General features: G+C 72.5%; 56 protein-coding genes (2 of these 56 only partly in view). 27 read left to right on the top strand and 29 right to left on the bottom strand.

Annotated features, from left to right (window positions below; genetic code table 11):
• From uraD to ABLE53_RS04100, 5 genes are all read right to left on the bottom strand, one after another.
• A protein-coding gene (uraD, locus tag ABLE53_RS04120; protein ID WP_348857396.1) for a 2-oxo-4-hydroxy-4-carboxy-5-ureidoimidazoline decarboxylase crosses the window boundary here: on the bottom strand, positions 1 to 469 show its 5' portion. It extends 38 nt beyond the left edge of the window; 469 of the gene's 507 nt are visible here — the first part of the coding sequence; its start codon is at positions 467 to 469; its stop codon lies off the left edge, out of view.
• A 76-nt stretch (positions 470 to 545) separates the two neighbouring features.
• Positions 546 to 2,090: an AtzH-like domain-containing protein gene (locus tag ABLE53_RS04115; RefSeq protein WP_348857395.1), complete on the bottom strand. Its 1,545-nt coding sequence runs from the start codon at positions 2,088 to 2,090 to the stop codon at positions 546 to 548.
• Positions 2,090 to 3,187 (bottom strand): acetamidase/formamidase family protein, encoded by a 1,098-nt coding sequence (locus ABLE53_RS04110; protein ID WP_348857394.1) that lies wholly within the window; start codon positions 3,185 to 3,187, stop codon positions 2,090 to 2,092. The genes ABLE53_RS04115 and ABLE53_RS04110 overlap by 1 nt, the downstream gene beginning before the upstream one ends.
• 26 nt (positions 3,188 to 3,213) lie before the next feature.
• A complete protein-coding gene (locus ABLE53_RS04105) occupies positions 3,214 to 3,411 on the bottom strand; it encodes a hypothetical protein (RefSeq protein ID WP_348857392.1) in 198 nt (65 codons plus the stop codon).
• On the bottom strand, positions 3,408 to 3,677 hold the full coding sequence (locus ABLE53_RS04100) for a nucleotidyltransferase domain-containing protein (RefSeq protein ID WP_348857391.1): 270 nt from the start codon (positions 3,675 to 3,677) through the stop codon (positions 3,408 to 3,410). Before ABLE53_RS04100 ends, ABLE53_RS04105 begins: the two co-directional genes overlap by 4 nt.
• A 94-nt stretch (positions 3,678 to 3,771) precedes the next feature.
• On the opposite strand from ABLE53_RS04100, the gene ABLE53_RS04095 reads away from it, so the two are divergent.
• Complete coding sequence (locus ABLE53_RS04095) at positions 3,772 to 4,464, top strand: MBL fold metallo-hydrolase (RefSeq protein ID WP_348857390.1); 693 nt, start codon at positions 3,772 to 3,774, stop codon at positions 4,462 to 4,464.
• Between the two features lie 16 nt (positions 4,465 to 4,480).
• Here the strand turns inward: ABLE53_RS04095 and ABLE53_RS04090 are convergent, their stop codons facing one another.
• Both ABLE53_RS04090 and ABLE53_RS04085 read right to left on the bottom strand, forming a co-directional pair.
• Positions 4,481 to 5,710, bottom strand: coding sequence for an HNH endonuclease signature motif containing protein (locus ABLE53_RS04090; RefSeq protein ID WP_348857389.1), 1,230 nt, complete (start codon positions 5,708 to 5,710; stop codon positions 4,481 to 4,483).
• A gap of 128 nt (positions 5,711 to 5,838) precedes the next feature.
• A complete protein-coding gene (locus ABLE53_RS04085) occupies positions 5,839 to 6,222 on the bottom strand; it encodes a YidH family protein (protein WP_348857388.1) in 384 nt (127 codons plus the stop codon).
• A gap of 31 nt (positions 6,223 to 6,253) precedes the next feature.
• Between ABLE53_RS04085 and ABLE53_RS04080 the strand changes: the two genes are divergently transcribed.
• Together ABLE53_RS04080 and ABLE53_RS04075 are read left to right on the top strand one after the other, a co-directional pair.
• Positions 6,254 to 7,093, top strand: coding sequence for a thioesterase family protein (locus ABLE53_RS04080; RefSeq protein WP_348857387.1), 840 nt, complete (start codon positions 6,254 to 6,256; stop codon positions 7,091 to 7,093).
• 8 nt (positions 7,094 to 7,101) lie between these two features.
• Complete coding sequence (locus tag ABLE53_RS04075; RefSeq protein WP_348857386.1) at positions 7,102 to 8,022, top strand: glycerophosphodiester phosphodiesterase; 921 nt, start codon at positions 7,102 to 7,104, stop codon at positions 8,020 to 8,022.
• A gap of 96 nt (positions 8,023 to 8,118) precedes the next feature.
• Here the strand turns inward: ABLE53_RS04075 and ABLE53_RS04070 are convergent, their stop codons facing one another.
• The gene (locus tag ABLE53_RS04070) at positions 8,119 to 9,132 is read right to left on the bottom strand and encodes a hypothetical protein (protein WP_348857385.1); all 1,014 of its coding nucleotides are present in this window, start codon (positions 9,130 to 9,132) and stop codon (positions 8,119 to 8,121) included.
• Positions 9,133 to 9,323: 191 nt separating this feature from the next.
• Here ABLE53_RS04070 and ABLE53_RS04065 point away from each other — a divergent pair, with 191 nt between their 5' ends.
• Positions 9,324 to 10,028 (top strand): (deoxy)nucleoside triphosphate pyrophosphohydrolase, encoded by a 705-nt coding sequence (locus ABLE53_RS04065; protein ID WP_348857384.1) that lies wholly within the window; start codon positions 9,324 to 9,326, stop codon positions 10,026 to 10,028.
• Positions 10,029 to 10,040: 12 nt separating this feature from the next.
• Here the strand turns inward: ABLE53_RS04065 and ABLE53_RS04060 are convergent, their stop codons facing one another.
• From ABLE53_RS04060 to ABLE53_RS04040, 5 genes are read right to left on the bottom strand one after another with little or no spacing between them, the layout of a single operon-like run.
• Positions 10,041 to 12,836 carry a sugar-binding protein gene (locus ABLE53_RS04060; RefSeq protein ID WP_348857383.1) on the bottom strand — a complete coding sequence of 932 codons (2,796 nt, stop codon included), beginning with the start codon at positions 12,834 to 12,836 and terminating at the stop codon, positions 10,041 to 10,043.
• Positions 12,837 to 12,888: 52 nt separating this feature from the next.
• On the bottom strand, positions 12,889 to 13,698 hold the full coding sequence (locus ABLE53_RS04055; RefSeq protein WP_348857382.1) for a carbohydrate ABC transporter permease: 810 nt from the start codon (positions 13,696 to 13,698) through the stop codon (positions 12,889 to 12,891).
• A gap of 10 nt (positions 13,699 to 13,708) precedes the next feature.
• Positions 13,709 to 14,635 (bottom strand): carbohydrate ABC transporter permease, encoded by a 927-nt coding sequence (locus ABLE53_RS04050; protein ID WP_348857381.1) that lies wholly within the window; start codon positions 14,633 to 14,635, stop codon positions 13,709 to 13,711.
• The gene (locus ABLE53_RS04045) at positions 14,628 to 15,983 is read right to left on the bottom strand and encodes an extracellular solute-binding protein (RefSeq protein ID WP_348857380.1); all 1,356 of its coding nucleotides are present in this window, start codon (positions 15,981 to 15,983) and stop codon (positions 14,628 to 14,630) included. The genes ABLE53_RS04050 and ABLE53_RS04045 overlap by 8 nt, the downstream gene beginning before the upstream one ends.
• Positions 15,980 to 17,074, bottom strand: coding sequence for a PfkB family carbohydrate kinase (locus tag ABLE53_RS04040; RefSeq protein WP_348857379.1), 1,095 nt, complete (start codon positions 17,072 to 17,074; stop codon positions 15,980 to 15,982). The genes ABLE53_RS04045 and ABLE53_RS04040 overlap by 4 nt, the downstream gene beginning before the upstream one ends.
• Before the next feature lie 101 nt (positions 17,075 to 17,175).
• Here ABLE53_RS04040 and ABLE53_RS04035 point away from each other — a divergent pair, with 101 nt between their 5' ends.
• From ABLE53_RS04035 to ABLE53_RS04020, 4 genes are read left to right on the top strand one after another with little or no spacing between them, the layout of a single operon-like run.
• Positions 17,176 to 18,528 (top strand): 6-phospho-beta-glucosidase, encoded by a 1,353-nt coding sequence (locus ABLE53_RS04035; protein WP_348857378.1) that lies wholly within the window; start codon positions 17,176 to 17,178, stop codon positions 18,526 to 18,528.
• A gap of 28 nt (positions 18,529 to 18,556) precedes the next feature.
• A complete protein-coding gene (gene mshB, locus ABLE53_RS04030; protein ID WP_348857377.1) occupies positions 18,557 to 19,492 on the top strand; it encodes an N-acetyl-1-D-myo-inositol-2-amino-2-deoxy-alpha-D-glucopyranoside deacetylase in 936 nt (311 codons plus the stop codon).
• A complete protein-coding gene (locus ABLE53_RS04025) occupies positions 19,489 to 19,830 on the top strand; it encodes a hypothetical protein (protein WP_348857376.1) in 342 nt (113 codons plus the stop codon). The genes mshB and ABLE53_RS04025 overlap by 4 nt, the downstream gene beginning before the upstream one ends.
• A 39-nt stretch (positions 19,831 to 19,869) precedes the next feature.
• On the top strand, positions 19,870 to 21,630 hold the full coding sequence (locus ABLE53_RS04020; RefSeq protein ID WP_348857375.1) for a VanW family protein: 1,761 nt from the start codon (positions 19,870 to 19,872) through the stop codon (positions 21,628 to 21,630).
• Positions 21,631 to 21,632: 2 nt separating this feature from the next.
• Here ABLE53_RS04020 and aspS read toward each other — a convergent pair whose 3' ends face one another.
• On the bottom strand, positions 21,633 to 22,916 hold the full coding sequence (gene aspS / locus ABLE53_RS04015; protein WP_348857374.1) for an aspartate--tRNA(Asn) ligase: 1,284 nt from the start codon (positions 22,914 to 22,916) through the stop codon (positions 21,633 to 21,635).
• Between the two features lie 225 nt (positions 22,917 to 23,141).
• Entirely contained in the window at positions 23,142 to 24,047 is a 906-nt protein-coding gene (locus ABLE53_RS04010; protein ID WP_348857373.1) for a GNAT family N-acetyltransferase, read from the bottom strand.
• Between the two features lie 92 nt (positions 24,048 to 24,139).
• Between ABLE53_RS04010 and fdxA the strand changes: the two genes are divergently transcribed.
• Positions 24,140 to 24,466, top strand: coding sequence for a ferredoxin (gene fdxA / locus ABLE53_RS04005; RefSeq protein ID WP_348857372.1), 327 nt, complete (start codon positions 24,140 to 24,142; stop codon positions 24,464 to 24,466).
• Positions 24,467 to 24,473: 7 nt separating this feature from the next.
• The gene (gene dapC, locus ABLE53_RS04000; RefSeq protein WP_348857371.1) at positions 24,474 to 25,583 is read left to right on the top strand and encodes a succinyldiaminopimelate transaminase; all 1,110 of its coding nucleotides are present in this window, start codon (positions 24,474 to 24,476) and stop codon (positions 25,581 to 25,583) included.
• 27 nt (positions 25,584 to 25,610) lie between these two features.
• Here dapC and ABLE53_RS03995 read toward each other — a convergent pair whose 3' ends face one another.
• Genes ABLE53_RS03995 through ABLE53_RS03980 form a run of 4 tightly spaced genes read right to left on the bottom strand, consistent with a single transcriptional unit; the run spans position 25,611 to position 29,044 of the window.
• Positions 25,611 to 26,588, bottom strand: coding sequence for a VldE C-terminal domain-containing protein (locus ABLE53_RS03995; RefSeq protein WP_348857370.1), 978 nt, complete (start codon positions 26,586 to 26,588; stop codon positions 25,611 to 25,613).
• A gap of 60 nt (positions 26,589 to 26,648) precedes the next feature.
• Positions 26,649 to 27,497, bottom strand: a complete 849-nt coding sequence (locus tag ABLE53_RS03990) for a hypothetical protein (protein WP_348857369.1) — start codon at positions 27,495 to 27,497, stop codon at positions 26,649 to 26,651.
• A 25-nt stretch (positions 27,498 to 27,522) separates the two neighbouring features.
• Positions 27,523 to 28,467, bottom strand: a complete 945-nt coding sequence (gene dapD, locus ABLE53_RS03985; RefSeq protein ID WP_348857368.1) for a 2,3,4,5-tetrahydropyridine-2,6-dicarboxylate N-succinyltransferase — start codon at positions 28,465 to 28,467, stop codon at positions 27,523 to 27,525.
• 34 nt (positions 28,468 to 28,501) lie between these two features.
• Positions 28,502 to 29,044, bottom strand: coding sequence for a DinB family protein (locus tag ABLE53_RS03980; RefSeq protein WP_348857367.1), 543 nt, complete (start codon positions 29,042 to 29,044; stop codon positions 28,502 to 28,504).
• Positions 29,045 to 29,156: 112 nt separating this feature from the next.
• Here ABLE53_RS03980 and ABLE53_RS03975 point away from each other — a divergent pair, with 112 nt between their 5' ends.
• Positions 29,157 to 30,029: a phosphatidylinositol-specific phospholipase C/glycerophosphodiester phosphodiesterase family protein gene (locus ABLE53_RS03975; protein ID WP_348857365.1), complete on the top strand. Its 873-nt coding sequence runs from the start codon at positions 29,157 to 29,159 to the stop codon at positions 30,027 to 30,029.
• Here ABLE53_RS03975 and ABLE53_RS03970 read toward each other — a convergent pair.
• The 3 genes from ABLE53_RS03970 to ABLE53_RS03960 all read right to left on the bottom strand — a co-directional run bounded on the left by ABLE53_RS03970 (position 30,026) and on the right by ABLE53_RS03960 (position 31,426).
• Positions 30,026 to 30,436 (bottom strand): hypothetical protein, encoded by a 411-nt coding sequence (locus tag ABLE53_RS03970; RefSeq protein ID WP_348857363.1) that lies wholly within the window; start codon positions 30,434 to 30,436, stop codon positions 30,026 to 30,028. The two genes, ABLE53_RS03975 and ABLE53_RS03970, sit on opposite strands and share 4 nt — an antisense overlap.
• 90 nt (positions 30,437 to 30,526) lie before the next feature.
• Positions 30,527 to 31,087, bottom strand: coding sequence for an SRPBCC domain-containing protein (locus ABLE53_RS03965; RefSeq protein ID WP_348857361.1), 561 nt, complete (start codon positions 31,085 to 31,087; stop codon positions 30,527 to 30,529).
• 9 nt (positions 31,088 to 31,096) lie between these two features.
• The gene (locus tag ABLE53_RS03960) at positions 31,097 to 31,426 is read right to left on the bottom strand and encodes an ArsR/SmtB family transcription factor (RefSeq protein ID WP_348857359.1); all 330 of its coding nucleotides are present in this window, start codon (positions 31,424 to 31,426) and stop codon (positions 31,097 to 31,099) included.
• A 274-nt stretch (positions 31,427 to 31,700) separates the two neighbouring features.
• Here ABLE53_RS03960 and ileS point away from each other — a divergent pair, with 274 nt between their 5' ends.
• Entirely contained in the window at positions 31,701 to 35,156 is a 3,456-nt protein-coding gene (gene ileS, locus ABLE53_RS03955; RefSeq protein ID WP_348857357.1) for an isoleucine--tRNA ligase, read from the top strand.
• Positions 35,157 to 35,228: 72 nt separating this feature from the next.
• Here the strand turns inward: ileS and ABLE53_RS03950 are convergent, their stop codons facing one another.
• Positions 35,229 to 37,046: an MXAN_6640 family putative metalloprotease gene (locus tag ABLE53_RS03950; protein WP_348857356.1), complete on the bottom strand. Its 1,818-nt coding sequence runs from the start codon at positions 37,044 to 37,046 to the stop codon at positions 35,229 to 35,231.
• A 156-nt stretch (positions 37,047 to 37,202) separates the two neighbouring features.
• Here ABLE53_RS03950 and dapE point away from each other — a divergent pair, with 156 nt between their 5' ends.
• The 7 genes from dapE to ABLE53_RS03915 all read left to right on the top strand — a co-directional run bounded on the left by dapE (position 37,203) and on the right by ABLE53_RS03915 (position 42,472).
• Positions 37,203 to 38,282 (top strand): succinyl-diaminopimelate desuccinylase, encoded by a 1,080-nt coding sequence (gene dapE / locus ABLE53_RS03945; protein ID WP_348857355.1) that lies wholly within the window; start codon positions 37,203 to 37,205, stop codon positions 38,280 to 38,282.
• Positions 38,279 to 38,998 carry an LOG family protein gene (locus ABLE53_RS03940; RefSeq protein WP_348857354.1) on the top strand — a complete coding sequence of 240 codons (720 nt, stop codon included), beginning with the start codon at positions 38,279 to 38,281 and terminating at the stop codon, positions 38,996 to 38,998. Before dapE ends, ABLE53_RS03940 begins: the two co-directional genes overlap by 4 nt.
• Complete coding sequence (locus tag ABLE53_RS03935; protein WP_348857351.1) at positions 38,998 to 39,318, top strand: DivIVA domain-containing protein; 321 nt, start codon at positions 38,998 to 39,000, stop codon at positions 39,316 to 39,318. The genes ABLE53_RS03940 and ABLE53_RS03935 overlap by 1 nt, the downstream gene beginning before the upstream one ends.
• A 15-nt stretch (positions 39,319 to 39,333) precedes the next feature.
• A complete protein-coding gene (locus ABLE53_RS03930; protein ID WP_348857350.1) occupies positions 39,334 to 39,768 on the top strand; it encodes a hypothetical protein in 435 nt (144 codons plus the stop codon).
• A gap of 24 nt (positions 39,769 to 39,792) precedes the next feature.
• Entirely contained in the window at positions 39,793 to 40,599 is an 807-nt protein-coding gene (locus ABLE53_RS03925) for a M14 family zinc carboxypeptidase (RefSeq protein ID WP_348857348.1), read from the top strand.
• A 156-nt stretch (positions 40,600 to 40,755) separates the two neighbouring features.
• On the top strand, positions 40,756 to 40,923 hold the full coding sequence (locus ABLE53_RS03920; protein WP_082574674.1) for a DUF3117 domain-containing protein: 168 nt from the start codon (positions 40,756 to 40,758) through the stop codon (positions 40,921 to 40,923).
• A 10-nt stretch (positions 40,924 to 40,933) separates the two neighbouring features.
• A complete protein-coding gene (locus tag ABLE53_RS03915) occupies positions 40,934 to 42,472 on the top strand; it encodes a leucyl aminopeptidase family protein (RefSeq protein ID WP_348857346.1) in 1,539 nt (512 codons plus the stop codon).
• Positions 42,473 to 42,476: 4 nt separating this feature from the next.
• Here the strand turns inward: ABLE53_RS03915 and ABLE53_RS03910 are convergent, their stop codons facing one another.
• Positions 42,477 to 43,124 carry an O-methyltransferase gene (locus tag ABLE53_RS03910; protein WP_348857344.1) on the bottom strand — a complete coding sequence of 216 codons (648 nt, stop codon included), beginning with the start codon at positions 43,122 to 43,124 and terminating at the stop codon, positions 42,477 to 42,479.
• A gap of 141 nt (positions 43,125 to 43,265) precedes the next feature.
• Between ABLE53_RS03910 and sigE the strand changes: the two genes are divergently transcribed.
• From sigE to ABLE53_RS03895, 3 genes are all read left to right on the top strand, one after another.
• Positions 43,266 to 43,868: an RNA polymerase sigma factor SigE gene (gene sigE / locus ABLE53_RS03905; protein ID WP_348857343.1), complete on the top strand. Its 603-nt coding sequence runs from the start codon at positions 43,266 to 43,268 to the stop codon at positions 43,866 to 43,868.
• Positions 43,865 to 44,329 carry an anti-sigma factor family protein gene (locus ABLE53_RS03900; protein ID WP_348857341.1) on the top strand — a complete coding sequence of 155 codons (465 nt, stop codon included), beginning with the start codon at positions 43,865 to 43,867 and terminating at the stop codon, positions 44,327 to 44,329. Before sigE ends, ABLE53_RS03900 begins: the two co-directional genes overlap by 4 nt.
• 137 nt (positions 44,330 to 44,466) lie before the next feature.
• The gene (locus tag ABLE53_RS03895) at positions 44,467 to 45,855 is read left to right on the top strand and encodes a S1C family serine protease (protein WP_348857339.1); all 1,389 of its coding nucleotides are present in this window, start codon (positions 44,467 to 44,469) and stop codon (positions 45,853 to 45,855) included.
• Positions 45,856 to 45,866: 11 nt separating this feature from the next.
• On the opposite strand, the gene ABLE53_RS03890 is transcribed toward ABLE53_RS03895, so the two are convergent.
• Positions 45,867 to 46,109, bottom strand: a complete 243-nt coding sequence (locus ABLE53_RS03890) for a helix-turn-helix domain-containing protein (protein ID WP_348857337.1) — start codon at positions 46,107 to 46,109, stop codon at positions 45,867 to 45,869.
• Positions 46,110 to 46,209: 100 nt separating this feature from the next.
• Here ABLE53_RS03890 and ABLE53_RS03885 point away from each other — a divergent pair, with 100 nt between their 5' ends.
• Both ABLE53_RS03885 and ABLE53_RS03880 read left to right on the top strand, forming a co-directional pair.
• A complete protein-coding gene (locus ABLE53_RS03885) occupies positions 46,210 to 46,866 on the top strand; it encodes a hypothetical protein (protein ID WP_348857334.1) in 657 nt (218 codons plus the stop codon).
• Between the two features lie 8 nt (positions 46,867 to 46,874).
• Positions 46,875 to 48,092 carry a CpaE/TadZ family protein gene (locus ABLE53_RS03880; protein WP_348857333.1) on the top strand — a complete coding sequence of 406 codons (1,218 nt, stop codon included), beginning with the start codon at positions 46,875 to 46,877 and terminating at the stop codon, positions 48,090 to 48,092.
• Here ABLE53_RS03880 and ABLE53_RS03875 read toward each other — a convergent pair.
• Positions 48,089 to 49,459: a hypothetical protein gene (locus ABLE53_RS03875; RefSeq protein ID WP_348857332.1), complete on the bottom strand. Its 1,371-nt coding sequence runs from the start codon at positions 49,457 to 49,459 to the stop codon at positions 48,089 to 48,091. The genes ABLE53_RS03880 and ABLE53_RS03875 overlap by 4 nt on opposite strands.
• A complete protein-coding gene (locus tag ABLE53_RS03870) occupies positions 49,456 to 49,830 on the bottom strand; it encodes a hypothetical protein (protein WP_348857330.1) in 375 nt (124 codons plus the stop codon). The genes ABLE53_RS03875 and ABLE53_RS03870 overlap by 4 nt, the downstream gene beginning before the upstream one ends.
• Positions 49,831 to 49,929: 99 nt before the next feature.
• Here ABLE53_RS03870 and ABLE53_RS03865 point away from each other — a divergent pair, with 99 nt between their 5' ends.
• Both ABLE53_RS03865 and ABLE53_RS03860 read left to right on the top strand, forming a co-directional pair.
• Positions 49,930 to 51,387 (top strand): wax ester/triacylglycerol synthase family O-acyltransferase, encoded by a 1,458-nt coding sequence (locus tag ABLE53_RS03865; protein ID WP_348857329.1) that lies wholly within the window; start codon positions 49,930 to 49,932, stop codon positions 51,385 to 51,387.
• A complete protein-coding gene (locus ABLE53_RS03860; protein WP_348857328.1) occupies positions 51,384 to 51,719 on the top strand; it encodes a DUF6912 family protein in 336 nt (111 codons plus the stop codon). Before ABLE53_RS03865 ends, ABLE53_RS03860 begins: the two co-directional genes overlap by 4 nt.
• Here the strand turns inward: ABLE53_RS03860 and ABLE53_RS03855 are convergent, their stop codons facing one another.
• Together ABLE53_RS03855 and ABLE53_RS03850 are read right to left on the bottom strand one after the other, a co-directional pair.
• Positions 51,720 to 52,205 carry a DUF2505 domain-containing protein gene (locus ABLE53_RS03855; protein WP_348857326.1) on the bottom strand — a complete coding sequence of 162 codons (486 nt, stop codon included), beginning with the start codon at positions 52,203 to 52,205 and terminating at the stop codon, positions 51,720 to 51,722.
• Positions 52,206 to 52,218: 13 nt separating this feature from the next.
• A complete protein-coding gene (locus tag ABLE53_RS03850) occupies positions 52,219 to 52,692 on the bottom strand; it encodes a DUF2505 domain-containing protein (protein WP_348857324.1) in 474 nt (157 codons plus the stop codon).
• Between the two features lie 166 nt (positions 52,693 to 52,858).
• On the opposite strand from ABLE53_RS03850, the gene ABLE53_RS03845 reads away from it, so the two are divergent.
• Positions 52,859 to 55,705 carry the 5' portion of an NAD-glutamate dehydrogenase gene (locus tag ABLE53_RS03845; RefSeq protein ID WP_348857323.1) on the top strand. Its footprint extends 1,965 nt past the window's final position, so the window shows 2,847 of its 4,812 coding nt (coding positions 1–2,847); its start codon is at positions 52,859 to 52,861; its stop codon lies beyond the right edge, outside the window.

The following is a 55,705-nucleotide window of genomic DNA, read 5'->3' as shown; positions in this document are numbered from 1 at the left end:
GCAGCGCGATCTCGCCGAGCTGCTCCTTGGTGACCTGCAGCTCCGTCTCCGGATCGTTGCCGAGCCGCTTCTCGAGCAGTGCCAGGAGCTCCTCGGCGGAGCGACCGGCGGCGCGGACCAGGTAGATCCGGCCGAAGGTCTCCTCGTAGCGCCGGTTGCCCTCCTGTAGCCGCTCGAGGACGGCGGCGTCCTCCTGGTCCACCCCGGACTGCTCCCGGCGGGCGAGCCGTGCGCTGAGGCCGGAGCCGGCGACCCGCTCACCGATTCGCGGGTGGCCGGCGAGCGCTCGCTCGACCTCCGCAGGTGTCCAGCCGTCGGTCTGGGCGGCGGCCGTCGAGAGCAGCGACTCGAGGTCGGCGTACGGACGGCCGGCGACGACCGTCTCGACGAACGAGTCGATCTCGACGCAGGGTCGTACGACGTCCGCCGCTGCCGGCTCGCCCAGCGCGTTGAACTCCTCGAGCTCCATCTCCACCTCGTCTCTCCGTCAGCACGACGGTAGTGAAACGATCGTTCCTACGTATGAAACGTACGTTGCGTTCTTGTTACGCGGGTCGCGACGACCGCTCGGCCAGGTCGACCGCGTAGGCGAGCAGGTCGCGGTCGCGGCCAGGTGCGGCGACCAGGCAGAGCCCGGCGGGCAGTCCGCGCAGCGTCCGGGCCGGGACGCTCACGGCCGGCAGGCCGCCGAGGCCGGCCAGGCAGGTGAGCCGCATCGTCGCGTCGCGGGCGGCCTGGGCGTGCGCCGGCAGGGGCGCGACCGACGCGGCGCTGGGGAGGGCGAGGATGCGGTCGCCGACCAGCTCGCGGATCCTGTCGCGGGCCTCGTCGACCGTCGCCTTCGCCTGCTGCGCGACCTCCTCGCTCGTGTCGCGGGCGCGCTCGAACCGGCCGCGTACGTCGGCGCCGAGCGTGTCGAGCCGGGTCGCGAGCCATTCGCCGTGGGCCTGCCACGCCTCGTACGCCTGCCAGGTCTGGAACGCGCTCAGCCAGGTGCTCCGCTCGCCGAGGAGGTCCTCGAGCGGCCAGTCCTCCGAGGCGGCGTCGGCGGGGCTCGCGTCGCGTACGGCGGCGGCGACGTCGGACTCGGCCAGCCCGAGCAGCGCCGGGACCGTGACGACCCGGGTGCTGCCGGTGGTGGCCGCGGCGTCCGGCTCGGGGAGGAGCACGTCGCCGACCGCCTGCAGCAGGAACGCCGACCGGGTGAGCCAGCCGACCGTGTCGAAGCTCGGCGCGAGGGGGAGCAGTCCGCTCCGGTCGACCGCGCCGTGCGTCGTACGGATGCCGTAGAGGCCCTGGTAGGCGGCGGGGACCCGGATCGAGCCGCCGGTGTCGGTGCCGAGGCCGACGCTCGCGTGGCCCAGGCTGACCGCGCTCGCGGAGCCGTTGGAGGAGCCGCCGGGGATGCGGTAGGGCGCCTTGGGGTTCGGCGGAGCGCCGTAGTGCGCGTTGAGGCCGGCGAGCGAGTAGGCGAACTCGTCGGTGCGCGCGATGCCGCGGATCGTCGCGCCGGCGTCGAGGAGGCGGGCGACCGCGGCGGCGTGGGCCGGCTCGGGCTGCGCGTGACGGAGCCACTCGGGGTTGCCGGCGCCGACCCGCTGGCCGGCCACGGCGTACAGGTCCTTGACGGCCACCGTCTCGCCCGACAGGGGGCCGTCGTCGGTGGTCGCCGGGACGAGCGGGTCGCCGACGAGGCGCCAGACCCGGCCGTCGTACGCCGGCGGCGGGACGCTCACCTGGGCGGCGGTGACCTGCCACTCGCCGACCTCGCTGCGGGCCCAGAGCTGGGTCTGGAGGCCGCGGCCTCCGCGGCCCAGCTCGGTCACCGCGACGATGAGGGCGTGGTCGTCGTCGATCACCTGGACGTGGGTCTGGACGATCGTGCGGCGCGGGGCGCCGCCGCGGGCGCCGCGGAAGCGGCTGATCGCGTCGTGGCCGACGAGCAGGCCGTTCGCGTCGCCGCGCAGCGTGGCCGGGCCGGGCGCGAAGAGCCGGTCGAGCGCCTCGAGGTCGTTGCTCATCAGCGCCTGCTCGTAGGCGCGGAACGCCTCCAGGAGACCGGCCGGGGTCGGTCGCAGCTGCTGTGCCATCAGGCCCCCTCGGCCCGCTCGACGTCGGCCGGACCGAAGTCCGTCAGCTCGAAGTCAGCCAGCCGGATCGCGGCGTGGACGCCCTTGACGACGTCGACGACCTGGGAGATGTGGAAGTCGGTGGCCGCGGAGAGGTAGGCGTAGGCGAGCCGCTCGTCCATGGCGTACCTGGCCCGCAGCAGGGCGATCGCGGCGCGGACGCAGTTCTGCGTCGCGACGTCGAGGTCCTCGTCGAGACCGGTGGGGACGAGGTACTCACTGGTGCGGGCCAGCGGCCCGACCAGGTCCCCGAACTCGCGGACGGCGTCCTCCCGCGCGACGACGTCGAACCGCAGCGTCGCCCGCAGGCTCGCCTCCATCGCGGTGAGGCTCACCTCGCCGTCGCCCTGGGCGAAGTGCGGGTCGCCGACGTACGCCAGCGCGCCGTCGACCTGGACCGGGAGGTAGAGCGTGCTGCCGACGGTCAGCAGCTTGATGTCGAGGTTGCCGCCGTGCGGGCCGGGCGGCACGCTGTGCGGCCGCTCGCTGCCGGGCACCGCGACGCCCATGATCCCGAGGAAGGGCGCGAGCTCGAACGTCGCCGGGCCGACCCGGCCGCGCGGCACGCCGTCCGGTCCCTCGACGACCGGTGCGAAGACGCTGTGGACCTGCTCGCCGCCGAGCGGGTAGGTGTCGGGCAGCGCGCCCCGCCCGTGGCGGTTGGAGATGACGCCGTACGGCACCCGGGGCAGCGTCTCCAGCACCGTGATCGCCAGCAGGTCGCCGCGCCGCGCGCCGGTGACCTCGATCGGGCGGGACACGACGTGCGGCCCGTCGACGCCGAACGTGCGCGGGTGGTCCGACGCCGCGAGGGCGACCGCGTCCGCGAGCACCTCGTCGACGTCGTACGCCCCGAAGAAGCGCTTCGGGTCGCGGCCCTGGTCCTCGAGGATGCCCTCGTGGCTGATCGTGTCGATGGTGACCTCGGCCCCCGGGTCGACCTTCAGGACCGGTGCGTCCGCCTCGCAGGGCAGCCGCCCCCAGATAACGGCGTCGACGTCGGCCGGCAGGTATGTCCCCGCGGTGATCGGACCTGTGCCTGGCTGGAGCGCGGTCATGGGTGAAACAGTATGGAACAGATGTTTCAGGCGGGTGACGGTTCGTGGGCTGGACCTTGGGGCGCTGGTCCCTGGCCGGCGAGCCGGAAGCCGTCGCGCAGGCGGCCGCCGTACGCCGCGAGCACCTCGTCGGCCAGCTCCGTCAGGGGTACGCCGTCGCCGGTGACCGCCGCCGCGAGCGCTGCCACCGCACCCTCGCCCAGCTCCGGATCAGCCTCGTTCACCTCGCGGAGCAGCCACTTGCCGCGCCCGGTCCAGCGGGCTCGCGCTCCTCGGTGTGCGCGAAGATCTCGACCGGCCAGCCGGCGTACGTCAGCGACTCTCGGTACGGCGCCGGCGGGCGGCCCAGCAGCACGGTGACGTCGAGGTCGCTCGTCACCGTCGCCTGCCCGCGTGCGACCGAGCCGCCCAGCCAGGCCGCTCGCGCATCGGGGAAGCGCTCCGTCACCAGGCGGCGGGCCACCTCTGCTCCGGGCTCGCGATCGGGCATGCGGCGACCCTGTCACGTGACGGCTCGGCCCGTGACCGAGTTCTGCCGACGCCGGAGCCCGCCTCGCGCCGTTGCGCCGTCGTAGGGTCGCCGGGTGAGGAGCGACGACGTCGTACGTCTCGATCTCGGCACCTTCGTCCGCCCGGCGGAGGAGACGGGCACCGGCGCGCCCCGGGTCGAGGCGGTCTACGGCTATCTCGTACGCACGCCCGCGGGTCCGCTGCTCCTCGACACCGGGCTCGGCGAGGCGGACGAGGAGACCGAGGCGTGGTACCAGCCTCGTCGCGTCCCGCTCGACGCGGCGCTCGGTCGCCACGGCGTCGCTGTCGACGACGTCGCGCTGGTCGTGAACTGCCACCTCCACTTCGACCACATCGGCGGCAACCCGAGGTTCGCCGGTCGGCCGATCCTCAGCCAGCGGCGGGAGCTCGACACCGCCCGTGCGGGGGACTACACGGTCGAGGAGCTCGTCGACTTCCCCGGCGCTCGCTATGAGCTGCTCGACGGGGAGGCCGAGATCCTTCCCGACGTGCTCGTCGTACCCACGCCCGGCCACGTCGACGGGCACCAGTCGGTGGTCGTCAGGTGCGTCGACGGCACCGTTGTCCTCGCCGGTCAGGCACGCGACACGGCGTCCGCCTGGTCCGCCGACGCGCTCGCGGCCCGCGCGGCCGGCCTCGGGCACGTGTCACCGCTGCCTGAGCCGTCGCCCTGGATGAGCCGGATCCTCGAGCTCGATCCGCGGCAGGTCCTCTTCGCCCACGACTCTGCTGTCTGGCGGCCATAGGTTGAGCGCCCGGCTCTCACGTCCGCCTGTGGAATCTGATGCTGCCGTCGGGGTGTCTTGTGAGGGCGTAGTTGGGGTTGTGGGCGAGTCGGTGGTGGTGTCGGCAGAAGAGGACGGCGTTGTTCATGTCGGAGAGGCCGCCGGTGGCCCAGGGGTGGAGGTGGTGGGCGTCGGTCCAGGGGGCGGGGATGTCGCAGCCGTCGACCGCGCAGGTCTCGTACTTGATCCGGAGGGCTTTGCGTTGGGCGGGGGTGAACAGCCGGGTCTTGCGGCCGAGGTCCAACACCTCGGAGTGGGTGTCGAGGACGGCGGGGATGATGCCGGCGGTGCAGGCGAGTCGGCGGGCCTCGGCGGCGGAGATCTCGCCGTCGCTGCCGATGGATGCCGAACCCAGCTCGCTGTTGAGCTGGTCGACCGGGATTGTGACGATGAGGGTGGTGGTGTCGCCGCCGTGGTGGGGGAGCTTGTCGGGGTCGATCCGTTCGAGGAGCTGCCCGAACGCGTGGCCGAGGAGCCTGTCGTAGGGGATCGTCTTGCCGCGTTCGGCGAGCTGGGCGAGGCGGGGTTGGGTGAAGGCGTCGAGGTAGGTCTTCAACCGGACCCCGGTGGCCCTGGGCAGCCGGCCGCGGAGGAGGACGGTGCCGTCGCCGGGGTCGGTGATGGTCAGGGAGGTCCGCCGGTGGGCCCTCTCCTCCTCGGCGAGCAGTCTCTTGCCGAGCTCGGTCTCGGCGCGTTGGGGGTCGAGGACCTCGAGCAGGTGGGCGCCGACCCTGCGGAGCCGGGCCGGGTCGAGCCGTGCGGCCTCCTCGACCATCACCGCCTCCGCCTTCGCGACCTCGCCGGGGGTGAGGTCGTCGGGCAGCGCGTCGAGCGCGCGAGCGGTCACGCGGGCCTGGTCGACCGAGACGGTGCCGTCGGCCAGCGCGGCGGCCAGCACCTCGTACCGGCCGAGTGCTTTGGCGAGCTTGAGGTCCGCCCGCGCGGCGCGGTGGTCGGCACGCAGGGCGTCGGCCCACCAGGCGCCCACATCTCGGGCGCCGGTGGATGCGGCGACCGGCCCGGCCGACGCCATCACCCGCAGCCGGAGGGCGGTGGTCTGGGCCTCGAGGGCGCCCAGCTCCCGCAGTGTCGCCTCGACCTCGTCGGGGCGCGGGAACAGCCCGGTGAGGTGGGCGGCGCGGGCGACCTCGCGGCGGGCGTGCCGCACCGAGGCGAGCACCGCCGGCACCGGCGTCAGCTCGGCCATGACACACCTCCTCAAGCAGCAGAGACCGGTTCGATCTGGTGTTCCCAAAGCTAGCGGTGACCACCGACAGTCCTGCACCGACCGTGCGGCCTGGCCCGCTGGTCTTGACCGGCGATGCGCAGGATCAGTCAATCGAGGATGAGCGCGATGCCGATGAGTACGCCGACGAGCACGAGCGCGCCGGAGAGGATGAAGCCGGCGGTGAAGGCGGGAAGCCGCTGGCGCAGGCGCATGGCGCGCTCGACGCGCGCCCAGCGGATGATCGACATCAGTGTGCAGACGACGGCGAGCAGGACGAGCAGGACGACGAGGACGGTGCGAAGCCACCCGGTGGGGGGTACGTCGAGGGAGTGCAGCGCGACGGCGCCGGCGAGGATGGCGAGCGCCGTGCGTGCCCAGGCCAGGAAGGTCCGCTCGTTGGCGAGCGAGAACCGCGGGTCGGGCTCGTCTCCCGGGTCGTACACCCAGTGCGGATGACGGTCGAGCGGCCGGTCAGAGGGGCGCTGGTCCACGGTCCACATCCTGCCGGATAGGTTGCCCGACGTGGCAGAAGCAGCAACCGAGGTCCCCGAGTTCGACCGGGACATCGCCGTCGTGAGCGTCGGCGAGACCGCGTACGCCGCCGACCTCGCGGCCGGCTGGGTCGTGGGCGGGGGGATCAACGGCGGCTACCTGCTCGCCGTCGTCGGGAGCGCGCTGCGGCAGCACTTCGCGGCGAAGCCGGACCCGATCGTCGTCAGCGCCTACTACTGCAGCGCCAGCGTCCCCGGGCCAGCCGAGGTGCGCGTGGACGTACGCCGCGACGGCGGCTCGCTCGCCACGGCCGCCGCCGAGCTCTGGCAGGGCGACGAGCTCCGCCTGACCACGCTGGCGACGTACGGCGACCTCGCCGCCCTCCATCAGAAGAGCAACCCCGTCGAGCGGGTGACGGCGGTCGAGCCCGACCTGCCGCCACGGGACCGGTGCGTGCCCACGTCGCTGGCGCCGGACGCGTTCCGGAAGGTGTCGCCGATGCTCGAGCGGTTCGAGATGCTCTTCGCGCCCGACCAGGTGACGTGGGCGGTGGGTGAGCCGAGCGGCGACGGGACGATCAGCGCCTGGTACCGCCTCCACGACCACCGCGAGCCCGACCCGCTCTCGCTGCTGCAGGTCGTCGACGCGCTCCCACCCGTCACCTTCGACCTCGGCATGCCCGGCTGGGCGCCCACGCTCGAGCTGACCGCCCACATCCGCCACCTGCCCGAGCCCGGCTGGCTCAAGGTCCACCACACCACCCGCAACCTCGCGGGCGGGATGTTCGAGGAGGACTGCGAGGTCTGGGACTCCGCCGGCCGCCTCGTCGCCCAGTCCCGCCAGCTCGCCCGCGTGCCCCGGCCCCGGTGACGAGACCGGTGACGAGACCGGTGACCGCGGACGTACGCCGGCGGGCGGCTGGCGTCGCCGCGGCGCTGCTCCTCGCCGGACTGACGGGGCTCGCCGGGTGCGGCGGCGGTGGGTCGACGGGCACCGCGGGCGTCTCGACGGGCCCGACGGCCGGCGTCCCGACGTCCGCCGGACCGATCCCCCTCGTGAGCCCAGGCTGCACGGGCCTCGCGATCGGCCACCGCGGCGCGTCGGAGGAGGCGCCGGAGGACACGCTGCCGTCGGAGCGCCGCTCGGCGCGGTTGGGCAGCGACTACCTCGAGCTCGACCTGCACCTCACCGCGGACGGCGTCCCCGTAGTCCTCCACGACGACACCGTCGACCGCACGACCGACGGCACGGGTCCGGTCAGCGACCTCACCCTGGCGCAGGTCGAGCGGCTGGACGCGGGCTCGTGGTTCTCGGCGCGGTACGCCGGCACCCGAGTCCCCACCTTCGAGCAGGTCCTTCGGTTCGCCAAGCGCAGCGGCGCGGACCTCATGCCCGAGCTCAAGGCCGGCTGGGACCGGTCGCAGGTCGCGATCGTGGTGGACCTGGTGAAGCGGTACGGGCTCGAGTCGCGCACCGTCTTCCAGTCCTTCGACCCGAAGGCGCTGGCGTACGCCGACGACCTCGACCCCGCCATCGCGCGGGCCGGACTGGTCGACAAGAGCCTGCCGTCCGACCCCGTCGCCTGGGTCGGCAGCTTCGACGGGCAGGCGCTGCTGCCGGCGTACGACCTCGTCACCGCCGACCTCGTCGAGACGATGCACGACGCGGGCATCGCGGTCGTCCCGTGGACCGTGGACAACCGGGCGGACTGGGACCGGCTGAGGTCGTACGGCGTCGACGGGATCATGTCCAACGACACCGCCGGTCTGATCCGGTGGACCCGGGCGCACGCCTGTTAGTGGTCTCGGCGCGCGGTCACGGCCTCGCGAGCTCAGCCGTGCGCTTGCTCGACCCGCCTGACCCACGCGACCCGCTCGTTCCTCGCGGGTCGCGTGTCAGTCGTACCACCGGCGCGGCATGGCGAAGACCCAGCGCCAAGGCGGGTGCTCGGTGACCGACCAGAGCAGGTCGGTGGAGGGCCAGTAGGTGAGGTCCTCGGGGCCGACCGGTGCGGCGTACCGGCGGCGACGCAGCGAGCCGAGGCTGCCGGCGTACACGCTCCCCGGCCGGCGCCGGCCCTGCGACATCGTCAGGTGCAGCCGCCCGCGGGCGACGACCGCGCCCTGTGCCTGCAGCGGGCCGTTCGGGTCGATCCAGGCCGGCCGGGAGACGCCGTCCTCGGCGCCGGCGAGGAGGTGGGTCGACGGATCGAGCGGGAAGCGGGCGAGCCGGGTGGACTGGCCGGTCCGGCCGTACTCGCCGACGAGCAGCGAGACGGGCTCCGTCCGGTCCAGCGACAGGAACGAGAAGCGGAGCGGCTCGTCGGGATCCTCGGCCGAGGCGGCGTACGTGAACCGCACCGGGAGCACCCACTCGCCGTCCACCCTCATCACGTCGTCGACGTGGGCGACGTGGATCCCGCGGGCGGTGGCGGCGACGTAGAGCCACGGGCCGTGCCACACCAGACCGCCGGCGTGAGCCTTGAGAGGGGCGAGCGAGGCTACGCCGCCGCCGTCAGCGGCCCGCGCACGACCGAGCCGCACGTGCTGGTAGCGACGGGTGTCGGGGTCGAGGAAGGAGATCCGGGAGCCGAGGCCGGCCTTGGAGTACCAGCTGACCGCGAGCAGCCGGAGGCCGTGCACACGCTCGGACGGGGAGCTGTCGGCCGAGGAGCTGATGCCCTGCGGCCACCACGTCGGGTCGTGCCTGTCGGCGCAGTCCCAGGTGACCGCGTGCCTCACCGCGCGCCCGGGCGCGAAGCCGCGCCGCCCGTGCCGCGACAGGTCGTGCAGGACGTCGGCGACGCCCCGGCGGCCACCATGGGCGTCGGCGAGGGCATCGATCACGGCGGTCGCGGGAGCCGTGGGCGTCAGCCGGATCGAGGTGACCGGACGGGCGTCGGACGTCATCCCCGACAGCCTAGATACTGGTCTCATGAGCGAGCGTCAGCGAGCGATCATCGGAGCTGTCGTGCCGCCGCGTCCGTATCGTTTCTGTTCTTCCACGGAGGCGGCGGCGTGAGCGAGCGTCAGCGAGTGATCATCGGAGCTGTCGTGCCGCCGCGTCCGTATCGTTTCTGTTCTTCCACGGAGGCGGCGGCATGAGTGAGCGGACGCTGGTCGTCGCGGCGGCGATCGTCGAGCGCGAGCGGGTTCTCGCGGCCCGCCGTACCTCTCCGGCGGAGGCTGCCGGCCGCTGGGAGTTGCCGGGCGGCAAGGTCGAGCCGGGCGAGAGCCCCGAGGTGGCGCTGGTGCGCGAGATCGGTGAGGAGCTCGGCTGCCTGATCGAGGTGCTCGACTGGCTGCCGGGCGAGGCGCCGGTCGGCGAGGCCCACGTGCTGCGGGCGGCGACCGCCCGGATCACCGCAGGGGAGGCGCGGCCGCGCGAGCGCGACGGGCACGACGCCGTGCGGTGGCTCTCGGTCGAGGAGCTCCACGAGGTCGACTGGTTGGAGCCCGACCTGCCGTTCGTCGAGGCGATCCGTGACTGGCTCACCTCGGAGGAGCCGGTCGAGATCCACCGCGCGGTCTTCTTCGAGGAGGACGACGCCCGCGCGGTGGCGGAGCAGCTCGGGAGCGACGGCTGGTGGGCCGGCGTACGCCGCGAGCGCTACCAGGGCGAGGACGACGACGAGGACCATCCGTGGGCGGTGGAGACCGACGCGCCGGCCTTCGTCCTCGAGGTGCTCGTCGACGAGCACGACGGCTGGTTCGACCTCCCCGAGGACGGGCCGGACGCGTCGGTCGCGCCGGAGCCGCTCGACCTGCCCACGTCCCCGCGGCGGATCAAGCGGCCCCCGGCGTGACCTGACGGCGCGTCACCGCACGGCCGCCGCGCTGGCCGTCGTACCACCCGACTCGGCGGCGAACCCGAGCAGCACCCGGGAGCCGGCGGGTACGTCGCCGTCCACGGGCACGCGGACGACGACCGGGCGGCCGGAGCCGCCGCGGCTGAGGTCGGCGACCGTGGACCCGAGCACGCTCCCGTCGGGAGCGACGACGAAGAGGTGGCCCTCACCCGGACCGCGCACCCGGAGCGTGGCGGCGACGGCGTCGCCGTCGGCGGCCGCCCGCCTCACCTCGCCCGACGTACGCCGGTCGGCGGCAGGACCGCCCGCGACGGGTACGCCGTTGCGGACCGACTGGGCGAGGGTCTGCGGCGAGTCGATGCTGGCCAGCGCCTCGGACGGGATCACCGGGTCCTGCGTCGGCTCCTCCGGCGGCGTCCACCCGGGCAGGGTGGCGACGCCCCAGCGGTACGGGTCGCCCTGGACGCCGCCCCAGGTCGACCAGCCGATCCGGGTCTGGCCGGTCTTGTCCTGGGTGTCGGAGTCGTAGACGAACAGGTCCATCCCGAGGTGGTCGGGGTCGACCGTCGAGGGCAGCAGCGAGACCGGGATCTTGGCCTCGACGACGTAGCCGTCGTACGGATCGGACACCGTCGAGGCGACCTCCATCCCAGGTGCGGTCTCCGGGCCGCCCTGGTGGTTGTCGGCGTCGCGGCCGAAGCACGGCTCGCCGGACGTCGTGGTCGGGAGGACCAGCGCCTTGAAGGTGGTCGCGGTGTTCTCCGAGTCACCGGCGGGGTCGAGGGCGATCTCGACCGAGTCGGTGCGCCAGTGCCGCTTGCAGTCCGACGGCTCGAGGACGGTGCCCAGGGTGTCATCGGTCATCTCGACGGCGACGTAGAGGTCGTCGCCGTAGCGCGTCACGTGGCCGGTCGCCGAGCAGTCCGCCGCCGACTCGCAGGCGTCGCCCTCCCAGACCCGGCTGAGGTCGAGCGTCTCGCCGGGGTACTCGTCGGGCCCGACCACGCCGTCCACGGTCGGCGCGGCCGGCGCCGCCTCGATCGTCGTCGACGGCACCAGCTCGAGGGCGGCGCTGGTCGTGCTGCTCCCCGCCGAGCTGGCCGTCTCGATCCGGTAGCCGTAGTCGCCGCCGTCGCCGCCGTCGTTGGACGTCGGCAGCGACGCGTCGGTGTTGGTCACCGTGAACGACACCGTCGTCGTGTCGCCCGCCGCCAGCCCGTCGTACGACGCCGTCGCCGGCGTTGCCTCGAAGCCGTCCGGCAGGTCGAGGCTGACGGTGCCCGACTCCGCGGCGTCGCCGAAGTTCTCGACCTCGACGTCCACCGTCCGGCTGCCGCCCGAGGCGAGCGAGAGCACCGGCGTCACGAAGCCCTCCATCTGCGGGTAGCCGTTGGCGTCGGCGTACTCCTCGAAGTTCTGGACCTGCGGGAGCAGCTCGGAGCTGCCGCGCACCGTCGGGACCACCTCGAGCTCGGTGTCGCCGAAGCCGTGCCGGCCGTTCGACGCGAGGTCGACGGAGACGAGCGCGCGCTCGTTGGTCGCCGCGTCGTCGGGCGCCGTGACGGTGACGTCGCGGGTGACCGACCGACCGGCTCTCACCGTCCCGATCGCGCCGTCGCCGTCGACCGTCCACCCGTCCCCGACGCTCACGCTGAGGACGGCGTCGCGCAGCCGGCGGTGCGGCGGCGCGGTCGCGGTCACCGTGACGGTCGTGGTGCCGCCGGGCGTGACCGTGAACGGCTCGGGTGTCACCTCCAGCCCGGTGCCGAGCGGGAGGCCGCCGGGTGTCGGCAGCACGGCCCCCTGCAGGACGGTCGTCGGGTCGGCGGCCGCCTCGCTGAGGTCGCCGCGCGTGAACGGGACTCGCGACGCAACCTGGGTCAGGTAGTTGCAGCCGATCTGCTGCGGGTCGCTCGGGGTGTCGGGGAAGCCGGCCCAGCCCTGGGTGGCGTACTCGCGCTGCGCCTCGCGTGCGACCTGCGCCCAGGTCTCGCCGTACTCCTCCGACCGCGTGCCCTGCCAGATCCCGTAGATGTCCTGCGTCGGCCGCACCGGGTCGTACGTCGTCGGGCACTGCTCGCCCGTGCCGGTCGCCGTGCCGCGGGCGGTGCCGAGCAGCAGCTTCGAGGGCGACCATGCCTTCAGGCCCTCGTCCGAGAGCTGGTCGGGGAACTTGGTCGGGTCGCCGGCGTCGCGGTAGGCCTCGAAAGCCATCCGGCCGGCGTACTGGTGGTTGCCGTGGTTGCCCGGCGACGGCGCGGGATCCATCGTCACGATGATCTCGGGCGTCGTCTCGCGCACGACGCGGACCACCTTCTCGAGGGTCTCGTCGTGGCCCCAGACCTGCTCGGTGAGCGGCGCGCTGACGGTGTAGAAGAAGTCGACCTTGTCGAGGTTGTAGATGTCGGTGATGTGCGCACGCCCGACGGCACGTCGCTCCTCGGCCTCGCGGATCCTGCCGAGCGCGGGACCCTCCTCGGGCCCGACGGCGTTGCCGCCGCCCTCACCGCGGGTGATGGTGATGACGCCGGTCCTGACGCCGTCGTCCTCGTGCCACTGCCCGAAGGTGGACAGGGCCCAGGCCTCGTCGTCGGGGTGAGCGCCGATGAAGAGTACGTCGAGGTCCGGGCTGGTCCGGTGCGACGACGCGGAGGCGGATGACGAGGCTGAGGCGGATGACGGCGCGGCCGGTGCCGGCGTCGCCGAGGCGTCCGGTGGGGCGGCGGAGAGACAGGCGAGGGCGAGCGCCGCGCCGATCGCGGCGGTCGCCGCTCGTCGTACGGGTGCGGGGGGTTGCAGGGTCATCGTGCTGCCTCCTTGGGTTACCGAGCATGTGCCCACATACACAGATGAGTGATCAGCCCTTGACGGCTCCTTCGACCATGCCGCGGATGAAGTGCCGCTGGGTGAAGAGGAAGACGAGGACCACCGGCAGCGCGACCAGGACTGCGCCGGCGGCGAGGAGGGCGGTGCCCGAGGTGTACTGGCCCTGGAAGTTCGACAGCCCGAGCGGCGCGGTGCGCAGTCCCTCGTCGGTGATCATCACCAGCGGCAGCAGGAACTCGTTCCAGGTCCACATGAAGATCAGCAGCGCCATCGTCGCCAGCGCCGGCCGGCCCATCGGCAGCAGCACCGACCACAGGATCCGGAAGTGGCCGGCGCCGTCCATCCGGGCGGCCTCGACGATGTCGGTGGAGGCGCTGCGGAAGTAGGCGCGCATCCAGAAGGTCCCGAACGCGAGCGACTGCGCCACCTGCGGGAAGACGAGCGAGACGTAGGTGTTGGTCAGGTCGAGCGACCGCAGGTCGTAGTAGAGCGGGATCACGATCGCCTCGCTCGGCACCATCAGCCCGAGCAGGAGCAGGTAGAAGAGCACGCTCGAGCCACGGAAGCGCATCGTGCCGAACGCATAGCCCGCCAGCGAAGCCAGCGCCGTGCTGAGCACGACGACGCACACCGCGACGACCACGCTGTTGCGCAGGTAGGTGCCGAAGTGGCCCTGCACCCAGGCGGCCTTGAAGTTCTCGATGTGGAACGCGCCGGTGTCGCCGATCCGGTCCGGCTGCAGGGCCTGGACGAGGATCAGCAGCATCGGGTAGAGCGCCAGCACCGTGGCCAGGCCCAGCACGGCGTACGCCGTGGCCCGCTCGGCGCGCGAGGTCCTCATGACGCGGCGCTCACGTGTCGTCCCCCTCGGCCACCCGGTTGACCAGGACGGTGATCAGCAGGATCACCGCGGTGAGCAGGAGCGCGATCGTGACGCCGTAGCCGACCTTGCCGTCCTCGAGGGACCAGCGGTAGACCTCGTACGACGGGACCCGGGTCGAGGTGCCCGGCCCTCCGCTGGTCATCACGTAGACGAGGTCGAAGGTGCGCAGCGCGGCCACGATCGTGAGCGTCAGCGCGACGGCGAGCTCGCCGCGCACGTGCGGGAGCCCGATCGCGAAGAACTGCCGCAGCGACCCCGCGCCGTCGAGCGTCGCCGCCTCGTAGAGCTCGCGCGGGACCTTCGAGAGCCCGGCCAGGAAGAGCACCATGCAGAGCCCGGTGCCGACCCACGAGCCGACCAGCCCGACGCAGACCAGCGCCGTCGACGGCTCACCGAGCCAGGCGTGCGTGACGGTGCCGGGGAGCAGCCACGACAGGACGTGGTTGATCGAGCCGGTGGGGGAGTAGATCCGGTCCCAGGCGATCGCGACGACCACCATGGCCACCACCTGCGGCAGGAACACCGCCGTACGGAAGACGCTGCCGCCGCGCACCTGCGAGCGCACCATCGTCCACGCCAGCAGCAGGCCGAGGCAGATCGGCACCACGCTGAAGAACACGATGAGCACCAGCGAGTGCAGGAACGGCTCCCGCAGCTCGGGCTGGGTCAGGACGTCCTTGTAGTTCCCGAGACCGACCCAGGTGCCGAGCCCGATCCCGTCCCACTCGTAGAGCGAGAGGTAGACGGCGTGCAGCAGCGGCCACAGCAGGAACGCCGCGAAGACGACCAGCGCCGGGGCGAGGTAGAGGTAGGCGACCTTCCGAGGCTCATAGGACGTGCGCGAGCGCGTCGGCTTCGCCGCCGCGCTGCCGCGCTCCGGTGCGCCGTCACCCACCGGCGTTGTCGGCGACGAACGAGGAGTAGTCCTTCTGCAGGTCGCCGATGACGTCGTCGACCGACTTGTCGCCGCCCATCAGCTCCTGGACGTCGGCGGTGATCAGGTCGTAGGCGTCGGGCGTCGACCAGTCGAGGTAGGGCACCAGCGCGTCCTCGGAGCGCGCCTTCTCCCAGGCGTCGAAGAGCTCCTTCTGGGTGCCGCTGACCGCGACGCCGCTGTCGACGATCGGCAGCCCGCCGGCCTTCGTGATCTTGGCCATCGCGTCCTTCGAGGTGATGAAGTCGATGTAGGCCGCGGCCGCGTCGGCGTGCTCGCTCGCCTTGGTGATCGCGAACGGCAGCCCGGTGGCGCCGGTGACCGTGAGGTCGCCGGTGTCCCCGGTCGGCGGGAGCATGAACCCGAGGTCGTCGCCGAGCGCGGGCTGCAGGTCGGCGAGCAGCCAGGTGCCGCTGATCAGGAAGACGCCCTGGCCCTTGGCGAACGCCTGCCACGACGGGTCGTAGTCGATCCCGTTGAAGCCGTCGGTGAAGTAGCCGTCCTTCACCCAGTCGACCAGCGTCTGGGCCGCCTTCTTGTTCTCGGCGGTGTCCCATGAGCCGCCCTCGCGGCCGTAGCCGAGCGTGCGGATGTCGTCCTTCGCGGCGTACATGTCCTGCAGGAAGCCGAGCTCGTGGATCCCTGGCCAGCCCTCCTTGTCACCGAACTGGATCGGGATCTCGCCGGCGTCCTTGGCCTTCTTCAGCGCCGCCTCGAAGTCGGCGAGGGTCGTCGGCGGCTCGATGCCGAGCTTGTCCAGCTTGGCCTTGTTGAACCACACGCCGATGAACTCGCCGGTGAGCGGGAGGCCGTAGAGGTTGCCCTCGCCGAAGGTCTTCCCGTCGGAGGAGTACGACGAGGCCGCGCGGATCGAGGCCGGGAAGCGGTCGTCCCAGCCGTACACCTCGGCGTAGGAGTCGAGCGGGCGGAGCAGCCCGGCCTTCACGAACGCGCCCATGTCGCCGCGGGTGTTGTTGGCCTGGACGACGTCGGGGACGTCGTTGCCGGTGATCGCCAGCCGGAGCTGCTTCTGCAGGTCGGTGAAGGAGCGCGAGACCCGCTTGATGGTGATGTTGGGGTATCTCTCCATGAACTCCTTGTTGAGCTCCTGGAGCGGCTTGTCCTGGCCGCTGCGGACCTCCTGGTCCCACACCGTCAGCGTGATGTCGCCCATCGAGGCGACGTCGGTCTCGACGCTGGACGGCGACGGCTCGTCGTCGCCGCCGCTGTTGTCGGATCCGGGTGCACACCCCGCGGCGATGATCATCGCCGCGGCCGCCAACGCGCCGAGCACGCGTCCACTCCTCATCGGGTCTCCTTCAGCTGGTCGGGCATCGAGGGTTCGGTGGGCAGCGGCGGGAGCGGCCGCAGGCCGATGGTCGCGGCGGCACGGGACACCGCCCGCGGGACCCCGGCCGGGATCACCTCGTCGAGGAACGCGTAGTCCTTGCCCATCCTCGGCGTCTGCCGGGCCTCGGCCCACCAGGCGGCCACCTCACCCCAGCCGGGGGCCGCCAGGGCGCCGCCGAAGTCCCTGACCGAGAGCGCCGCGCAGAGGTTGGCGAACCGGAGCCGCTGCAGCAGCGGCCACTCGCGCAGCGTGCCGAGCATCAGCGCGGCCAGGAAGACGTCGCCGGCGCCGGTGGGGTCCAGCGCCTCGACGGGGACGCCGGGCGCCCACGCGGTCTCACCGGTCTCGTTGTCGGCGGCGAAGGCGCCGCCGCTGCCGGCGGTGACGACGGCGAACGGGACGAACTCGCGCAGCGCCTCGAGGGCCGCCCCCGGGCTGTCGGTCTGGGTGTAGCGCATCGCCTCGTCGGAGTTCGGGACGAACGCGTAGCAGCCGCGCAGCTGCTCCCGCATCCGGGCGGTGTCCCACGAGCCGGTGGAGTCCCAGCCCGCGTCGGCGAACACCTTCGCGCCGGCGGCGATCTCCTCGTCCAGCCAGCCCGGACGCGGCGACCCGGCGTCGAAGAAGCACAGCCGCGCCGGAGGCGGTGCAGCGACCAGCTCCTCGGGCGCGACCGGCGGCGGGTGGCCGTGGGTCACCATCGCCCGGTCGTCGTCGAACGCGAGCGAGACGGTGACGGGCGAGTGCCACCCCTCGAACCTGCGCGAGTGCGCGAGGTCGATCCGCTCGCCGTCGGCGAGGAGGTTCCAGCAGTAGTCGCCGTAGACGTCGCCACCGAAGGCCGCGGCGAGGGCGGTGCTCATCCCGAGCCGGGCGCAGGCGACGGCGAGGTTGGCGACGCCGCCGGGGCTCGAGCCCATCCCGTCGGTCCACACCTCGTGTCCGCCGCTCGGTGGGGTGAGCATCCCGGTGAAGACGATGTCGAGGAACACGGTGCCGCTGAGGAACACGTCGTACTCGGGCGTCGCCGTCCCGTCGACGTCAGCCACGTGGTTTCCTCCTTCACCCGTGTGCGGCAGTCTGTTGCAATCGGCGCGGACTGGCAACGTGCATTCGGCCGTCGCCGGCCGGGACTCACGAAGGGAGCAGCGTGCGGCTGACGATCCTGGGTGGCGGAGGCTTCCGCGTCCCGCTGGTGTTCCGTGCGGTGAGCGGCGACGGCGCCGATCCCGCCGCTCTCGGGGTGGACGAGCTGGTGCTGTACGACGTCAGCGCGGAGCGACTGGGGGTGATCGGGGCGGTCCTCGAGGAGCTGCGCGTGCCCTGCTCGCCGCGGGTGCGGACGACGACCGACCTGACCGACGCCGTCCGCGGTGCCGACTTCGTCTTCTCGGCGATCCGGGTCGGGGGCCTCGCCGGCCGGGTCTGCGACGAGCGGGTCGCGATGGCCCACGGCGTGATCGGCCAGGAGACCACCGGCGCGGGCGGCGTGTGCTACGGCCTGCGCACGGTGCCGACCGCCGTACGCGTCGCCGAGACGGTCGCCGAGCACGCCCCGTCCGCGTGGGTCATCAACTTCACCAACCCGGCCGGGATGGTGACCGAGGCGATGCGCCGCAGCCTGGGCGAGCGGGTCATCGGCATCTGCGACTCCCCGGTCGGGCTGTTCCGCCGGGTCGCGCGGGCACTCGAGATCGACCCCGCCGACGCGGTCTTCGACTACGCCGGTCTCAACCACCTCGGCTGGCTCCGGGCGGTCTACGTCGACGGGGCCGACCGGCTGCCGGAGCTGCTCGCCGACGGGCCGCTGCTGCGCCGGATCGAGGAGGGTCGGCTGTTCGGCCCCGAGTGGCTGCGGACGCTGGGCGCGATCCCGAACGAGTACCTCTGGTACTGGTACTTCCGCACCGACGCCCTCGCCGCCGAGCTGACGAGCCGGGAGACCCGCGGCGAGTTCCTCCGCGAGCAGCAGGAGGCGTTCTACGCGGCGGCCGCGAAGGACCCCACCACGGCGTACGCCGCCTGGGAGGCGACCCGGCGGCAGCGCGAGGAGACCTACATGGCCGACAGCCGCGAGCTGACCGGGTCGGGCGAGCGGGACCCGTACGACCTCGACGGTGGCGGGTACGACGCCGTGGCGCTCGCGGTGATGCGCGCGGTCGCGCGCGACGAGCCGTCCGACCTGGTGCTCAACGTGGCCAACCGCGGAACGCTGCCGTTCCTCGACGACGAGGCGGTCGTGGAGGTGCCCTGCCGGATCGACGCCGGCGGCCCCAGGCCGCGCCCCGTCGGGCGGCTCGACCTCCATGCGCAGGGGCTGGTCACGAGCATGAAGGCGGTCGAGCGGACGACGGTCGAGGCGGCCCTGACCGGGTCGCGGGAGCTCGCCGTGCGCGCCCTCGCGACGCACCCGCTGGTCGGCGCCGTCCCGGTCGCGCGGGCCGTCCTCGACGACCAGCTCGCCGCGGTGCCGGAGCTCGCCGCCGTAATCCGGCGGGACTGATCGCGACACGCCTGCCTAGGATCGGCGCGTGACCAGCACTCCCGCCGACCAGCCGGCCCAGCGTCTCCTCCTCGTCCACGCCCACCCCGACGACGAGACGATCGGGACCGGCGCGACGATGGCGAAGTACGCCGCCGAGGGCCGCGGCGTCACCCTGGTGACCTGCACCGCCGGCGAGATGGGCGAGATCCTGGTGCCCGAGCTCGAGCACCTCGCCGCCGACCGCGAGGACCGGCTCGGCGAGCACCGCAAGGGCGAGATCGCCGCCGCGATGGCCGAGCTGGCCCCCGACGGCCCCGGCATCGACCACCGCTGGCTCGGCGGGTTCGGCACCTACCGCGACTCCGGGATGCAGTGGCACCAGGACGGCTACGCCATCCCGGCCGACACCGTCCACGACAACGCCTTCTGGCACGCCGACCTGAACGAGGCCGCCGACCACCTCGTCACGATCATCCGCGAGGTGCGGCCGCAGGTGCTGGTCACCTACGACCAGTTCGGCAACTACGGCCACCCCGACCACATCCAGGCCCACCGGGTGGCGATGTACGCCGCCCAGCTGGCGGCCGTGCCGTCGTACAAGAAGCAGCTCGGCGAGCCCTGGGAGATCGCGAAGATCTACTGGTCGGCGATGTCGGAGGGCCGGATGCGGCAGTCGCTCCGGGCGATCCGCGCCGCCGGCGACACCACCACCTTCGAGGGGCTCGACCCGGAGGGTCCGCTGCCGATGGTGACGCCCGACGAGGACCTCGCGGCGGCCGTGGACGCGACGGCGTACGTCGACCAGAAGTTGGCGGCGATGCGCGCCTATCCGACCCAGATCACGGTCGACGGCCCGTTCTTCGCGCTCTCCAACAACGTCGGCAACCAGGTCTGGGGCCTCGAGCACTTCCGGATCGCGAAGGGCGTCCTCGGCCCGGTCGGTCCCAACGGCCTCGAGACCGACCTGTTCGCCGGGCTGTGACCGGCCGGGCGCTGCCCGTCCTCGGTCTGCTCGCGGTCGGTCTGCTCCTCGCGGGCTTCGTCATCGGGCTCTCCGCGGTCGCGGTCCACGCCTGGTGGTGGGGCCTGGCGCTGGGCGCTGCCGCGACGCTGGTCACGCTCCTCGCGCTGCCGCCGGGCGGCTGGACCCGGGTCCCGTACGCCGTCGGGTGGCTCGTGCCGCTCGGCCTCGGGATGATCCCGCGCGGCGAGGGCGACTACGCGATCGCCTCGGACGTCCCGGGCTACGTGCTCATCGGGCTCGGCCTGGTGGTGATCATCGGCGCGCTCGCGACACTCCCGGTCCGCCGTCGGCGCTGATCACCGGTCCGGGCGGGTGGTTCCGCCTACGCTCTGCCCATGACGACCGACCCCGCCGGTCCGGACGGCCGGACGAGGGCAGCCGAGGAGCGCAAGGAGCGACCCGGCGGGAAGGCCGTGGTGGTCGTCCTCCTCGCGCTCGCGCTGCTCGTCGGCGGAGGCTGGTTCGCGGCGTACCACTTCGCCAGCGACAGGCTTCCGCACGGTACCCGCGTCGCGGGCGTGGACGTCGGCGACCGTACGCCGGCACAGGCGGCCCGGACGCTCCGGGCCGGACTCGCCGACCGGATGGCCGAGCCGGTCACGGTGCTCGGCGGCGGCACGGCCGTGAAGGTGAACCCGGCCGCCGCGGGCCTCTCGCTCGACGCCGCCGCGACCGTCGCATCGGGGGCGACCGGGCGCAGCTGGGACCCGCGCACGCTGTGGGACCACTACACCGACGGCTCCGACCTGCAGCCGGTCGTCGACGTCGATGCCGCCAAGCTCGCCGCGACGGCCAGACGGATCGACCAGCGGGCGGGACGCGTCGCCGTCGACGGCGCCGTCTCCTTCGCGGCCGCGCGGGTGAAGGTCACCGATCCCGTCATGGGGCGCGGCGTCGACGAGGACGAGCTCGCCGCCGCGCTCCGCTCGGCGTACCTCTCCACCGGCGACCGCCGGGTCGAGGTGGGGCTCCACGACGTGCCTCCGGCGATCGACGACGCGGCCGTGGAGAAGGCGGTCGACGACTTCGCCAACCCCGCGATGAGCGCGCCGGTGACGCTGGTCTTCGGCAGGTCGCCGGTCCGGATCGCGCCGCGGCAGTACGCCGGCGCCCTCACGCTCGTGCCAAAGGGCGACCGGCTCGTGCCCGTCCTCGACCGGGCGAAGCTGCGCACGGTGATCGCGCAGGGGCTGTCCAGCGACCGGAGCGCACCGGTCGACGCCACCGTGCGGCTGGTCGGCGGGAAGCCGAGGGTGATCCCTGCGAAGCCCGGGGTCAGCTACGACCTCGACGACGTCGCCGACGTCTTCCTCAAGGTGGTGACCTGGAAGGACGGCCACCGGTGGACCAAGGTGAGGTCGACGGTGGCAGAGCCCGACTTCACCACCGCCGAGGCCCGGGCCCTGAGGATCCGCCGCAAGGTCTCGGAGTTCACGACGCACTTCCCCTACGCGGAGTACCGCAACGTCAACATCGGCCGCGCCGCCGAGCTCATCGACGGCACCGTGCTCAAGCCGGGCGACACCTTCTCGCTCAACGGCATCGTCGGCGAGCGCACCGCCGCCAACGGCTTCACCACCGGCTGGACGATCCAGAACGGCATCTTCCGGCAGGACTACGGCGGCGGTGTCTCGCAGCTCGCCACGACGACGTTCAACGCGATGTTCTTCGCCGGGCTCGAGGACGTCGAGCACAAGCCGCACTCGCTCTACATCGACCGCTACCCGATCGGTCGCGAGGCGACGGTGGCGTGGCCGAGCGTCGACCTGAGGTTCAGGAACGACACGCCGTACGGCGTCCTCGTCCACGCCACCGTCACACCGTCCACGCCGTCGTCACAGGGCTCGGTGACCGTCTCGATGTGGTCGACCAAGCACTGGGACATCACTACGCGGACCGGCCCGCGCTACGCGTTCACGGCGTACAAGACGCAGACGATCACCGACGGCAACTGCGAGGACACCTCCGGGGCCGACGGCTTCTCGATCGACGTGTGGCGCTACTTCCACAGGCCCGGCTCCTCGGCCGTCGTGAAGACCGAGAAGTTCCACACCACCTACATCCCGCAGGACCACGTGATCTGCAGGACCGGGTGACGTCACGGCGCGAGCCGGTGCAGGTCGCGCGGGAAGAGCGTGACCTCGCGGATGTTGGCGGCGCCGACCAGCCGCGACACCCAGCGCTCCAGCCCGATGGCGAAGCCGCCGTGCGGCGGGATGCCCTGACGGAACGCGTCGACGTACGCCGCGTACGGCTCCAGTGGATAGCCTCGGCTCTCGAGCGCGGCCACGTAGTCGGCGTACCTGTGCAGTCGTTGCGCACCGCTCACCAGCTCGGTCCCGCGGAAGATCAGGTCGAAGCTGCGCGACCATTGCGGGTCGGCAGGGTCGGGGTGGCTGTAGAAGGCGCGGTGCGCGGTCGGGTAGCCCTCGACGACCACGAGGTCGCTGCCGTGCTCCTCCCGCGCCCACTCGCCGAGGGCCCGCTCGTGGGCGGGCGCGAGGTCGGGCTCGTCCGCCGGTGCGCCGGCGATCGCGAGTGCGTCGCGGAAGTGCACGACCGGGAGCTCCGCGGGTACGACGGGGAGCGTCAGCCCCAGCCGGTCGACCGCCCCGGCGGCGTACTCCTCGATGCCGGCGACCATCCCCGCGACGACGTCGCGGAGCACGGCGATCACGTCGTGGTGGTCGCGCACGAAGCCGAGCTCGACGTCGAGCGAGACGTACTCCGCCAGGTGGCGGACGGTGTCGTGCGGCTCGGCCCGGAAGACCGGGCCGACCTCGTAGACCCGCTCGAAGATCCCGACCAGCTGCTGCTTGTACAACTGCGGGCTCTGGGCGAGATAGGCCGGTCGGCCGAAGTAGTCGAGCTCGAACACGTTGGCGCCCGACTCGGTCACCGACTCGACGATCTTGGGGGAGTGCACCTCGGTGAAGCCCCGGTCGTCGAGCGTACGGCGGAAGCCGCGCAGACTGGCCGCCGCCAGCTCCCACCGGGCCCGCTGGGCGGGGTGACGCCAGGCCGTCACGGCGTGGTCGAGCAGCACCGGCAGGCTCGCCTCGAGGCTCGGCCGCCACAGCTCCACCGCGGGCGTCTCCGCGGGCTCCGCCAGCGGCGTGATCGTCGGGCCGGCGACCTCCACGCCGCCGGGTGCCTGCGGGTTGGCCGTCGCGGTGCCGGTGACCTGGACCGGTGTCTCCTCCGGTGGCAGCGCCTGGCCGTCCTTGACCACGACCTGCGCCAGCCCGGACCGGTCACGGACGATCAGGAACGTCACCGCCGCCAGCTCGCGACGGCGGTGGACGTGGCCGCGCAGGGTCACGGTCGATCCGGGCAGCGCAGAGGCGAGCTCGGCGGCGAGGGTGCGATCTGTCTTTCTCATGCTTCCTCCAGGTAGTGGAGCCCTGGAGGTGTGGGCGGGGGCCAGGTCGCGGTGCCACCACACCTTCGCCGGCTGGTCGCCGACCTCTCGTCGGTACGCCGTGACGCGCGGGCGCCCGCTCGCGGGGTCCGGATCACCGGGGCCGAGGGTCGTCACTCCTCGCGGTCGCCGGGGCAAGCCTAGGACGAGCCGCCCCGACCCGCGAACCCGATTGCCGCGACCGGCTCAGCTCGGCCTCTCGTAGTAGCGGCAGCGGTGGTGCTCGGTGAACCCGAGGGAGTCGTAGAGTGCGCGGGCCGGCTCGTTGGAGGTCTCGACGTGCAGCCAGATGGTGCGTGCTCCCTGCTCGGCGCCCCACTCGAGCAGCGCCGCGATGACCTCCCTGGCCAGCCCCTGCCGGCGGTGTGCGGGGTCGACGAGCACGTCGTGGATGCCGAGCCAGTCGCCGTCGAGGGAGGCGCGGCCGAACGCGCGGGCAGCGATCCCGGGGCCCGGGACGGTGGCCAGCACCCGCGGCCCGTCGGTCTCGACCCGGGTCAGCCCGGCCGTGGGCCGGAGCTGCCGCCCGAGCATCGCGACCGAGGCGAGCAGGAAGAGCGCGTCGCCGTGGATCGGCTCCCAGCCGGCGGCCCGCACGTGGTCCTCGACCTCGGAGCCCTGCTCGACCTGGACGATCGGCCGGCGTCCGCGCGCGGTGTAGAACTCCACGACCCGCTCCAGCGCGGCCGGCAGCGGCATGCCCGGCGGGCCCATCGCCAGGCACGAGTTGGCCCGCCTGCGCAGCCGCCCGACGACCTCCGGCTCCCACCTGATCGACCACTCGCCGAGGGGGTGGACCTCGACGCGGGGGAAGAGCCCCGCGGTGTGCAGCTCGGCATCCCGGGCGGAGACCCGGGCCCGCACGGACGCCCGTGGAGGCACCGGCTTGCCGGTGACGATCTCCTCGACGGGAATGGCCACCTCCTCGCCGGACTCGCGCTCCAGCACCGCGACGCCGTCGCTCCAGGAGCGGCAGACGCCGAGGACGTCGGCGTACGCGGGGCCGCCGCTCGGGCCGGTCTCGCCGGGCACGATCCGGCGTACGACCACGCGGCGACCGACGACATGCGGTCCCAGGAGATGTTCGGGCACGCGGGGATACTAGGCTGGTCCTCTACCGTGACCCGCAGGACCCTCTGCCTGCCCCCGAGACCGGCAGAGGGCCTCTGAACTGGAGGACCCGCATGACCTACGTCATCTCGCAGCCATGTGTCGATGTGAAGGACCGGGCCTGCGTCGATGAGTGCCCCGTCGACTGCATCTACGAGGGCAAGCGGATGCTCTACATCCACCCCGACGAATGTGTCGACTGCGGCGCCTGCGAGCCGGTGTGCCCGGTCGAGGCGATCTTCTACGAGGACGACGTGCCGGAGCAGTGGAAGGACTACTACGACGCCAACGTCCACTTCTTCGACGACCTCGGCTCGCCCGGTGGCGCGGCGAAGATGGGGGAGATCGACAAGGACGCCCCGCTGATCGCCTCCCTCGAGCCGCAGAACCAGGACAGCTGACGCTCGGATGAACGTCTCCGAGAGGCTCCCCGACTTCCCCTGGGACAAGCTGACGTCGTACGCCGAGACGGCACGCCGTCACCCCGGGGGCATCGTGGACCTCTCGGTCGGTACGCCGGTCGACCCGACGCCGCAGGTCGTGCAGGACGCCCTCAAGGGCGCCGCCGACTCGCCCGGCTACCCGGTCACGATCGGCAAGGTCGCGACCCGGCAGGCGGCGATCGACTGGCTGGCGCGCAACCACGGCGTGACCGGTCTCGGGCTCGACGCCGTCCTGCCGGTGATCGGCTCCAAGGAGCTGATCGCCAGCCTGCCGCTCCACCTCGGGGTCGGGCCGGGCGACCTGGTGGTCTACCCGGAGCTCGCCTACCCGACCTACGAGGTGTCGGCGGCGCTCGTCGGCGCCGACACGCTCACCAGCGACAGCCTCATCGCCATCGGCCCCCGCAGACCGCGGATCCTGTGGATCAACAGCCCGTCCAACCCGACCGGCCGGGTCCTCCCGCTGGAGCACCTCAAGAAGGTCGTCGACTGGTGCCGCGAGCGCGGCACCCTGCTGGTCTCCGACGAGTGCTACATCGAGTGCGCCTGGGAGGCGGAGCCGCTCTCGGTGCTCCACCCGAGCGTCTGCGGCGGCTCGTTCGAGGGCATCCTCGCCGTCCACTCGCTCTCCAAGCGCTCCAACCTCGCCGGCTACCGGTGCGCGTTCGTCGCGGGTGATCCGGCGGTGGTGGGCGAGCTGCTCGCCGTACGCAAGAACCTGGGCCTGCAGATGCCCGGCCCCCAGCAGGTCGCCATGGTGGCCGCGCTCGAGGACGACGCCCACGCCAAGGAGCAGCACGCGCTCTACGCCGCCCGCCGCGCCAGGCTCGAGCGGGCTCTCGCCCACGCCGGCTTCGCCATCGACGACTCCGAGGCCTCGCTCTACCTATGGGCACGGCGTCAGTCAGAGGGGGCTGGCGAGAGCTGCTGGGCCACGGTCGCCTGGCTCGCCGAGCGCGGCATCCTCGCCGCCCCCGGCGACTTCTACGGCACGGCCGGTCGCGAGCACGTCCGGGTCGCGTTCACCGCGACCGACGAGCGGATCGACGCCGCGGTCGAGCGTCTCACCGCCTGAGCCGAGCGCCGAGCCGGGTTCTGCACCTCAGTCGGCCACGTCCACGTGCACGTGGTCGCGGTGCTCGAGGATCCTGCGGTCGCCCGACCGCTCGGGCGGGTCGTAGTCGCGCCAGCCCTCGTCGGAGCGCTCGGAGGTCCAGATCCGGTCGTCGAAGATGACGGTTGCGATGTCGAGCCGGTCGGCCTGGGAGACGAAGTACGACGCGACCGCCCAGCCGCGGGTCTTGTCGGCCGGCGAGATCGGCCGGAAGAAGACGTCGATCGCGCGGCCCTCGTAGTGCGCCGAGCCCTCCATGTGGCCGGTCCGGACACCGCCGGGCGCGAAGCCGCCGAGCGGCAGGTCGCCGTACGCCGAGTGCAGGTCGCTGCGGACCCGCTCCGCACGCGGCACCAGTCCGTCCGGCCCGAGCCTGTCGGGGGCCGGCTCCCGGTCGTCGTCCACGCGGCAGGTGAACGCGGCGCGCGAGTTGCCGGTCAGCGCCGAGGCGAGAGCGCGGGCGTCGTCCTCGTGGTCGGCGTAGCTGTCGGCGGAGCCGCCACCCACCCGCGCGGCGACGGTCGCGACCGGCAGCCTCCGGTAGCCGGTGACGCCCGCCAGCCGTCCGTACAGCCGGACGGCCCGCGCCGCCCGGCGCTCGAGGTCGTGGTCGGTGAGCTCGACGGCGAGCACGACCGTGACCGCCCGGGCGGGCAGCCCGCGCCGGTTGGCGTACGCGGCGATGCGGCCCGCCCGCTGCGCCTGGCCGAGGTCGAGGGTCGTGCGTACGCCTGCCGCGGTGGCCGCGCACTCGTCGCCGCTGAGCAGGCCGAAGAAGCCGTCGCCGAGCCCGCCGGTCCGGACCGTGAGCCCGACGACGAGCAGGACCACCCCGCCCGCCGCTCCTCCGGCGACCCAGCGGCCGCGGCGGGTGAGCGGGACCCGCCGGCGGAGCCGGCGCAGCCAGCGGGGTGGCCACTGCCGGCGCCGTACGGTCCGGTCGGGCGGGGGAGAGAGGCGCTGCACGCCCCACATCCTGTCCGGTCGGGGCAACCGGGGCGGTCACCTCTGCGCCCAGGGCGTCGGTCAGGCCATGGTGATGACCAGCCGGCGCGCGTCGGCGGTGCCGTCGGTGTGCCACGAGGCGCTCGTGCCGGTCGACCAGCGCCGGCCGGCGTACTCCACCGCGCTGACCCCGAGCCGGTCCGCCTGGGCGATGGCGTAGTGGGCCGCCGCCCAGCCGGTGTTGGTCCCGTGCGCGCCGGCGGGGACGGTGACGGTGACCTGCCGGCCGCGTACGACGGCGCTGTCGAGGTGTGCGCCGAAGAAGCTGCGCAGCTCCTTGCGCAGGATCCGCGGCCGCCCGGACCCGGGGTCGGCGTCGTCGAGCCGGCAGGAGAAGGCGTGCGGGGACCAGCCGGTGAGGGCGGAGGCGAGGACGCGGGCGTCGGGCTCGTGCTCGGCGTACGCCTCGGGGTAGCCGGACCGCTGCACCTCCTGGGCGGCCTCGGTGATGACCATCGTCTCGTAGCCGTCGATCTTCACCAGCGCGTCGTAGAAGGCGTTGGTCGCGTGCACCGGGTCGAGGATCTGCGCCTTCGTGCCCCAGCCCTGCGACGGCCGCTGCTGGAAGAGGCCGAGCGAGTCGCGGTCGCCGTCGGTGAGGTTGAAGAGCTTCGACTCCTGCATGGCCGTCGCCAGCGCGATCGTCGCGGCCCGGGCGGGCAGGCCGCGCTTCACGGCGACGGCGGTGATGAGGCCGGCGTTCTCGGCCTGCTCGGGCTGCAGCTCGGCCGTGTGGCCGCTGACCGTCGCCGTACAGCTCTCGGGGTCGGGCAGCAGCCGGTCGATCGTGTGCGTCGCCTTCCGCAGCGCGAAGACGAGCACCGCGGCGACGATGGCGATCACGACGACGGCGATGCCGAGCTTCCTCATCGGCGTACGGCGGCGGGCCCGCGGGTCAATTCGCGTGCAGGGCGGCGTTGAGCTCGATGCCCGTGCCGACCCGGTCCCGCGCCTCGACGGCGCCGGTCTGGCTGTTGCGGAGGAAGAGGATGTTGCTCGACCCGGACAGCTCCTTGGCCTTGACGACCGAGCCGTCGGGGAGGGTCACCTTGGTGCCGGCGGTGACGTAGAGCCCGGCCTCGACGACGCAGTTGTCGCCGAGGGCGATGCCGATGCCGGCGTTGGCGCCGAGCAGGCAGCCCTCGCCGATGCTGACCCGCTCCGTGCCGCCGCCCGACAGCGTGCCCATGATGGAGGCGCCCGCGCCGATGTCGGAGCCGTCGCCGACGACGACGCCCTGGACGATGCGGCCCTCGACCATCGAGGTGCCGAGGGTGCCGGCGTTGTAGTTGACGAACCCCTCGTGCATCACGGTGGTGCCCTCGGCGAGGTGGGCGCCGAGGCGGACCCGGTCGGCGTCGGCGATGCGTACGCCGGAGGGCACCACGTAGTCGACCATCCGGGGGAACTTGTCCACGCCGAAGACGGTCACGTGGATGCCGGCGGCCTTCAGCCTCACCCGGGTCAGCTCGAAGCCCTCCACCGAGCACGGGCCGAGGTTGGTCCACACGACGTTGGTGAGCAGCCCGAAGACGCCGTCGAGGTTGACGGAGTTCGGGATGACGAGGCGGTGGGAGAGCAGGTGCAGCCGCAGCCACACGTCGGCGGTCGTCGCCGGTGCGGCGTCGAGGTCCTTGATCTCGACGAGCTCGACGCGCGTCTCGACCCGCCGGGCCTTGTCGCTGCCCTCGAGCGCCAGCAGCTCGGCGGGCGCCTCCGCGCCGTCCGGCTTCCCGCCCAGCGCCGGCGCGGGGAACCACACGTCGAGGATCTCCCCAAGATTCGATCCAGCGTCGGCGGCGTACGTCGTCAGGCCGAAGCCCCAGGCAGCGGAAGTCACGGCGGAGAAGTCTAGAGGTCTCCCCTGAGAGTGATCACTGGCCGGTCCGGCCGTCGATGCACTCGCGGAGGAGGTCCGCGTGGCCGCAGTGGCGGGCGTACTCCTCGATCATGTGCACCAGGATGTCGCGCCTGCTCGCCTTGTTGTCGCCGCGCAGCGGCACCATCTCGGCGAGGCCGTCGTCGGTCTGGTCCTCGAGCCAGGCGTCGGCCGCGGCGATCTCCGCCTTCCACGTGGCGAACGCGTCGTCGACGCACTCCTGGGTGCCGGCCGCCCCGTTGAAGTCGTGGTCCGGGTCGCTGTCGTCCGCGTACGGGTGCGGCGCGGTGCGCTCACCCCCCTTGAGGCGCTGGAACCAGCCGTTCTCGACCGAGGCCATGTGGCGGACCAGGCCGAGGAGGCTGAGGTTGCTCGGCGGCACGCTCCGGGTCGCGAGCTGCTCGGGGGTGAGGCCCTGGCACTTCAGCTCGAGGGTGAGGCGGTAGTTGGTGAGGTACTCGCGGTAGGTCTCGAGCTCGTGGACGGGGGAGCCGTAGCTGCGCGGGTCCTCGTCCCTGGGGAGCCACATGTCGCTCATGGCTCCCAGCCAACGCCGTACGACGCCGGGCGGGCAACCGGATAACCACCGTTCATCCGCTCGTCCATCGGCGTGTCTTCCGCCGCCCGCCGGTGCGCGGCAGCGTGGCCACATGCGGATCTCGGTCGCGCTCCTCACCGTCCCCGTGCTGCTCCTCGGACTGGTCGCTCCCGCTCGGGCGGCCGAGCCGGCCTCGGCTCCGGGCCTGGATCCGGGCCGGGATCCGGGCAGCGCTCCGGCCTCCGCGTCGGCGGTCCGTCCGCTCGCGCACGCCCACGCGCACAACGACTACGAGCACACGCGGCCGCTGCTCGACGCGCTGGACCACGGGTTCACCTCGGTCGAGGCGGACGTCTGGCTGGTCGACGGCGAGCTCTACCTCGGCCACGACGCCCCGGACCTGTCGCGCACGCTGACGGCGTACTACCTGCAGCCGCTCGCCGACCGCGTGGCCGCGAGCGGTGGCTCGGTCTATCCCGGCTGGCGCAACGGCTTCCAGCTGCTCATCGACGTGAAGTCGGACGTCGCCTCGACCTGGCCGGTGATCGAGCAGAAGCTCGCGGCGTTCCCCGGGCTGTTCACGACGTACGACGACGGCGCCGTACGTCGGGGTCCGGTCACCGCCGTCATCTCCGGCAACCGCGACCTCGCCGCGATGCAGGCGGCGACCGTGCGGAGGTCGTTCTACGACGCCCGGCTCGACGAGCTCGACGACGGCCTGCCGAGCAGCCTGGTCGCGATGGTGAGCGAGGACTGGAAGACCACGTTCCTGTGGCGCGGGGTCGGCCCGTTCCTCGGCGAGCGGCGGCTCGAGCGGATCGTCGACGACGCCCACGCCCGCGGCTACACGGTCCGGTTCTGGGACACCCCGGACGTCGACGCACCCCGGCGGGAGCGGGTCTGGCAGGCCGAGCTGGACGCGGGCGTCGACTGGCTCAACACCGACGACCTAGCCGGGCTGCAGGACTTCCTGAACAGTCGCTAGTCGTCGCGCTCGGCCACGACGGTCTTGCTGACCGCCGCCCTGCACTTCGAGGTCTTCTTCACCTTGGCGTAGAACTTGCCCTCGATGCCGGTGTTGCCGGTGCGCCACACGCCGACGCCCTTCTTCAGCTCGGTGGTGTCGGTCGCGATGACCTTGTCGTCGCCGCCGAACTTCGCGCCCTTCTGCTTCACGAGGAAGACCTTGCGGTTGTTCTTGCAGACCTTCTTCGGACTCCTGACCGTGCCGGACAGGTCGACCTGCTCGGCCTTGATGGTGACGGTCGTCGGGGTGAGCTTCGCGGCCGCGAGCGCGTCGGTCTGGATCGCGTAGACGAGCGAGGCCGGGATCAGCGAGGTGACCGAGACCGCGACCACGCGTACGCCGCGCGAGGTGATGATGCTGGACATGAGACTCTCCTTCGGGTCCGACGGCCCGAGTCACGTCGCCCGGAGATGAGAGCCCTTTACGCCGGCAGATACACCACGCCCGGCAGGCGCTCAGGCCAGCGCGGCGGCGTACGCGTCGTGGAGGTCCTGCCAGCCGTAGTCGAGGGAGGCCCCGCCCACGACCCGCCGCGGCGCGTCCTCGTTGTCGAACCCATGGGCGTCGAGGGCGGCCAGGGCGCCGAGGCAGATGTGCCAGCCGGCGCCGTACGAGCCGGTCCTCGCCCGGTCGGCGAAGGTGTGGTGCACGGTGAGCAGGGTGCCGCCGCCGGCAGGCTCGAGCGTCCAGCGCAGCACGTCGGCGCGCCAGCGGTGGACGAGCTCGCGGGGCGGGTCGACGGCGAGGACCTCGGCGTCGACCGCGTCGTCGTCGCCGGGATTCTCGCGTGCGGTGGCCGGGCCGACGGAGTCGAAGGCACGGTCGGGCACGATCGGGGACCAGCGAACGAGCTGGTCCGGCTCGGTCAGCAGCAGCCATACCTTCGCCGGGGAGTGGCGCAGCCGGCGCTGCATCGTCAGCGTCCAGCGGCCGTCCTCCTCGGTGAGGGTCGCGGCGACCGGGTTGGCGGCGATCTGGTCGGTGATGCGGGGATCGGTGGTCACGATGTCACTCATCTCTACTCCTCAGGAATCGTCCTCGTCGAGCGCCTCCTCGAGGCGGTCGAGGCTGGTGCTCCACAGCTCCACGTAGGGCCGCACCCAGGCGAGCACGTCGGGCAGCGGCTGCCCGGCGAGGCGGTAGACCCGCCGCTTGCCGGCGAGCTCGACCTCCACGGCGCCCGCGTCGCGCAGCACCCGCAGGTGCTTCGACACGAGCGGCTGCGGCAGGTCGAGCGCGTCGACCAGCGATCCGACGTCCCGCTCGCCGGTGCGGAGCAGGTCGAGGATCGAGCGCCGGGTCGGCTCTGCGATGGCGGTGAAGCCGTTCATGACGTCATATTCCATCGCGGTCATATGAATGTCAAGGAATATGACTGCTATCGAGTTCGCGCGAGCGCGGACCACGCCGTACGATTTCCCCACAGGCGTCTGAGCCGTCATCAGCGGCGAGCCCCGGGAAGAACAGGCTTCGGCCAGCTCAACAACCGAGACCCCAGTAGAACCCGGCGGGTAGGCCCGTCACAGCCGTCAACGAGTGGTCGGCGCGCGCCGGCAAACGAGGTGGTACCGCGGCAGGGATGTCGTCCTCGTAGGACACGACGACCTACGAACCGCAGGAGACCGCTCGATGGCCGAAGGCCGCTACCCGAAGGTGACCACCGCCGACGACGGCGTGGTCCCGTCCTCGCCGCGCTTCCCCGAGATCGAGGAGCGGATCCTCGCGTACTGGGAGAAGGACGGCACCTTCCAGGCGTCGATCGACAACCGCGAGGCCGGCGAGAACGGCAGCAACGAGTTCGTCTTCTACGACGGGCCCCCGTTCGCCAACGGCCTGCCGCACTACGGCCACCTGCTGACCGGCTACGTGAAGGACATCGTCCCGCGCTACCAGACCATGCGCGGCCGCCGCGTCGAGCGCCGCTTCGGCTGGGACACCCACGGCCTGCCCGCCGAGCTCGAGGCGATGCGCCTCAACGGCATCAAGACCACCGACGAGATCGTCGAGATGGGGATCGAGCGGTTCAACGCCGCCGCCCGCGAGTCGGTGTTCAAGTACACCGACGAGTGGCGCGCGTACGTCACCCGCCAGGCCCGCTGGGTCGACTTCGACAACGACTACAAGACGCTCGAGCCCGACTACATGGAGTCGGTGATCTGGGCGTTCAAGACGTTGTACGACAAGGGCCTGGTCTACGAGGGCTTCCGCGTCCTGCCGTACTGCTGGAACGACGAGACGCCGCTGTCCAACCACGAGCTGCGGATGGACGACGACGTCTACCAAGACCGCCAGGACCCCGCGGTCACCGTCGGCTTCACCGTCACCACGGCGGGGCCCCTCGAGGGTGCGAAGCTGCTGACCTGGACCACGACCCCCTGGACTCTGCCCAGCAACCTGGCCGTCATGGTCGGCACCGGGATCGACTACGTCGTGGTGGAGGCGCCCGTCCCAGGGACCGAGGAGACCGCGCGCTACGTCATCGCCGAGGCGCGCCTCGCGGCCTACAAGAAGGAGCTGGGCGAGGAGCCCAGGGTCCTGGCCCGCTACCGCGGCTCCGACCTGCTCGGGCTCAGCTACACCCCGCCGTTCGGCTACTACCTCGGCCGTGCAGCGCCAGATTTTGGGGCAGCGTTCCGCGTCGTCGCCGCCGACGAGGCGGTCACCACCACCGACGGCACCGGGCTGGTCCACTCCGCCGGCGCCTTCGGTGAGATCGACAAGGAGGTCACCGACCGCGAGGGCATCGCGCCGGTCATGCCGGTCGGCAAGGACGGTCGGTTCACCGCGCCGGTCGACGAGTACGCCGGCATGCTGGTCTTCGACGCCAACCTGCACATCATCGACGACCTCGCGGCGGCGACGCGGGGTTTCGAGACGGTTGCTAGCGCAACCTCCTCAACCACCGCTGAGAGCGCAACCTCCTCAACCACCGCTGAGAGCGCAACCTCCTCAACCACCGCTGAGAGCGCAACCTGCTCAACCACCGCTGAGAGCGCAACCTCCTCAACCACCGTCGAGACCAACACGGCCGGCAGCGTGACTCCCGGCACCGTGCTGCTGCGGCGCGAGACCTACACCCACTCCTACCCGCACTGCTGGCGCTGCCGGCAGCCGCTGATCTACAAGGGCGTGTCGTCCTGGTTCGTCGAGGTGACGAAGCTCAAGGAGCGGATGCTCGAGCTCAACCAGCAGATCCGGTGGGTGCCCGAGCACATCAAGGACGGCCAGTTCGGCAAGTGGCTGGAGAACGCCCGCGACTGGTCGATCACGCGCAACCGGTTCTGGGGCAGCCCAGTCCCGGTGTGGAAGTCCGACGACCCGGCGTACCCCCGCGTCGACGTCTACGGCTCCTTCGCCGAGCTGGAGCGCGACTTCGGCCGGCTGCCGACCGACGCCGACGGCAGGCCCGACCTGCACCGTCCCTACGTCGACGACCTCGTCCGCCCGAACCCCGACGACCCGACGGGCAGAAGCATGATGCGGCGGGTCAGCGACGTGCTCGACGTGTGGTTCGACTCCGGCTCCATGTCGTTCGCGCAGAACCACTATCCCTTCGAGAACGCCGACTGGTTCGCTGGGCCCGATGGCGACTTCGTCGACGGCCACTTCCCGGCCGACTTCATCGTCGAGTACATCCCGCAGACGCGGGGCTGGTTCTACACCCTGCACATCCTGGCGACCGCGCTCTTCGGCAGGCCGGCCTTCCAGAACTGCATCGCCCACGGCACCGTCCTCGGCGCGGACGGGCGCAAGATGTCGAAGTCGCTGCGCAACTACCCCGACGTCTCGGAGGTCTTCGACCGTGACGGCGCCGACGCGATGCGCTGGTTCCTGATGGCGAGCCCCATCCTGCGCGGAGGCGTCCTGAGCGTCACCGAGCAGGGCATCCGCGACTCGGTCCGCCAGGTGATGATCCCGCTGTGGAACAGCTGGTACTTCTTCCAGCTCTATGCCAACGCGGCGAAGGACGGCGCCGGCGTCGAGGGGGAGTGGCGGACCGACAGCACCGACCCGCTCGACCGCTACATCCTCGCCAAGCTGCGTGACTACGTCGCCGAGATGACACAGGCGATGGACCTCTACTACGTCGCCGACGCCTGCGAGGCGACGCAGCGGTTCCTCGACGTGCTCACGAACTGGTACATCCGGCGCTCGCGCGACCGCTTCTGGGACGAGGACCAGGCGGCCTTCGACACGCTCTTCACCGTGCTCGAGACCACCACCCGCGTCGTCGCGCCGCTGCTGCCGCTGACCACCGAGGAGATCTGGCGCGGCCTCACCGGCGGCCGCTCGGTCCACCTCGCCGACTGGCCGTCGGTGGACGACCTGCCCGCCGAGGCGACGCTGGTCGAGGCGATGGACCACGTCCGCGCCGTCTGCTCGGCGACCTCCGCGCTTCGCAAGGCCCGCCAGCTCCGCAACCGGCTCCCGCTCGGCGGTCTCACCGTCGTCGGCACCGAGATCGGGGGCTTCGAGGGCATCGTCCGCGACGAGGTCAACGTGAAGTCCGTCCGGCTGCTGGCCGGCGACGACCCCGAGGCCGAGAGGTACGGCGTCACCCAACGGCTCACGGTCAACGCCCGCGCCGCGGGCCCGCGCCTCGGCAAGGACGTGCAGGCAGCGATCAGGGGCTCGAAGACCGGCGACTGGTCGGTGGCCGAGGACGGCACCGTCACCGCCGGTGGGCTCGAGCTGCTGGAGGGCGAGTACTCCCTGGACACGGTCGCCGGCGCTGCGACCGACGACATCGCCGTAGGCATGCTCCCGCACGGGGGGTTCGTCGTCCTCGACACCGTCGTCACGCCCGAGCTCGCCGCCGAGGGCCTCGCCCGCGACCTCGTCCGCGCGGTCCAGCAGCTCCGCAAGGACAGCGGGCTCAACGTCGAGGACCGGATCTCCCTGGTCGTCGCCGGCGGCGACGCGGTCCGCGCGGCGGCCACCACGCACGCCGACCTGATCACGAGGGAGACCCTCGCGACGGCGTACGACGTCGTGGCGGAGCCGCCCTCGGGCGAGCCGGTCGAGACCGCGGAGGTCACCGTCGGCGACGGCGAGAAGGCGACGGTCGCGCTGGTCCGCGCGTAAGCCTGGGACGGACGTTGGGCCCTCGGACGCGCTGGATGCGTCCGAGGGCCCTACGTCCGTGGTGGCTCCGGGTCAGCCGGCCACCGTCGCGGTGTAGGCGAAGGTCGCCCCGTCGTGGTCCGGCAGCCCGTAGCAGGTGAACGACCAGTTCGGGTCGGTGCCGCAGGTGGCCGGGTCGATGCCCGTGCCGTTGACGAGGGTGACGTCCACCGAGGCGTACGACGACGGGCTGCCCGTCCAGGTCACCACGCCGTCCTCGGGGACCGGCCGGAAGACCTTGACCGCGCCCGAGCCGGTCACGGCGCTCACGATCACGCTCTGGTCCGGGGTGTCGGCCGGGAGCGTCACCGAGAGGGTCAGTGTGGCGCCCTTGAGCGCCGTGCCCGACGGCACGTACCGGACGTCGTACGACGCGAGGTGGTTGACCGCCGCCGTGCCGCCCGTCGTCCCCGCGCCGGTGAGCGCGACGGAGGTGTCGGGCTGCCGGGTCGGGTACGACGTGCCGGTGGTGCTCTTCTTGTGCGCGTTCGCGCCGAGGAGCCGGGAGGGGTACAGGCCGCCGAGGACGTAGCCGTCGTACGCCTCGGCCAGCGACGAGCCGACCTCACGGAGGGCCTGGTCGGCCGCGGTCAGCGAGGTGGTGTCGTAGCCGTAGTTGTAGCCGTTGTCACCGGGGGTCGACACCTTCTCCCACAGCACCCTGACGAAGTCGGGGAGCCCCGCCGTGCGGCTGGTCGCGATCGTGTCGGTGACGTACCGCCAGAACGACCACACGCCGTACTCGTTGTAGACCGCGTCGGGGTCGGGGGAGGCGTAGCCGTTGTCGTCGAGCGAGAGGCCCGGGTTGGTGAGCGGGCTCTCGTCGAGGTAGCGGATGTTGTCGTTGAGCTGCGGGTAGAGCTCGGTCTCGGCCCACATCGCGGTGGACTCCATCAGCCAGCCGTCGGCCCAGGCGTCGTACGCGAACTGCAGGACGTGCTCGTACTCGTGCGCGATGGTCACCCGGAAGTTGTCCAGCGGTGCCATCGTGTCGAACGTCGTGACGCCGGTGGTCGTCTGCGGGCTCGCGTAGTTCGCATCGAGGACGATGAAGCCGGCGCAGTGGATGCCTTCGTCGTCGCAGTGGTTCCAGTCGGCGGCCTCGAGGCCGAAGAAGTCGCCACCGCTGTCCTGCAGGTAGATGTCCACCTGGCCCTCGACGCCGGCGTACGGCCCGTCGGCCGGGTTGCCGACCAGGCCGTCGCTGTGCGGCCGGATCCAGCCGGCCTTCGCGTACGCCCGGGCCACCGACGACGCGATCCGGAGGACCTTCGCCGGCGTACCGGCGTCGGTGACCGCGTTGCCCGGGGAGAGCGGCCACACGTAGTCGGGGTCGCTCTGGTCGAGGCCCTCGTCCGCGGCTGCGGCGGCCTCGTTGTACGCCGCCACGTCGGCCTCGGTGTCGTAGTGGAGGCAGACGGTGCCGTCGCAGAGGGTGTTCGCGAGCGAGGACCGCCCGTCGGCGTCGACCGGCGGGGCGTCGTAGGCGCAGCCCGCGGCGCAGTAGACGGGCGCGTCGTCCGACGACTCGGTGGCGGCTGCCCGCTCCACGGCCGGGCTGGTGCCGCGGACCACCCGGTCGACGTACGCGCGCTGGGCCGCCGTCAGCTTGCTCCGGCCGGCGGTGAGATCGCGGTAGTAGGGCGTCAGGTCGGACGCGGCGCCGGGCTTGGCGACCGCCGAACGGAACTGCTCGAAGGACCGCTGGACCTGGGCCTTGGTGAGCGTGTGGTGCGGCCCCGGCGGTGCGGCCGCGGCCGCCGGTTCGAGCGTGCTGAGGCCGACGAGCGGCGGAACCGCGAGCAGCGCGACGACAGCGGCCGTGAGCGCGCGGGTGAGACGGTATCGCAAGGAGACTCCTCATCGGGGAGGGACGAAGCGCGCTGACGGTAGTGCGTAGCGAGCGCTACGAACGCAAACGAGACCGACTCTTCACGGGAACGTAACGGTCGGCGGTGAGTCGGGGGAGATCGAGACGTCGTACCGACGGGCTGCTTGACTAGGTGCGTGACAACCCTCGACCTGACCACCGACGTCGTGACCCTGACCCGGCAGCTCGTCGACATCGAGTCGGTGAGCCTGAACGAGCAGGCGATCACCGACGCGGTGGAGGCAGCGCTGTCGGCGTACGACCACCTCACGGTCACCCGCCGGGGCAACACCGTGGTGGCCCGGACCGAGCTCGGCCGGCCGGAGCGGGTCGTGATCGCGGGCCATCTCGACACGGTGCCGCTCAACGACAACCTGCCGAGCCGGCTCGACAGCGCGGCCGGGATCCTGCACGGTCTGGGCACCTGCGACATGAAGAGCGGCGACGCGGTCATCCTCAAGCTGGCGGCCACCCTGACCGAGCCGGTCCGCGACGTCACCTACGTCCTCTACGAGGCCGAGGAGATCGAGGCGATCCACAACGGGCTCGGCAAGCTAGCCGCCTCCGAGCCGGACCTGCTCGCGGCCGACTTCGCGATCCTGATGGAGCCCTCCGACGGCGTCATCGAGGCAGGCTGCCAGGGCACGATGCGAGTCGAGGTCAGGACGACCGGCGAGCGCGCCCACAGCGCCCGCTCCTGGAAGGGCTCCAACGCGATCCACAAGGCCGGCGAGGTGCTCCGCCGCCTCGAGGCGTACGACGCCAGGAAGCCCGTCATCGACGGGCTGGAGTACCACGAGGGGCTCAACGCCGTCTTCGTCTCCGGCGGCGTCGCCGGCAACGTGATCCCCGACGAGTGCGTCGTGACGGTCAACTACCGGTTCGCCCCGGACCGCAGCGAGGCCGAGGCCGAGGCGTTCCTGCGGGACTTCTTCGCCGGCTACGAGGTGACCCTCACCGACAGCTCACCCGGTGCGCTGCCCGGCCTCGACCGGCCGGCGGCCAAGGAGTTCGTCGAGGCCGTCGGCGGCGCCGACGGCACCGTCAACCCGAAGTTCGGCTGGACCGACGTCGCCCGCTTCACGGTGCTCGGGATCCCGGCGGTCAACTTCGGCCCGGGCGACCCGATGTTCGCCCACAAGCAGGACGAGCACGTGCCGATCGCCCAGATCGTGCACTGCGAGGCGTCGCTGCGCGACTGGCTGGAGAGCCGATGAGGAACACCTTCAACGGGATGCGGCCAGGCCCGACCCCGGACGGCGAGACGACCGACCAGCGGCTGCTCGACAGCCGCGGGCCGAGCGACTGGGTCCACACCGACCCGTGGCGGGTTCTCAAGATCCAGGCGGAGTTCGTGGAGGGCTTCAACGAGCTCGCCGAGCTCGGCCCCGCGGTCGCGGTCTTCGGCTCGGCGCGCACCCCGGTCGACGACCCGGCGTACGCCATGGCCGAGGAGGTCGGCGGCGCGCTCGCCCGGGCCGGCTTCGCGGTCGTCACCGGCGGCGGCCCGGGCGCGATGGAGGCGGCCAACAAGGGGGCTCTCCAGGCCGGCGGCACCAGCGTCGGGCTCGGCATCGAGCTGCCCTGGGAGGCCGACCTCAACGACCACGTCAACGTGCCGCTGAACTTCCGGTACTTCTTCGTCCGCAAGACGATGTTCGTGAAGTACTCCCAGGGCTACATCGTCCTCCCCGGCGGACTAGGCACCATGGACGAGCTCTTCGAGGCGATGACGCTCGCCCAGACCGGCAAGATCACGCAGTTCCCGATCGTCCTGATGGGTGTGAGGCACTGGGAGGGCCTGGTCGGCTGGATGCGCGACACGATGCTGGCCGACAAGCGGATCAACGAGTCCGACCTCGACATGCTCACGCTGACCGACGACGTCGACGAGGCGGTCGAGCTGATGGTGAAGGCCCGGGACTCCTCGTGATGTGGCTCTTCGCCGTCCTCATCGTGCTCGCGCTCGGTGGGGTGGCGCTTGTAGCCGCCGGTCTCGGCTCGCCGCTGGCGGAGGAGTACGGCGACCGCCCGGACGTGCTCGTCCCCGCCGACCGGCCGCTGCGCGCGGCCGACCTGCGCCGGCTGCGGTTCAGCGTCACCCTGCGCGGCTACCGGATGAGCGAGGTCGACGCGCTGATCGACCGGCTGGCGGCCGAGTACGCCGACCGGGAGGCCCTCGAGGCCGGACCCCGTGACCCGGACCGCGAGGAGGCCGCGCCCGAGCCGAATGGCGACCCGTCGCGCGACTGAGCCAGAATGCCCGCCGTGGGGTACCAGCAGCTGCTCGTCTACGTCATCACCCTCCTCGCGGCGGTGGTGGTGCTGCTGACCCGCCTGCGGCTGCGCTACGGCGGCGGGGGGCAGGGCGCGACGGGCGTGTTCCTGCCCGCCGTCCACTCGGTGTGCGGACTGCTCGGGCTGCTGATCTGGGTGGTGTTCCTCGTGGGGAAGAACGGCTCCGCGGCCGGCTCCTCGCTCACCGGCATCATCGGGCTCTTCTTCCTCTGGCTGGTCGTCGTCGCCGGGCTCTTCATCCTCCTCCGCTGGCTGCCCGCCCGTGGCCGCCATGCCGGGAGGCACTCCATGCACCCGGCAGCCGACAACTGGTCAAGCAGTCCGTGGTTGTCGATCGTCGGCCACATCGGCATGCTGCTCGGCGTGCTCTACATGACCTGGGCCTATCTCACCCAGGTGGTCTGACCCCGATCAGGAAGGCCCGAAGCGATGACGCGACTCGGCGCGCTGGTGACCCTCGTCCTCTCCCTCGCGGCCGTCCTCCTCGGGGCGCCGCCGGCATCGTCGTACGACGGGGCGCCGGCGGGCGTGGCGGCGACTCCAGCGGCGTACACCTCGGCGTACAGCTCATCGGCGGCGCGGCGTCCGGCGGTCAAGGAGGTCCGGGTGATCGGCCACTCGGTGAAGGGCCGCCGGATCTACGCGTTCCGGCTGGGCGAGCGGGGCAAGGGCATCCCGACCGTGCTGGTGATGTCGACGATCCACGGCAACGAGCGGGCGATCCGGCAGATCCCGCAGGCCCTGCGCGACGGCAGGCCGATCCACGGCGTCGACCTCTGGGTGATCCCGACCGCCAACCCCGACGGGTACGCGCGCAACACCCGCAAGAACGCACACGGCGTCGACCTCAACCGGAACTTCCCCGCCGACTGGGTGCACCTCACCGGCCACTACGCCTCCGGCCCGAAGCCTGCCTCCGAGCCGGAGACCCGCGCACTGATGCGGTTCCTCCGAACCGTCCGGCCCAGCCGGATCGTCAGCTTCCACCAGCCGCTCAAGGCGGTCGACACCGCCCACAAGAACAAGCGCTTCTCCCGTCGCCTCGCCCGCGCGCTGCACCTGCCGCTCCACACGGTGACGTGTGGCGGCGGGTGCCACGGCACGATGACGAGCTGGTACAACCGTCGCTTCCGCGGCACCGCCGTCACCGTCGAGTACGGCGCCCACCCCACCCGACACCGGATGCGGGTCGAAGCACCCCGGCAGCTGCTGCGCCTGTTCGGCGGCCACCGCTGACCAGACCGGGTCCTGGTTTGCGGCGCCTCGCGCCACACCCGTCCCGGGCATAGGGGATAATGGACGACGCGCACGACGCGATCCGGGCCACAGCCCCGGCCCGCCAGGACGCCAGACAACGCCGGACACACGGCCAGACACGGAATGAGGTGCCGCATGGCGGCGATGAAGCCGCGGACGGGAGACGGTCCGCTCGAGGTGACCAAGGAAGGGCGCGGCATCGTGATGCGCGTTCCGCTGGAGGGCGGTGGCCGCCTGGTCGTCGAGCTCAACGCCGAAGAGGCGGGCGCCCTCGGCGACGCCCTCAAGGACGTCGTGGGCTGAGCGGTCCGGCTTGTCGTCGAAGAGTCTGTCGCCCACCCTCCCGGTCCAGGTCACACCGCCACAGCTCGAGCTGAGCGCCCTCTCACCTGCCGAGGTCGACGCCGAGGTCGTCGCGCTGCCGGTCATGCCGGCCGGCGAGACGGGCTCGCTCGTCCTCGGACCCGGCGCCGCGGAGCTCGGCGAGACCTACGACCTCCTCGGCGTCCTCGAGGTCGAGGGCGCGACCGGCAAGGCCGGTGAGGTCACCTCGCTCCCCGTCACCGCCGAAGGCTCCCTGAAGCGGATCCTGCTGGTCGGCGTCGGCGACCAGCAGCGCACCGACTTCCGTCGCGCCGGCGCGGCTCTCGCGCGGGCGACGCGCGACCGGGAGTCGGTGGTCACCACGATCGTCGCGGCCGACCCGGCCGTGGCGCTCGACCCGTTCGTCGCGGGCGCGACCCTCGGCTCCTTCGACTTCCACTGGCGCTCGGGCGGCCCCCAGTGGCAGCCCGTGGGCCGCATCGTCCTGGCCGAGGTCGGCACGGAGCGGGCCGCCGCGTTGGCCCGTGCCACAGCGGTCGCCCTGGCCGGCTGGCGGTCCCGCTTCCTGGCCACCGTGCCGGCGATCCTCAAGAACCCCGCATGGCTCGCCGAGCAGGCCGAGGCGGTCGCCAAGGAGGCCGGGCTCGACGTCACGGTGTGGGACGAGAAGGCCCTCGCCAAGGACGGCTTCGGCGGGATCCTCGGCGTCGGCGCCGCCTCGGCCACGCCGCCGCGGCTCATCCGGCTCGACTACAAGCCGGCCAAGGGCGCCCGCCGCGCGCCGACGGTCGTGCTGGTCGGCAAGGGCATCACCTTCGACACCGGCGGCCTCAACCTCAAGCCCGGCGAGGGCATGGTCACCATGAAGCGCGACATGACCGGCGGTGCCGTCGTGCTCGCCACCATGGCCGCGCTCGCGGCGGTCGGCTGCCCGGTCAAGGTGGTCGGCCTCATCGCCGCCGCCGAGAACGCCGTCTCCGGCTCGGCGACCCGCCCCGGCGACGTACTCCGTCACTACGGCGGCCGCACCTCCGAGGTCACCAATACCGACGCCGAGGGCCGGCTCGTCATGGCCGACGCGCTGGCGTACGCCGTCGACCAGCTCAAGCCCGCCGCGCTCGTCGACGTCGCCACGCTCACCGGCGCGATGAAGGTGGCGCTCGGTCAGCAGGTCGGCGGCTACTTCGCCAGCGACGACGCGCTCGCGGCGCTGCTCGCCGAGGCCGCCGAGGCATCGGGCGAGCCGCTGTGGCGGATGCCGCTGGCCGATGTCTACGAGGAGCGGCTCGCCTCGAAGGTCGCCGATGCCGACAACGCGCCCGGCGGCCCCGGCGCGATCACGGCGGCGCTCTTCCTGCGCCACTTCACCGGCGGCCTCCCGTGGGCCCACCTCGACATCGCCTCGGTCGGCGACGCACCGGCCGACAGCTTCGAGTGGACCCAGGGCCCGACCGGCTTCGGTGCGCGGCTCCTGCTCAGCTGGCTGGGCCAGGACGACCCGCTGGCCGGCGTCGGCGACCGACGCTGAGGTGTCAGTCGGCCTGCCAGAGCTTCTTCGCGACCAGCAGCCCGTCGCCGACCGGCAGCAGGAGCGGCAGCAGGCGGTCGTCGCCGGCGACGGTCCTGCCGAGGTCGCGGATGACGACTGTCTCGTCGTCGCGCTGTGAGGGGTCGGCGACCCGGTCGTGCCACAGGGCGTTGTCGAACGCGACGATCCCGCCGGGCCGCAGCAGCCGCAGCGCCTCGCCCAGATAGTCGGCGTACTCCGTCTTGTCGCCGTCCACGAACACCAGGTCGTAGTGGGCGTCGGTCAGCCGCGGCAGGACGTCGAGGGCGGAGCCGGCGATCGTGCGCGCCCGCTGCGTCGGGATCCCGGCCTCGGTGAACGTCTTGCGGGCCAGCCGCTGGTGCTCGGTCTCGATGTCGACGGTGGTGAGTACGCCGTCGGGGCGCATGCCCCGCAGCATCCAGAGCCCCGAGACGCCGGTGCCGGTGCCGATCTCCACCACGGCCCGCGCCTCCAGCAGGGAGGAGAGGAAGCGGAGCGTGGCCCCGCCGCCGGGGCTGATGGGCGTCACCCCGACCTCCTCGGCGCGTGCCCGCGCGGCCGCGAGGACCTCGTCCTCGGCGACGAACTCCTCGGCGTAGGTCCAGCTGGCTGCTGAGATCGGAGTGGTCACGGCGACCAACCTATCCCGAGCGCGCCTGCCGCCCGGGGAACCCCGCCGGGTAGTGGTTCGTTGGTTTGTCACAGGCGGTTCTCAGTCGCCAGGTCTACCGTGAAGGAGTCAGTGACGACGTTGAGCTCGAGAGGACGCGCGATGGGTGCGATGGAGAGCGCTGCTGCTGCCGACCGCGGTGCGGCGGGTGTCCCGACGTGGGACGAGATCGTGGAGCAGCACTCCGACCGCGTCTACCGCCTCGCCTACCGTCTGACCGGCAACCGTCCCGACGCCGAGGACCTCACCCAGGAGGTCTTCGTCCGGGTCTTCCGCTCGCTCGACTCCTACAGCCCCGGCACCTTCGAGGGCTGGCTGCACCGCATCACCACCAACCTGTTCCTCGACCAGGCCCGCCGCAAGCAGCGGATCCGGTTCGACGCGCTCTCGGACGAGCGGGCGCAGCGGCTCACCAGCAGCGGGCCGACGCCCGACGACGCCTACACCGACCAGCGCTTCGACGACGACATCGAGCACGCGCTCGCGACGCTCCCGCCGGACTTCCGCGCCGCCGTCGTCCTCTGCGACGTCGAGGGGCTGTCCTACGAGGAGATCGCGCAGATCCTCGGCGCCAAGCTCGGCACCGTCCGGTCCCGGATCCACCGCGGCCGCGCGATGCTCCGCGAGGCCCTCGCCCACCGTGCCCCCAAGGGCGGCCGGATCCGCTACTCGGGGCCCAAGGTGCTCTGGGGCGGCGCCTCGTGAGTCTGCTCGGCGGCCATCTGGGCGCCCGCGCCAGCGCGCTCCTCGACGGGCAGCTGCCGGAGGACGAGGCCGAGCGCGCCTGGGCTCATGTCGAGGATTGCGCGGTCTGCCGCGGCCAGCTGGAGCGCGAGCAGTGGCTCAAGCGGCGGCTCGCCGGGCTCGGCTGCGCCCCCGATGTCGCCGCCCCCGACCGGCTCAAGGGCGAGCTGCTCGGCGCACCCCGGGTCACGACCGAGCAGCTGCTGCTCGGCTTCGCGCAGGAGCGGCGCTCGACGCGTCGTACGCTCGCCTTCGCCGCCTTCGGAGGCGGCGCCGTGGGTGCCGCCATGCTCGGCCTGCTCGCCGTCGGGGCGGGTCCAGCCGCCGCTCCGACCTTCCACCGCCACACGCCGGTCACCACGATCGACCCGACAGTGCCGACCGTCGCGGTCGTCCACAACGCCCGCCGCCCGGGCCGGTAGCCCGTACGCCGCCGCCCCGTGGGCGCGCGTTGGGCGCCTCGCGCCACAATGTGACCCATGAGCGAGCGCCAGCGAGCGACCATCGAGCCTCTCGGGCCGCCGCGTCCGTATCGTTGCTGGTTCCCCGTGGAGGCGGCATGAGCGAGGACCGGACGCCCGGGCGCTCCGCGCCGCCGCCCGCCTGGGTGCCGCCGCCGGGTCCGTCCGAGCCCCCGCCTAACTGGGGTCCGCCGCCCGGGCAGCCGCCTGTCCAGCCGCTCACGCAGCCGTTCACGCAGCCGTTGTCGCGCCCGGCGGAGCCGGCGACGGCCGACACGTCGAGCGGACCGACCGAGTCGACGGAGCCGACCGGGCCGGGTACGCCCCTCGGCACGCTCGCGCCCGGCGAGGCGGCGTCCCAGCCTGCTCCCGAGGCGGACCCGGCGGCCAAGCGCCCCCGGATGAGCCGTTGGGTCTGGCCCGCCGTCGCCGTGCTGTCCCTGGTTCTCGGCGTCGCCGGCGGCTTCCTCGGCGCGACCCTGCGCGACTCCGACGACGGGCCGGCACCGCAGGGCGGGCTCGACCCCGCGACCGTCGAGACGAGGGCGCCGCTGGCCGCCGACCAGGCGAGCGTCGTGAAGGTCGCCGACGCGCTGCTGCCGAAGACGGTGCAGGTCCTCGCGGAGTACCAAGGCGTGCGCAACGGCGCCTCCGGCTCCGGCTTCGTGCTCGACAAGCGCGGCCACGTGATCACGAACAACCACGTCGTCGCCGACGCCGCCACCGGGAACGGGCCGATCGAGATCGTCGACCAGGACGGCAACGAGTACGACGCCACGTTGGTCGGGCGCAGCACCGTCTACGACCTCGCGGTGCTCGAGGTGCCCGGCATGCGGCGGGTCGCACCGGCTGCGCTGGGCAGCGCCGAGCGACTCCGTGTGGGTGAGACGGTCGTCGCCATCGGGTCACCGCTGGGGCTGTCCTCGACGGTCACCGCCGGGATCGTGAGCGCCCTGCACCGACCGGTGTCCACCGGCAACACCGCCGACGACATGTCGTACATCAACGCCGTGCAGACCGACGCGGCCATCAACCCCGGCAACTCGGGCGGGCCGCTGGTCAACCTGCGCGGCCAGGTCGTCGGCGTCAACTCGGCGATCGCGACCGCCGGCGGCAGCAGCCAGGGCGAGTCGGGCAACATCGGGGTCGGCTTCGCGATCCCGATCGACCAGGTCAAGGTCACCGCTCGCCAGATCCTCGACACCGGACACGCGACCTATCCGGTCGTCGGCGCCCGCGTCGAGACCGGTGGCACCGCCAACGACGGCGCCCGGATCGAGTCGGTCGACAAGGGCTCGCCCGCGGCGAAGGCCGGAATCCACGCGGGCGAGCGGGTGATCGAGGTCGAGGGTCAGCGGGTCACCGACGGCATCGGCCTCATCGTCGCCATCAGGTCGCACCAGCCGGGCGAGAAGGTGAGCTTCACCGTGCTCGACGGTGGCGAGGAGCGGACCGTCGACGTCACCCTCGGCTCACACGTCGACTGACCTCGCCGGGCTCAGGCGTCGACGTCGGCCTCGGACTCCAGGAACGGGTGGTCGGCGACGAAGGCCTTCGTCTCGGCGTACATCTTCTGGATGTACTCCTCCAGCACGCTCGCCTCGACCCGCCACTGGCCGCGGCCGCCGATCTTGATCGCCGGCAGCTCACCGCGGCGGACCAGGGCGTAGACCTGTGCGCTCGAGGTGTTGAGCACCTCGGCGACGTCGGCGAGGGTCAGGAAGCGGGGGGCACCGGCCATGGTCCCATGTTCCCAAACGGATCCGGTTCGCACACGCGCGCCTCGCTGACCTGTGGACAACGGGCGTGACAGGGACGGTCGGTGCACCGATGATGTGCGCGTGGCAGAGAATCCCGGGACGGCTGCGCCGGCCGTGGCACCCCCGGCGGTCAGGGCCTCGCGGGCGGGCTGGCGCGACCCACGGCTGTGGCTCGGCGTCGCCCTGGTGGCGGCCTGCGTCGTCGCCGGCGCTCGGATCATCGGGTCGGCCGACGACACCGTGCAGGTCTGGGCGCTCGCCCACGACGTCGCGGCCGGAGACGTGCTGACCGAGGACGACCTGAGGCCCGAGCGGGTCCACTTCGCCGACGGGAGCAGGCTGGGGGACTACTACGAGGTGGACGACGCGCTGCCCGCGGATTTCGCCCTGACCCACGGCGGCTCGGCGGGCGAGCTGTTGCCGCGCAGCGCCGTCGGGCCTGCGGGCGGGAGCGGGCTCCTCCAGGTCCCGATCTCGGTCGATCCGGCCCAGGTGCCGCCCGCGGTGGAGGCGGGCTCCGTCGTCGACGTGTACGTCGGGCGGCCGCCCGCCCGCGACGAGGACGGGCCGGCGCTGGGAGCCGTCGACGTGGTCTCGGTGGTCCCGCCGGAGGAGTCCTTCTCCGCCAGCGGCACCGAGCAGCTGACCCTCGCGGTGAAGGAGAAGGACGTGCCCGGATTCCTCGCGCTGGTCGGGTCGCTCGACGAGCCGGCCGTGTCGGTCGTCCTCCGGCGTTAGGAGCCGACGTGGCCGTCATCCTCGTCGTCGCCGCCGGGGCCGCCTGGGAGCCCGCGGCGCTCACCCTGCTGGAGCAGGATCCCGCCACCGTCGTCCTCAAGCGCTGCGTCGACGTCGACGAGCTGCTCGCCGCCGCGACGTCCGGGCAGGCCGACGCCGCGCTCGTCGGCGTCGACGCCCCGGGGCTGGACGGTCCCGCGGTCGAGCAGCTGCGCCACCACGGCCTGCGCACCGTCGCCGTGGTTCCGGCCGGTGCGGGCCAGGACGCCGCCCGGCTGCGGGCCGCCAGGGTCGGCATCGCCCGCGTGGTCCCGGACGACGACCTCGCCGTCCTGCCCGCGGTGCTCACCGCGCCCGACGAGCCCGCCCCACCGGCCGGCGGTGACACCGCCACCGGGCGCGACGGTCGCCCGGCGGCGTACGCCATCCCGGCCGCGGGCGTCGGCACCGGCCGCGTCCTCGCCGTCTGGGGCCCCGCCGGCGCCCCCGGACGTACGACGGTCGCCGCAGCCGTCGCCGCCGAGCTCGCCCGTCGGCGGCTGACGACGCTCCTCGTCGACGCCGACCCGTACGGCGGGTCGATCGCGCAGCAGCTCGGCATCCTCGACGAGATCTCCGGCCTGCTGCAGGCCGCACGGCTCCAGGCCGGCGGCGAGCTCACCAGCCGGGTGGCGACGGCGGTGCGCAGCCTCGGCGCGCACTTCGGCGTCGTCACGGGCCTGCCGCGCGCCGACCGCTGGACCGAGCTGCGACCCGGGCTCGTCGAGGAGCTGGTCGAGGTCGGCAGCCGCGCAGGTCACGTCGTCGTCGACACCGGCTTCAGCCTCGAGGAGGACCTCTCGGGCGCGCTGACCGGCCGCGCCGGCCGCAACCAGCTCACCACCGAGGCGCTCGAGGTCGCCGACGAGATCGTCGCGGTCGGCACCGCCGACCCCGTCGGCCTGACCCGGCTGGCCCGCGGTCTGGTCGACCTGCGCGAGCGCGGCGGCGGTACGCCGGTCAGGGTGGTCGTCAACCGGATGCGACCGAGCCTCGGCTGGACCGAGCGCGACATCGCCGGGATGGTCGCGGGCGTCGCCCGGCGGGTCGGGCTGCACTTCCTGCCCGACGACCGGGCGACCGTCGACAAGGCGCTCGTCGCCGGCCGCACCCTGGTCGAGACGGCCGCCGACGGTGCGTTGCCGAAGGCCGTCGTCCCGCTCGTCGACGCGATCCTCGCGGCCTAGGACGCGAAGAGCAGGTAGAGCCCGCCGATGGTGAACCCGATCATCGTGACCAGCAGCGGGATCTGGCCGGTGACCAGGTGCTTGCGCGGCAGCACCTCGAGCGCCCGGATGTGGGCCGACCAGACGCCGAGCACGTGGCCGACGACGACGGAGAGCACCTTGAGGTCGGCCAGCAGGGTCGCGTGGTAGGCGAAGAAGTAGTTGACCTGCAGCCCGCTGGTGCCGAACCAGTTCCCGCCGTTGCTGAGCGGGTCGGAGGCCTGCCGCAGCGTCGCCTGGCCGGCCTCCCAGTAGTAGCTGAGGTAGTGCGCCACGACGTACCCCACGACGATCGGAACGATCGACGGCGCGAGGTGCGCGGGCAGGTGGCGCCGGTCGACGTGGCCGACACCGGTGAGCATCGTCCCGGCGCAGTAGAAGATCGCGACGGCCAGCGGGAAGCCGATCAGGGCGACGTTGTCGAGCGGGTAGCCGAGCCGGTGGGCGGTGATGAACTCGCCCTGCTTCAGCTCCAGCCACGGGGTCGAGTCGCGGAACGAGTCGAAGACGATCGTCCCGAACAGAACGCAGACGACGGTGACCAGCCCGGCCGCCGGCCGCAGCGTGTCGAGGTTGCCGAGCGGGGTGCGGACGACGAGCCGGCCGATGTCGTCACGGGCCCACACCGACAGCTTCGCGACCAGGCTGGAGTAGACCTCGAACGGGTCGCAGCGCTCGTAGAACCGGGTGCCGAACAGCTGACCGCCGACGAGCATCACCGCGACGTAGATCGCACACCACAGCCGGACCGGGCCGAGGTAGTTGTTGTTCGGGTAGACCAACTCCATCCACGCGAACGCGAGCAGCCCGACCGCCGCCGGCCAATAACCGAGCCTCTCGGGGTAGCGGTAGAGCGGCTCACCCGAGCCGCCGCGCAGGGCGGTGAACGCGGCGTTGATCGTCCGGACCGGGCTGATCGCCTTCCACGCCGGCCCGAACAGCACCGAGAACGGCACCAGGCCGATCCACCACCAGACGTAGAAGATCCCGAAGAGCGGGTTGTTGGCGATGTCGCGGCCGAAGCAGGCGACCAGCACGGCGTACGCGAAGAAGAGCATGCCGACCGTGCGCAGCGCGACGGCCCACGCGGTCGAGTCGACCACCCGGCCGAGCGCTGTGACCCACGAGGGCCGCCACTGCCGCGGAGCGGGTACGCCGGCGGGTGCGTCCGCCTCGGCCACGCTCTCGACGGCCTCGGCCTCGTGCCACCGGGTGACCAGCACGAGGACGACGAACGAGACGACGAGCGCCAGGACCGCTCCGAGGATCGCCTGCTCGAGCGGGATCGGTAGGTCCTGTCGGCCCCCGATCCCGTGGGCGAGGATCACTTGACCTCGAGGATGAAGAGCGTCTTCTCCAGAGCGTGCGACTCGACCTCGATGCGGCCGGGCACGTCGAACGAGCCGATCGAGATGTGGGTGGTCCCGGCCTTGTAGGAGTACTCCTTCGCCGGGTCGGAGTGGACGTGGATCTCGCCGTCGGAGTCGGCCTGCACCTCGAGCTCGACCTTCTGGCCGCGGGAGACCTCGATCGTCTCGCCGTTCGGGGTGACCGAGTCGCCCTTGAAGGTGACGTCGATGACCTTGGTGCCCGTCGACGTGCCGGAGCCGGTGTCGCTGTCGCTCCCGCAGGCCGCCGCCAGGGAGACGACCCCGAGAAGGGCTGCCACGATCGCGAACAGGCGCACGGAGTGGCGCATCACTCGCCTTTCTTCTCACGGACGGGCCCCCACGGCCCGCCGGAACTCTGTCACAATCCCATGCGAACCAAAGAGGCTCCTGAGAGGAGGCAGGGCAGCGTGAGTGACCGGCTCAGCCCGCGCGACCTCACCTTCCTGACCCAGGAGACAGCCACCGCGCCGCGCCACAACGCCACGGTCGACATCCTCGACCCGGCCGACAGCGGGTTCGACTACGACGTGTTCCTCGAGCTCGTCGCCGACAGGCTCTCGTTCGTCCCGCGCTACCGCCAGCGGATCCAGGTGGTCCCCGGCCGTCTGGCCGCCCCGGTCTGGGTGGACGACGAGCGCTTCGACCTCGAGTACCACGTACGCCGTTCGGCGCTGCCGCGGCCGGGCAACCTCGACCAGCTGCGCGACCTCGTGGCCCGGGTGGTCTCGCGGCCGCTCGACCGCAGCCGGCCGCTGTGGGAGATCTACGTCGTCGAGGGGCTCGCCGACGGTCGCGTCGCCGTGCTCTCCAAGGCCCACCAGGCGCTCGTCGACGGCATCGAGACCGTCGACCTGGGCCAGCTCCTGCTCGACGTCAGCCCGAGCTCGACGCCGCTCGGCGAGGACGGCTGGATGCCGCGCCCGGCGTCCGGCCCGCGGCTGGTCTTCGGCGCCGTCCGCGACACCCTCACCGACGTCGACACGCTCTCCCAGACCGCCCAGAGCCTCGGCGGCTTCGTGCTGCGCGGCGTCGCCGGCGCTCTCGGGCTGGTCGGCTCGGTCGCCCAGACGATCGCCGGCCGCCGTCCGGAGCGGCCGACGCCGCTCTCCGGCCAGCTCTCCCAGCAGCGCCTCGTGGTCGCGCTCGAGAGCGACCTCGAGGACTACCGGCGGATCCGCGACACCCACGGCGGCACGGTCAACGACGTCATCCTCGCGGTCGTCGCGGGCGGTCTGCGCGGGTGGCTGATGACCCGCGCGGAGTCGCTCGCCGGCCTGCGGCAGGTGCCCGCCGTCGTACCCGTCAGCGTCATCGACGACGACCTCGAGGCCACCGCGATGGGCACCCAGATCGCGCCGCACTTCGTCGAGCTGCCCGTCGGCGAGGCGAGCGCGGTGGTGAGGCTCCACCAGGTCTCGTACTCCTTCGAGAAGCACAGGGAGACCGGCCGCGCCGTCGGCGCCGACCGGCTCGCCGGCATCACCGGCTTCGCACCGGCGACCTTCCACGCGATGGGGTCGCGGGTCGCGTGGGAGAGCTCGGCGGACCGGCTGCTGTCGGTCTGCAACGTGCCGGGGCCGCAGACGCCGCGGTACGCCGCCGGCGCGCGTCTCGTCGCCAGCTACCCCGTCCAGCCGCTCGAGCCCGGCCATGCGCTCGCCGTCGGCGTCACGTCGTACGCCGGCAAGGTCTTCTACGGCGTCACCGCCGACCGCGACCTCGTGCCGGACGCGGCGGTCCTCCAGCAGTGCCTGCGCGACGCGCTCGACGAGCTGCTGGACACCACCACCGGGGAGCGCCACCGCGCGCCGCGCGGACGCAAGCGGACGAGCACCAGGTCGACGACGAACGGGGGCGGGTCGTGAGGATCTACGTGCCGGCCACCGTCGACCTGCTCGCGCAGTGGTACGCCGCCGGCGCGGTGCCCTCCACCGACGACGGCTTCCTGGCGCCCGACGAGTCGGAGGAGGGGGAGTACGCCGCCCTGATGTCCGCCGCCGACGCCTCCGCGGCCCTGCTGTCCGGCCCGGGGCGCCGGGTGGTGGTCGTCGTCGAGACAGGCTCCGGTGCGACCGGTCCTGTGCCGCTCTCCGAGGCCGTCGCCGTCCACGCCGACGTGGTCGACCGGCCCGCGGGTGCCGACCCGGACGAGGACCTCGGCTGGTTCGCCACCCAGGAGATCCCGGACCTGATCTAGCTACGCCCCCTGCTCGGCGAGGTAGGCGACCCCGACCTCGTGCTCGGAGCGGTAGGCCTTCCTCATCAGGTCCTGGACGAGCGCCTCGATCCGGCCGCCGACGAGCGGGATGGACACCTTGATCGAGAGGTGGACGGTCTGCGTCGTACGACCGGCGTTCTCGACCAGCGTGGTGTTGCCGCGGATCGTGGCGAGGCCGCCGGCCGGGGTGATCTCGACGACCGCCGCGGTCTCCGAGGACCAGACCTCGTGGTGGTGGACCACGACCTCGCCGGAGACGAACCGTGACGCGACGGCGGGTACGCCGGCGGTCGGCTGCACCCGCTCGATGGTGACCTGCAGCGGCGTGCCGCCGATGCTGACCGAGCGCCGCGACGCGCCCTGCGCGTCGCAGACCCGCTCGCGGAAGGTGGGATCGGCCAGCATCTCGGCGACCCGCCGGACGGAGGCGTCGTACGTGTGCTCGACGGTGAGCGTCGTGGTCATGGCGGCCTGCCCGTCAGCCGGCGAGCCAGGCGACGCCGACCTCGCGCTCCTTCTTCAGCGCCCTCTCGAAGATCGAGAGGATCAGGTCCTCGAGCTTCCCGCCGACCAGCGGCACGTGGACGGTCGCGGTGAGCGCGACCCTCTCCACCGTGGTGCCGTCCCTCTCGGTCAGCGTCGCGGTGCCCTTCAGGTCACCGGGCTTGCCGGGCAGCGTGACGACGATGTCGCCGGTGGTGAACGCGGCGTCCCAGGTCTCGTCCTGGTGGACCTCGATGGTGTCGCCGACGAACTTCTTCGCGAAGCCCGGCACCCCCTGCACCACCTGGGAGTAGACGATCGCCACCCGCGTCCCGTCGATCGTCACGCTCCTGCTGAGGGCGTGCTGGGCCTCGCACACCCGCTCCCGGAACGCCGGGTCCGAGACCATCTTCGCCACCTCGGCCACCGGCGCGTCGTAGGTCAGGTCGATCGACAGCTGCTTGCTCATGGCCGACATCATGCCGAAGACGCCCGGTCCCGGGCCGGTGAGTCCAACCACACCGGCCCACCTAGGTCCGTCCTCGGCCCGGCCAAGTCTGCGCCGATGGATCCCATCGGCAGATCCTTCGTGCCTGGTCTCGTCCGCGGGTCGAGGTGGGTCTACCGTCGTCTGGGTGTCCACGAACACGCCGAAGTCCGCTCTCGTCGAGACCGCCGTGGCGGAGGCGCCGCCTCCGGAGCGGGACTCCGTGGAGCGGCTGCTGCCGGCGTACGTCCGACACGTCGCCGCCGAGGACCTCGCCGGACGCAGCCCGCAGGACGTCCGCGGGGCCCTCACCTCCCACCTCGCCCTCGCCACCACCCGGCCGCAGGGCACCGCGCGGGTGCGGGTGTCGACGCCGACCACGACCGACGAGGGCTGGTCGGCCGGGGGCCGCAGCGTCGTCGAGATCGTCGTCGACGACATGCCCTACCTGGTCGACTCGGTCACGATGGAGCTCGCCCGCGAGCACCGCGACGTGCACCTCGTCGTCCACCCCGTGTTCGACGTCGTCCGCGACCTGACCGGCGCGCTGCAGGGGGTCGCGCCGGTCGCGGACGCGTCGAGCTCACCGGCCGACGGCGCGGTCCGGGAGTCGTGGATGCACATCGAGATCGACCGGGTGCCCGACGAGGACACCGGCCGGATCGTGGCCGACCTCCAGCGGGTGCTGCAGGACGTGCGCGAGGCCGTCGAGGACTCCGCCAAGCTGCGGCAGCGTCTCGCCGACATCGTCGCCGAGCTGCGCCGTACGCCGCCGGTGAGCGTCGACCCGGCCGAGGCCGCCGAGGCGGCCGCCCTGCTGGAGTGGCTCGCCGACGACCACTTCACCTTCCTCGGCTACCGGGAGTACCGCCTCGGGTACGCCGACGGCGCCGAGGGTCCCGAGGCGGGCGGGGAGCCGGCGTACCTCCGCGGTGTCCCGGGCACCGGCCTCGGCATCCTCCGCGCCGACCCGGACCTCTCGCCCGAGAAGGGCCTGATGCCGCCGAAGGTCCGCGAGCGCGCGCGGGAGAAGACGGTGCTGGTGCTGGCCAAGGCCAACTCGCGCGCCACCGTCTCCCAGCGGGCGTACCTCGACCACGTCGGCGTCAAGGTCTTCGACGAGTCCGGTGCGGTGGTCGGCGAGCGCCGGTTCCTCGGGCTGTTCACCACCCGCGCCTCCCGCGAGTCGGTCACCCGGATCCCGGTCCTGCGCGTGAAGGTCGCGCAGGTGCTCCGCGACAGCGGATTCGACCCCAGGAGCTACGGCGGCAAGGAGCTCCTCGACGTCCTCGAGACCTACCCGCGCGACGAGCTGTTCCACACCCCGGTCGAGGAGCTCGAGCCGATGGCCGAGACCGCGACCGGCGCCCGTGAGCGGCGGACGCTGCGGGTCTTCGTCCGGCCGGACACCTACGGCCGCTACGTCTCGGTGCTCGTGTCGCTCCCGCGCGACCGCTACTCGACGTCCGTGCGCGAGCGGTTCGCGCAGATCCTCACCGAGGAGCTCGGCGGGACAGACCTGGAGTTCAACGTCCGCATCGGCGAGACCACCAACGCCCGGGTCCACTTCGTCGTCCACGTGCCGCCCGGGAGCCTCGACGACGGGGTGGACGTGGCGGCGCTCGAGCGTCGGCTGCAGGCGGCGACCCGCAGCTGGCGCGACGACCTGGTGAGCGCCCTCATCGCGGCGTACGGCGAGGACGGCGCGGGCCGGCTCGCCCGCTTCCTCGACGCCTTCCCGGAGGCCTACAAGGAGGACTTCGCGCCGACGGTGGCCGCCGAGGACCTCGGCCGGCTGGAGAACCTCGCGCCGCCGAGCGGCGTTGACTTCGCCGTCTACCAGGAGCCCGGCGCGCCGGTCGAGGAGGTACGGCTCAAGGTCTACCGCGTCGGCGAGGCGATGTCGCTCAGCCACGTGCTGCCGATGCTCACCTCCCTCGGCGTGGAGGTGACCGACGAGCGGCCGTACGAGCTCGACGGGCTCGAGCACCGCACCTTGGTCTACGACTTCGGGCTGCGCTGCGGCGACCGGGCGACCTGGCAACGGCCGGAGGAGGAGCAGGAGCGGCTCTGCGACGCGCTCCGGGCGCTGTGGGCCGGACGGAGCGAGGTCGACGGCTTCAACGCGCTCGTGCTCGAGGCCGGGCTGACGCACCGGCAGGTGACGGTGCTGCGGGCGTACGCGAAGTACATGCGCCAGGGCGGCACCCCGTTCTCGCAGAGCACCATCGAGACCGCGCTGCGCAGCAACGTCGCGATCACCCGGCTGCTGCTCGACCTCTTCGCCGAGCGGTTCGACCCGACGGGCACCGGCGGCCGGCAGGACGCGATCGCGGAGGAGATCGGGGCGGCGCTCGACGACGTCGCCAGCCTCGACCAGGACCGCATCCTGCGCTCCTACCTCGCCCACATCCGCGCCACGCTGCGGACCAACTACTGGCAGACGCGCGAGGGCGCGCCCAAGGACTACCTCTCGCTCAAGCTCGAGCCGACGATGCTCCCCGACCTGCCGCAGCCGCGGCCGGCGTACGAGATCTTCGTCTACAGCCCGGCCGTCGAGGGCGTGCACCTGCGGTTCGGCGCGGTCGCCCGTGGCGGGCTCCGGTGGTCGGACCGGCGTGACGACTTCCGCACCGAGATCCTCGGCCTGGTCAAGGCGCAGATGGTCAAGAACACCGTCATCGTGCCCGTCGGCGCGAAGGGTGGCTTCGTGCCCAAGCGGCTGCCCGACCCCTCCGCGGACCGGGAGGGCTGGCTGCGGGAGGGCCGGGCGGCGTACGTCACCTTCATCTCGGGGCTGCTCGACGTCACCGACAACCTGGTCGACGGAAAGACCGTCCCGCCGCCCGACGTCGTACGCCACGACGGCGACGACTCCTACCTCGTCGTGGCCGCCGACAAGGGCACCGCGACCTTCTCGGACCTGGCCAACTCGGTGGCGGCCGACTACGGGTTCTGGCTCGGGGACGCGTTCGCCTCCGGGGGCTCGGTCGGC

The organism is Nocardioides asiaticus (genome assembly GCF_040049175.1).
In the GTDB taxonomy this organism is placed as follows: Bacteria; Actinomycetota; Actinomycetes; order Propionibacteriales; family Nocardioidaceae; genus Nocardioides; species Nocardioides cheoyonin.
This window is presented reverse-complemented; position numbering and strand designations above follow the sequence as displayed.

Coding starts and splice junctions, on each gene's coding strand:
- ABLE53_RS03925 (WP_348857348.1), top strand. CDS start 39,793: ATGACGCGACTCGGCGCGCTGGTGACCCTCGTCCTCTCCCTCGCGGCC.
- ABLE53_RS03940 (WP_348857354.1), top strand. CDS start 38,279: ATGAGGAACACCTTCAACGGGATGCGGCCAGGCCCGACCCCGGACGGC.
- ABLE53_RS03850 (WP_348857324.1), bottom strand. CDS start 52,692: ATGAGCAAGCAGCTGTCGATCGACCTGACCTACGACGCGCCGGTGGCC.
- ABLE53_RS03970 (WP_348857363.1), bottom strand. CDS start 30,436: ATGTCCAGCATCATCACCTCGCGCGGCGTACGCGTGGTCGCGGTCTCG.
- ABLE53_RS04070 (WP_348857385.1), bottom strand. CDS start 9,132: ATGACGTCCGACGCCCGTCCGGTCACCTCGATCCGGCTGACGCCCACG.
- sigE (WP_348857343.1), top strand. CDS start 43,266: ATGGGTGCGATGGAGAGCGCTGCTGCTGCCGACCGCGGTGCGGCGGGT.
- ABLE53_RS03980 (WP_348857367.1), bottom strand. CDS start 29,044: ATGAGCGACATGTGGCTCCCCAGGGACGAGGACCCGCGCAGCTACGGC.
- ABLE53_RS03895 (WP_348857339.1), top strand. CDS start 44,467: ATGAGCGAGGACCGGACGCCCGGGCGCTCCGCGCCGCCGCCCGCCTGG.
- ABLE53_RS04100 (WP_348857391.1), bottom strand. CDS start 3,677: ATGCCCGATCGCGAGCCCGGAGCAGAGGTGGCCCGCCGCCTGGTGACG.
- ileS (WP_348857357.1), top strand. CDS start 31,701: ATGGCCGAAGGCCGCTACCCGAAGGTGACCACCGCCGACGACGGCGTG.
- ABLE53_RS03975 (WP_348857365.1), top strand. CDS start 29,157: ATGCGGATCTCGGTCGCGCTCCTCACCGTCCCCGTGCTGCTCCTCGGA.
- ABLE53_RS04045 (WP_348857380.1), bottom strand. CDS start 15,983: ATGAGGAGTGGACGCGTGCTCGGCGCGTTGGCGGCCGCGGCGATGATC.
- ABLE53_RS03965 (WP_348857361.1), bottom strand. CDS start 31,087: ATGAGTGACATCGTGACCACCGATCCCCGCATCACCGACCAGATCGCC.
- ABLE53_RS04055 (WP_348857382.1), bottom strand. CDS start 13,698: ATGAGGACCTCGCGCGCCGAGCGGGCCACGGCGTACGCCGTGCTGGGC.
- ABLE53_RS03890 (WP_348857337.1), bottom strand. CDS start 46,109: ATGGCCGGTGCCCCCCGCTTCCTGACCCTCGCCGACGTCGCCGAGGTG.
- ABLE53_RS04065 (WP_348857384.1), top strand. CDS start 9,324: ATGAGTGAGCGGACGCTGGTCGTCGCGGCGGCGATCGTCGAGCGCGAG.
- ABLE53_RS03990 (WP_348857369.1), bottom strand. CDS start 27,497: ATGAGGAAGCTCGGCATCGCCGTCGTCGTGATCGCCATCGTCGCCGCG.
- dapC (WP_348857371.1), top strand. CDS start 24,474: ATGAACGTCTCCGAGAGGCTCCCCGACTTCCCCTGGGACAAGCTGACG.
- ABLE53_RS03935 (WP_348857351.1), top strand. CDS start 38,998: ATGTGGCTCTTCGCCGTCCTCATCGTGCTCGCGCTCGGTGGGGTGGCG.
- ABLE53_RS03960 (WP_348857359.1), bottom strand. CDS start 31,426: ATGACCGCGATGGAATATGACGTCATGAACGGCTTCACCGCCATCGCA.
- ABLE53_RS04115 (WP_348857395.1), bottom strand. CDS start 2,090: ATGGCACAGCAGCTGCGACCGACCCCGGCCGGTCTCCTGGAGGCGTTC.
- aspS (WP_348857374.1), bottom strand. CDS start 22,916: ATGAGAAAGACAGATCGCACCCTCGCCGCCGAGCTCGCCTCTGCGCTG.
- ABLE53_RS04110 (WP_348857394.1), bottom strand. CDS start 3,187: ATGACCGCGCTCCAGCCAGGCACAGGTCCGATCACCGCGGGGACATAC.
- fdxA (WP_348857372.1), top strand. CDS start 24,140: ATGACCTACGTCATCTCGCAGCCATGTGTCGATGTGAAGGACCGGGCC.
- ABLE53_RS03855 (WP_348857326.1), bottom strand. CDS start 52,205: ATGACCACGACGCTCACCGTCGAGCACACGTACGACGCCTCCGTCCGG.
- ABLE53_RS04020 (WP_348857375.1), top strand. CDS start 19,870: ATGACGACCGACCCCGCCGGTCCGGACGGCCGGACGAGGGCAGCCGAG.
- ABLE53_RS04090 (WP_348857389.1), bottom strand. CDS start 5,710: ATGGCCGAGCTGACGCCGGTGCCGGCGGTGCTCGCCTCGGTGCGGCAC.
- ABLE53_RS04060 (WP_348857383.1), bottom strand. CDS start 12,836: ATGACCCTGCAACCCCCCGCACCCGTACGACGAGCGGCGACCGCCGCG.
- ABLE53_RS03920 (WP_082574674.1), top strand. CDS start 40,756: ATGGCGGCGATGAAGCCGCGGACGGGAGACGGTCCGCTCGAGGTGACC.
- ABLE53_RS03870 (WP_348857330.1), bottom strand. CDS start 49,830: ATGCGCCACTCCGTGCGCCTGTTCGCGATCGTGGCAGCCCTTCTCGGG.